Origin of the sequence: Collinsella sp. CLA-JM-H32B (assembly GCF_040098065.1) — a bacterium.
GTDB lineage: Bacteria > Actinomycetota > Coriobacteriia > Coriobacteriales > Coriobacteriaceae > Collinsella.
Genome location: NZ_JBBNNA010000011.1, coordinates 1 through 54,833 on the forward strand (window position 1 = coordinate 1; position 54,833 = coordinate 54,833).

The 54,833-nt window shown below is 61.1% G+C and carries 65 protein-coding genes (1 of these 65 running past the window's edge); 58 read left to right on the forward strand and 7 right to left on the reverse strand.

Going from position 1 to position 54,833, the window contains the following annotated elements:
* From AAA138_RS06855 to AAA138_RS07000, 30 genes are all read left to right on the forward strand, one after another.
* On the forward strand, positions 1–126 hold a 126-nt coding region (locus AAA138_RS06855), incomplete at its 5' end, for an arginine deiminase family protein (protein WP_229770747.1).
* A 105-nt stretch (positions 127–231) separates the two neighbouring features.
* Positions 232–1,227 carry an ornithine carbamoyltransferase gene (gene argF, locus AAA138_RS06860; protein ID WP_099431521.1) on the forward strand — a complete coding sequence of 332 codons (996 nt, stop codon included), beginning with the start codon at positions 232–234 and terminating at the stop codon, positions 1,225–1,227.
* Positions 1,228–1,374: 147 nt separating this feature from the next.
* The gene (locus AAA138_RS06865; protein ID WP_349090124.1) at positions 1,375–2,853 is read left to right on the forward strand and encodes a YfcC family protein; all 1,479 of its coding nucleotides are present in this window, start codon (positions 1,375–1,377) and stop codon (positions 2,851–2,853) included.
* A gap of 556 nt (positions 2,854–3,409) precedes the next feature.
* Complete coding sequence (locus AAA138_RS06870) at positions 3,410–4,891, forward strand: DUF1846 domain-containing protein (protein ID WP_006234276.1); 1,482 nt, start codon at positions 3,410–3,412, stop codon at positions 4,889–4,891.
* A gap of 250 nt (positions 4,892–5,141) precedes the next feature.
* Positions 5,142–5,480 (forward strand): hypothetical protein, encoded by a 339-nt coding sequence (locus AAA138_RS06875; RefSeq protein WP_118094077.1) that lies wholly within the window; start codon positions 5,142–5,144, stop codon positions 5,478–5,480.
* Between the two features lie 178 nt (positions 5,481–5,658).
* On the forward strand, positions 5,659–7,320 hold the full coding sequence (locus AAA138_RS06880) for a CTP synthase (protein WP_349090125.1): 1,662 nt from the start codon (positions 5,659–5,661) through the stop codon (positions 7,318–7,320).
* A gap of 2 nt (positions 7,321–7,322) precedes the next feature.
* Positions 7,323–8,264 (forward strand): site-specific tyrosine recombinase XerD, encoded by a 942-nt coding sequence (gene xerD / locus AAA138_RS06885; protein ID WP_349090126.1) that lies wholly within the window; start codon positions 7,323–7,325, stop codon positions 8,262–8,264.
* Positions 8,265–8,727: 463 nt separating this feature from the next.
* Positions 8,728–9,162, forward strand: a complete 435-nt coding sequence (locus AAA138_RS06890) for a division/cell wall cluster transcriptional repressor MraZ (protein ID WP_035137949.1) — start codon at positions 8,728–8,730, stop codon at positions 9,160–9,162.
* Between the two features lie 20 nt (positions 9,163–9,182).
* Positions 9,183–10,148 carry a 16S rRNA (cytosine(1402)-N(4))-methyltransferase RsmH gene (gene rsmH, locus AAA138_RS06895; RefSeq protein ID WP_117636014.1) on the forward strand — a complete coding sequence of 322 codons (966 nt, stop codon included), beginning with the start codon at positions 9,183–9,185 and terminating at the stop codon, positions 10,146–10,148.
* 90 nt (positions 10,149–10,238) lie between these two features.
* Positions 10,239–10,709, forward strand: a complete 471-nt coding sequence (locus tag AAA138_RS06900) for a hypothetical protein (RefSeq protein WP_195919276.1) — start codon at positions 10,239–10,241, stop codon at positions 10,707–10,709.
* 182 nt (positions 10,710–10,891) lie between these two features.
* Entirely contained in the window at positions 10,892–12,592 is a 1,701-nt protein-coding gene (locus AAA138_RS06905) for a penicillin-binding protein 2 (RefSeq protein ID WP_349070140.1), read from the forward strand.
* A gap of 125 nt (positions 12,593–12,717) precedes the next feature.
* Complete coding sequence (gene murF / locus AAA138_RS06910; protein ID WP_349090127.1) at positions 12,718–14,142, forward strand: UDP-N-acetylmuramoyl-tripeptide--D-alanyl-D-alanine ligase; 1,425 nt, start codon at positions 12,718–12,720, stop codon at positions 14,140–14,142.
* A gap of 3 nt (positions 14,143–14,145) precedes the next feature.
* Positions 14,146–15,165, forward strand: coding sequence for a phospho-N-acetylmuramoyl-pentapeptide-transferase (mraY, locus tag AAA138_RS06915; protein WP_117746963.1), 1,020 nt, complete (start codon positions 14,146–14,148; stop codon positions 15,163–15,165).
* A gap of 9 nt (positions 15,166–15,174) precedes the next feature.
* The gene (gene murD / locus AAA138_RS06920; protein ID WP_349090128.1) at positions 15,175–16,581 is read left to right on the forward strand and encodes a UDP-N-acetylmuramoyl-L-alanine--D-glutamate ligase; all 1,407 of its coding nucleotides are present in this window, start codon (positions 15,175–15,177) and stop codon (positions 16,579–16,581) included.
* A gap of 9 nt (positions 16,582–16,590) precedes the next feature.
* The gene (gene ftsW / locus AAA138_RS06925; RefSeq protein ID WP_349090129.1) at positions 16,591–18,111 is read left to right on the forward strand and encodes a putative lipid II flippase FtsW; all 1,521 of its coding nucleotides are present in this window, start codon (positions 16,591–16,593) and stop codon (positions 18,109–18,111) included.
* Positions 18,101–19,216, forward strand: a complete 1,116-nt coding sequence (murG, locus tag AAA138_RS06930) for an undecaprenyldiphospho-muramoylpentapeptide beta-N-acetylglucosaminyltransferase (RefSeq protein ID WP_349090130.1) — start codon at positions 18,101–18,103, stop codon at positions 19,214–19,216. Before ftsW ends, murG begins: the two co-directional genes overlap by 11 nt.
* A 97-nt stretch (positions 19,217–19,313) precedes the next feature.
* Positions 19,314–20,732: a UDP-N-acetylmuramate--L-alanine ligase gene (gene murC / locus AAA138_RS06935; RefSeq protein ID WP_320677657.1), complete on the forward strand. Its 1,419-nt coding sequence runs from the start codon at positions 19,314–19,316 to the stop codon at positions 20,730–20,732.
* Positions 20,733–20,737: 5 nt separating this feature from the next.
* Entirely contained in the window at positions 20,738–21,649 is a 912-nt protein-coding gene (gene murB, locus AAA138_RS06940) for a UDP-N-acetylmuramate dehydrogenase (RefSeq protein WP_349090131.1), read from the forward strand.
* Positions 21,606–22,871 carry an FtsQ-type POTRA domain-containing protein gene (locus AAA138_RS06945; RefSeq protein WP_349090133.1) on the forward strand — a complete coding sequence of 422 codons (1,266 nt, stop codon included), beginning with the start codon at positions 21,606–21,608 and terminating at the stop codon, positions 22,869–22,871. The genes murB and AAA138_RS06945 overlap by 44 nt, the downstream gene beginning before the upstream one ends.
* Positions 22,872–23,070: 199 nt before the next feature.
* Positions 23,071–24,225, forward strand: a complete 1,155-nt coding sequence (ftsZ, locus tag AAA138_RS06950; protein WP_349090134.1) for a cell division protein FtsZ — start codon at positions 23,071–23,073, stop codon at positions 24,223–24,225.
* A 210-nt stretch (positions 24,226–24,435) separates the two neighbouring features.
* The gene (locus AAA138_RS06955) at positions 24,436–25,236 is read left to right on the forward strand and encodes a polyphenol oxidase family protein (RefSeq protein ID WP_349090135.1); all 801 of its coding nucleotides are present in this window, start codon (positions 24,436–24,438) and stop codon (positions 25,234–25,236) included.
* Entirely contained in the window at positions 25,233–26,069 is an 837-nt protein-coding gene (locus AAA138_RS06960) for a phosphate ABC transporter substrate-binding protein (protein ID WP_349090137.1), read from the forward strand. Before AAA138_RS06955 ends, AAA138_RS06960 begins: the two co-directional genes overlap by 4 nt.
* Before the next feature lies 1 nt (position 26,070).
* Entirely contained in the window at positions 26,071–26,994 is a 924-nt protein-coding gene (gene pstC / locus AAA138_RS06965) for a phosphate ABC transporter permease subunit PstC (RefSeq protein ID WP_349090138.1), read from the forward strand.
* 3 nt (positions 26,995–26,997) lie between these two features.
* On the forward strand, positions 26,998–27,903 hold the full coding sequence (gene pstA, locus AAA138_RS06970; RefSeq protein WP_349090139.1) for a phosphate ABC transporter permease PstA: 906 nt from the start codon (positions 26,998–27,000) through the stop codon (positions 27,901–27,903).
* Positions 27,904–27,915: 12 nt separating this feature from the next.
* A complete protein-coding gene (gene pstB / locus AAA138_RS06975; protein WP_035137966.1) occupies positions 27,916–28,719 on the forward strand; it encodes a phosphate ABC transporter ATP-binding protein PstB in 804 nt (267 codons plus the stop codon).
* Positions 28,720–28,811: 92 nt separating this feature from the next.
* On the forward strand, positions 28,812–29,669 hold the full coding sequence (locus AAA138_RS06980) for a PhoU domain-containing protein (protein ID WP_349090140.1): 858 nt from the start codon (positions 28,812–28,814) through the stop codon (positions 29,667–29,669).
* A gap of 120 nt (positions 29,670–29,789) precedes the next feature.
* On the forward strand, positions 29,790–30,527 hold the full coding sequence (locus AAA138_RS06985; RefSeq protein WP_349090141.1) for a YggS family pyridoxal phosphate-dependent enzyme: 738 nt from the start codon (positions 29,790–29,792) through the stop codon (positions 30,525–30,527).
* 60 nt (positions 30,528–30,587) lie between these two features.
* Positions 30,588–31,313, forward strand: a complete 726-nt coding sequence (locus tag AAA138_RS06990) for a cell division protein SepF (RefSeq protein ID WP_195502923.1) — start codon at positions 30,588–30,590, stop codon at positions 31,311–31,313.
* A 57-nt stretch (positions 31,314–31,370) separates the two neighbouring features.
* Positions 31,371–31,616, forward strand: coding sequence for a YggT family protein (locus AAA138_RS06995; protein ID WP_222838021.1), 246 nt, complete (start codon positions 31,371–31,373; stop codon positions 31,614–31,616).
* Between the two features lie 62 nt (positions 31,617–31,678).
* Positions 31,679–32,356: a DivIVA domain-containing protein gene (locus AAA138_RS07000; protein ID WP_343006698.1), complete on the forward strand. Its 678-nt coding sequence runs from the start codon at positions 31,679–31,681 to the stop codon at positions 32,354–32,356.
* Positions 32,357–32,520: 164 nt separating this feature from the next.
* Here AAA138_RS07000 and AAA138_RS07005 read toward each other — a convergent pair whose 3' ends face one another.
* The 3 genes from AAA138_RS07005 to AAA138_RS07015 all read right to left on the reverse strand — a co-directional run bounded on the left by AAA138_RS07005 (position 32,521) and on the right by AAA138_RS07015 (position 35,079).
* Complete coding sequence (locus AAA138_RS07005) at positions 32,521–33,051, reverse strand: nitroreductase family protein (RefSeq protein WP_349090142.1); 531 nt, start codon at positions 33,049–33,051, stop codon at positions 32,521–32,523.
* Positions 33,052–33,338: 287 nt separating this feature from the next.
* Positions 33,339–33,962, reverse strand: a complete 624-nt coding sequence (locus AAA138_RS07010; RefSeq protein WP_349090143.1) for a DUF47 family protein — start codon at positions 33,960–33,962, stop codon at positions 33,339–33,341.
* A 67-nt stretch (positions 33,963–34,029) separates the two neighbouring features.
* Complete coding sequence (locus AAA138_RS07015) at positions 34,030–35,079, reverse strand: inorganic phosphate transporter (protein ID WP_349090145.1); 1,050 nt, start codon at positions 35,077–35,079, stop codon at positions 34,030–34,032.
* Between the two features lie 250 nt (positions 35,080–35,329).
* Here AAA138_RS07015 and AAA138_RS07020 point away from each other — a divergent pair, with 250 nt between their 5' ends.
* The 4 genes from AAA138_RS07020 to AAA138_RS07035 all read left to right on the forward strand — a co-directional run bounded on the left by AAA138_RS07020 (position 35,330) and on the right by AAA138_RS07035 (position 38,452).
* Positions 35,330–35,668: a hypothetical protein gene (locus AAA138_RS07020; RefSeq protein WP_117746758.1), complete on the forward strand. Its 339-nt coding sequence runs from the start codon at positions 35,330–35,332 to the stop codon at positions 35,666–35,668.
* Between the two features lie 78 nt (positions 35,669–35,746).
* On the forward strand, positions 35,747–36,442 hold the full coding sequence (locus tag AAA138_RS07025) for a Bax inhibitor-1 family protein (protein WP_316364752.1): 696 nt from the start codon (positions 35,747–35,749) through the stop codon (positions 36,440–36,442).
* A gap of 138 nt (positions 36,443–36,580) precedes the next feature.
* Complete coding sequence (locus AAA138_RS07030; protein ID WP_349090146.1) at positions 36,581–37,717, forward strand: TIGR02452 family protein; 1,137 nt, start codon at positions 36,581–36,583, stop codon at positions 37,715–37,717.
* A gap of 75 nt (positions 37,718–37,792) precedes the next feature.
* On the forward strand, positions 37,793–38,452 hold the full coding sequence (locus tag AAA138_RS07035; RefSeq protein ID WP_349090147.1) for a GDSL-type esterase/lipase family protein: 660 nt from the start codon (positions 37,793–37,795) through the stop codon (positions 38,450–38,452).
* A gap of 309 nt (positions 38,453–38,761) precedes the next feature.
* Here the strand turns inward: AAA138_RS07035 and AAA138_RS07040 are convergent, their stop codons facing one another.
* The 4 genes from AAA138_RS07040 to AAA138_RS07055 form a co-directional block, all read right to left on the reverse strand.
* Positions 38,762–39,889 (reverse strand): hypothetical protein, encoded by a 1,128-nt coding sequence (locus AAA138_RS07040; RefSeq protein WP_349090149.1) that lies wholly within the window; start codon positions 39,887–39,889, stop codon positions 38,762–38,764.
* A gap of 222 nt (positions 39,890–40,111) precedes the next feature.
* Complete coding sequence (locus AAA138_RS07045) at positions 40,112–40,744, reverse strand: hypothetical protein (protein WP_349090150.1); 633 nt, start codon at positions 40,742–40,744, stop codon at positions 40,112–40,114.
* A complete protein-coding gene (locus AAA138_RS07050; RefSeq protein WP_349090151.1) occupies positions 40,741–41,526 on the reverse strand; it encodes a DUF3800 domain-containing protein in 786 nt (261 codons plus the stop codon). Before AAA138_RS07050 ends, AAA138_RS07045 begins: the two co-directional genes overlap by 4 nt.
* A gap of 26 nt (positions 41,527–41,552) precedes the next feature.
* A complete protein-coding gene (locus tag AAA138_RS07055) occupies positions 41,553–42,173 on the reverse strand; it encodes a helix-turn-helix domain-containing protein (protein WP_349090152.1) in 621 nt (206 codons plus the stop codon).
* Positions 42,174–42,290: 117 nt separating this feature from the next.
* Here AAA138_RS07055 and AAA138_RS07060 point away from each other — a divergent pair, with 117 nt between their 5' ends.
* From AAA138_RS07060 to AAA138_RS07175, 24 genes are all read left to right on the forward strand, one after another.
* Positions 42,291–42,494, forward strand: a complete 204-nt coding sequence (locus AAA138_RS07060) for a helix-turn-helix domain-containing protein (protein WP_349090154.1) — start codon at positions 42,291–42,293, stop codon at positions 42,492–42,494.
* Between the two features lie 151 nt (positions 42,495–42,645).
* Complete coding sequence (locus AAA138_RS07065; RefSeq protein ID WP_349090155.1) at positions 42,646–43,617, forward strand: prohibitin family protein; 972 nt, start codon at positions 42,646–42,648, stop codon at positions 43,615–43,617.
* Between the two features lie 11 nt (positions 43,618–43,628).
* Positions 43,629–43,841: a hypothetical protein gene (locus tag AAA138_RS07070; RefSeq protein WP_055309833.1), complete on the forward strand. Its 213-nt coding sequence runs from the start codon at positions 43,629–43,631 to the stop codon at positions 43,839–43,841.
* A 282-nt stretch (positions 43,842–44,123) separates the two neighbouring features.
* Positions 44,124–44,372, forward strand: coding sequence for a hypothetical protein (locus AAA138_RS07075; protein WP_006234222.1), 249 nt, complete (start codon positions 44,124–44,126; stop codon positions 44,370–44,372).
* Positions 44,353–44,493 carry a hypothetical protein gene (locus AAA138_RS07080; protein WP_349090156.1) on the forward strand — a complete coding sequence of 47 codons (141 nt, stop codon included), beginning with the start codon at positions 44,353–44,355 and terminating at the stop codon, positions 44,491–44,493. Before AAA138_RS07075 ends, AAA138_RS07080 begins: the two co-directional genes overlap by 20 nt.
* Positions 44,490–44,948, forward strand: coding sequence for a RusA family crossover junction endodeoxyribonuclease (locus tag AAA138_RS07085; RefSeq protein WP_349090157.1), 459 nt, complete (start codon positions 44,490–44,492; stop codon positions 44,946–44,948). Before AAA138_RS07080 ends, AAA138_RS07085 begins: the two co-directional genes overlap by 4 nt.
* Before the next feature lie 16 nt (positions 44,949–44,964).
* Positions 44,965–45,312 (forward strand): hypothetical protein, encoded by a 348-nt coding sequence (locus AAA138_RS07090; protein WP_349090158.1) that lies wholly within the window; start codon positions 44,965–44,967, stop codon positions 45,310–45,312.
* Entirely contained in the window at positions 45,305–46,204 is a 900-nt protein-coding gene (gene bet / locus AAA138_RS07095; RefSeq protein WP_349090160.1) for a phage recombination protein Bet, read from the forward strand. Before AAA138_RS07090 ends, bet begins: the two co-directional genes overlap by 8 nt.
* Entirely contained in the window at positions 46,204–47,178 is a 975-nt protein-coding gene (locus AAA138_RS07100) for a DUF1351 domain-containing protein (protein ID WP_349090161.1), read from the forward strand. Before bet ends, AAA138_RS07100 begins: the two co-directional genes overlap by 1 nt.
* Positions 47,179–47,181: 3 nt before the next feature.
* Positions 47,182–47,520, forward strand: a complete 339-nt coding sequence (gene mihF / locus AAA138_RS07105) for an integration host factor, actinobacterial type (RefSeq protein WP_349090162.1) — start codon at positions 47,182–47,184, stop codon at positions 47,518–47,520.
* Positions 47,517–47,993, forward strand: a complete 477-nt coding sequence (ssb, locus tag AAA138_RS07110; RefSeq protein WP_349090163.1) for a single-stranded DNA-binding protein — start codon at positions 47,517–47,519, stop codon at positions 47,991–47,993. The genes mihF and ssb overlap by 4 nt, the downstream gene beginning before the upstream one ends.
* A 109-nt stretch (positions 47,994–48,102) precedes the next feature.
* Complete coding sequence (locus AAA138_RS07115; RefSeq protein WP_349090164.1) at positions 48,103–49,038, forward strand: hypothetical protein; 936 nt, start codon at positions 48,103–48,105, stop codon at positions 49,036–49,038.
* A complete protein-coding gene (locus AAA138_RS07120) occupies positions 49,035–49,277 on the forward strand; it encodes a hypothetical protein (protein WP_349090165.1) in 243 nt (80 codons plus the stop codon). The genes AAA138_RS07115 and AAA138_RS07120 overlap by 4 nt, the downstream gene beginning before the upstream one ends.
* A complete protein-coding gene (locus tag AAA138_RS07125) occupies positions 49,267–49,500 on the forward strand; it encodes a hypothetical protein (RefSeq protein ID WP_349090166.1) in 234 nt (77 codons plus the stop codon). The genes AAA138_RS07120 and AAA138_RS07125 overlap by 11 nt, the downstream gene beginning before the upstream one ends.
* The gene (locus AAA138_RS07130) at positions 49,500–49,802 is read left to right on the forward strand and encodes a hypothetical protein (RefSeq protein ID WP_349090168.1); all 303 of its coding nucleotides are present in this window, start codon (positions 49,500–49,502) and stop codon (positions 49,800–49,802) included. The genes AAA138_RS07125 and AAA138_RS07130 overlap by 1 nt, the downstream gene beginning before the upstream one ends.
* 8 nt (positions 49,803–49,810) lie before the next feature.
* Positions 49,811–50,110 carry a hypothetical protein gene (locus AAA138_RS07135; protein WP_349090169.1) on the forward strand — a complete coding sequence of 100 codons (300 nt, stop codon included), beginning with the start codon at positions 49,811–49,813 and terminating at the stop codon, positions 50,108–50,110.
* Between the two features lie 79 nt (positions 50,111–50,189).
* Positions 50,190–50,405: a hypothetical protein gene (locus AAA138_RS07140; protein WP_349090171.1), complete on the forward strand. Its 216-nt coding sequence runs from the start codon at positions 50,190–50,192 to the stop codon at positions 50,403–50,405.
* Positions 50,405–50,806 (forward strand): hypothetical protein, encoded by a 402-nt coding sequence (locus AAA138_RS07145; protein WP_349090173.1) that lies wholly within the window; start codon positions 50,405–50,407, stop codon positions 50,804–50,806. Before AAA138_RS07140 ends, AAA138_RS07145 begins: the two co-directional genes overlap by 1 nt.
* Entirely contained in the window at positions 50,806–51,255 is a 450-nt protein-coding gene (locus AAA138_RS07150) for a helix-turn-helix transcriptional regulator (protein ID WP_349090175.1), read from the forward strand. Before AAA138_RS07145 ends, AAA138_RS07150 begins: the two co-directional genes overlap by 1 nt.
* Positions 51,252–51,620, forward strand: coding sequence for a hypothetical protein (locus AAA138_RS07155; protein ID WP_349090176.1), 369 nt, complete (start codon positions 51,252–51,254; stop codon positions 51,618–51,620). The genes AAA138_RS07150 and AAA138_RS07155 overlap by 4 nt, the downstream gene beginning before the upstream one ends.
* 123 nt (positions 51,621–51,743) lie before the next feature.
* Positions 51,744–52,094, forward strand: coding sequence for a hypothetical protein (locus tag AAA138_RS07160; RefSeq protein WP_349090178.1), 351 nt, complete (start codon positions 51,744–51,746; stop codon positions 52,092–52,094).
* A 151-nt stretch (positions 52,095–52,245) separates the two neighbouring features.
* Positions 52,246–52,641, forward strand: coding sequence for a helix-turn-helix domain-containing protein (locus AAA138_RS07165; protein WP_349090179.1), 396 nt, complete (start codon positions 52,246–52,248; stop codon positions 52,639–52,641).
* 3 nt (positions 52,642–52,644) lie between these two features.
* Positions 52,645–53,841 (forward strand): phage terminase large subunit, encoded by a 1,197-nt coding sequence (locus AAA138_RS07170; RefSeq protein ID WP_349090180.1) that lies wholly within the window; start codon positions 52,645–52,647, stop codon positions 53,839–53,841.
* Positions 53,842–53,846: 5 nt separating this feature from the next.
* A protein-coding gene (locus tag AAA138_RS07175; RefSeq protein ID WP_349090181.1) for a phage portal protein crosses the window boundary here: on the forward strand, positions 53,847–54,833 show its 5' portion. It continues 447 nt past the right edge of the window; only the first 987 of its 1,434 coding nucleotides appear in the window; the start codon lies at positions 53,847–53,849; its stop codon lies beyond the right edge, outside the window.

Below are 54,833 nucleotides of genomic sequence, written 5' to 3' on the forward strand. Positions count from 1 at the left end.
ACCGTCACCAACGACGTGCTGTACAAGGAGGGCCTGGACCTTCTCGTCGTGCCCTCCGCCGAGCTCTCCCGCGGCCGCGGCGGCCCGCGCTGCATGAGCATGCCCTTCTGGCGCGAGGACCTCTAAGTCTTTCCGTTTCCGGTGCGGTCCCCCTACAACCGCACCGGTTTCGCCCGTCAAACGGGCAACACTAATACTTACGTAATTCATTTTTTCGAAAGGAAACGAACCATGGGTGTTAACCTCTCCGGCCGTAGCTTCCTCAAGCTCCTCGACCTCTCCACCGAGGAGATCGAGTACTTGCTCAAGCTTTCCAAGAACTTCAAGGACATGAAGCGCGCTGGCGTTCCGCACCGTTATCTCGAGGGCAAGAACATCGTTCTGCTCTTCCAGAAGACCTCCACTCGTACCCGCTGCGCCTTCGAGGTCGGCGGCATGGACCTGGGCATGGGCGTCACCTACCTCGATCCCGGTTCGTCGCAGATGGGCAAGAAGGAGTCCATCGAGGACACCGCCCGCGTTCTCGGCCGCATGTATGACGGCATCGAGTTCCGTGGCTTTGCCCAGGACGACGTCGAGGAGCTCGCTGCTAAGTCCGGCGTGCCCGTGTGGAACGGCCTGACCACCGAGTGGCACCCCACCCAGATGCTCGCCGACATCCTGACCGTCCAGGAGAACTTCAACTACGACATCAAGGGCAAGACCCTCGTCTTCATGGGCGACTGCAAGAACAATGTCGCTCGCTCCCTCATGGTTGTCTGCTCCAAGCTCGGTATGAACTTCGTGGCCTGCGGCCCCGAGGAGTGCATGCCCGCTGACGACGTCATCGAGGCCTGCAAGCCCATCGCCGAGGCCAACGGCTGCACCATCAAGCTGACCACCGACGTCAAGGACGGCGTCACCGGTGCCGACGTTATCTACACCGACGTGTGGGTCTCCATGGGCGAGCCCGACGAGGTCTGGGCCGAGCGCATCGCTCAGCTCACCCCGTATCGCGTTACCTCCGAGGTCATGGCTATGGCCAACCCGGGTGCCATCTTCCTGCACTGCCTGCCCAGCTTCCACGACACCAACACCACCATTGGCGCCGAGAAGTGCGAGCAGTTCGGCATCACCGAGCAGGAGGTCACCGACGAGGTCTTCGAGAGCCCCGCTTCCAAGGTCTTTGACGAGGCCGAGAACCGCATGCACACCATCAAGGCTGTCATGTACGCCACGCTCAAGTAAGAGCATCTAGCATCTCGCTCGGGGTGTATTGCTGCACACCCCGAGCGGCTTTGTCTGGTAAATATCTCGCGTCGGGCGGTGGGCACGGCACGGAAGATCCGCTTCGCGCGAGAAAGTTAAATGATTTATGAAGGGGGGATGAGAACCATGACTGAAACCGCTAAGAAAAAGCGCGGTATGCCTTCATCGTTCACCATTCTTCTTGCTCTGCTGGCAATTGTCGCAGTGATTACCGTTATCGTCTCCGGCACGTCCGGCGGCGCGGTTACTGCAGCCCGCCTGAGCGATTTCTGCACCGCCCCGATCCTGGGCTTCGCTGACGCTCTGCCCGTCTGCCTCTTCGTTATGATCCTGGGCGGCTTCCTCGGCATGATGACCGAGACCGGCGCCCTGGACAACGGCATCGCCGTTCTGGTGCAGAAGCTTAAGGGCAACGAGATCATGCTCGTTCCTGTCCTTATGCTCATCTTCTCCCTCGGTGGTACCACCTATGGTATGTGCGAGGAGACCGTTCCCTTCTACGCCCTGCTCGCCGCTACCATGATGGCCGCTGGCTTCGACCCCATGGTCGGCGCCGCTACCGTCCTGCTCGGCGCTGGCTGCGGCTGCCTCGGCTCCACGGTTAACCCGTTCGCCGTCGGCGCTGCCGTCGACGCTCTGACCGGCGTTGGCATTGAGGTCAACCAGTCCATCATCATCGGCCTCGGTGCCGTCCTGTGGATTGTCACCACCGGCATGTCCATCTTCTTCGTGATGAACTATGCCAAGAAGGTCAAGGCTGACAAGGGTTCCACCATCCTGTCGATGCAGGAGCTCAAGGACGCCGAAGAGGCTCACGGCAAGGCTGCTTCCGAGGTCCACAAGGAGGTCAAGCTCACTGGTCGTCAGAAGGGTGTTCTGATCGCCTTCGCCTTCACCTTCGTCGTCATGATCGTCGGCTTCATCCCGCTGGCCGACCTCAACGAGGGCGTCGCCAACTTCTTCGACGCTGGCGCTGTCTACGACGCCGACGGTAACGCCGTCGTCCAGGGCTGGTCTGCCCTGATCACCGGCCTGCCCATTGGCCAGTGGTACTTCGACGAGGCTTCCACCTGGTTCTTCCTCATGGCCGTCCTGATCGGTATCATCGGTGGCCTGTCCGAGAAGCAGATCGTTAACACCTTCATCACCGGCGCTGCCGACATGATGTCCGTTGTTCTCGTCATCGCCCTCGCCCGTGGTATCTCCGTCCTCATGGCTAACACCGGCCTCGACGTCTTCGTCCTCGACGCTGCCGCCAATGCCCTGGCTGGCCTGTCCGGCGTGATCTTCGCTCCCATGAGCTTCCTGGTCTACTTCGGCCTGTCCTTCCTGATCCCCTCGACCTCTGGTATGGCTACCGTCTCCATGCCCATCATGGGACCGCTGGCTGTTAAGCTCGGCTTCTCGCCCGAGGTCATGGTCATGATCTTCTCCGCTGCTATCGGTGTCGTGAACCTGTTCACCCCGACCTCCGGTGCCATCATGGGCGGTCTCGCGCTGGCCAAGATCGAGTGGACGACCTGGCTCAAGTTTGCCCTTAAGCTCATCGTCGCTCTCTCCGTCGTCTGCGCCGTCATCCTGACCGTCGCCTGCGTGCTGCTCTAAGTACCCAACGGGTACCCCACGGAAACCTTGACGATCCTGTAAAGGATCACCTGGTCATCGTCTGTCCGGTGGGGTAAACCCACCGGTAGACTCCTACCTTTAGCCCCCTCCCGTTCCGTGCGCGGGAGGGGGCGCTCTCAGGTTGCGCGGTTCTACGAACCGCGCAACCAGTCGACGCTGCGCGCCGCCCAGAACGACAATTTGTCATTCAAAAGGCAAGGCATGACCAGAAGGTCTATGCCTTGCCTTTTTCATGCCAACTTGTACGTCCTGGACGGCGCTCGCTGACTTATGCTCAACCTGCGGCGCTGCCATTGTTGCAGGCAGGGGGCAGCTTGCTCGCTCCGGTGCACGTTTGCTGGCTTTGGCTCTGCCTGTGACGTTTCCATTGTTGGTGCGGAGTGACTTGTTCCCTGCTCCAAATTAGCTACCCCGGGTCCCCGGTGGTTGCGGTGGGCGTGTTTGGTTGGTGCCTGTTGATGGTCTGGGTATCGGGGAGGGCGGGCTCCGTTATAATCGCCTAGAACATTAAATGGAAACGGGACGGGAGCCATACATGCGCCAGGGTTTCGACAACGCGAAATATATCGAGCTGCAGGCCGCTCATATTAAGGAGCGCATCTCGCAGTTTGGCGGCAAGCTGTATTTGGAGTTTGGCGGCAAGCTGTTTGACGACTATCACGCGAGCCGCGTGCTGCCGGGTTTTGAGCCGGACAGCAAGTTTCGCATGCTCAAGAGCATAGCCGACGACGTCGAGGTCATCATCGCCATTAACGCGAACCACATCGAGAAGAACAAGGCTCGCGGTGACCTGGGCATTACCTATGACGAGGACGTTTTGCGCCTGGTCGACCTGTTCCGCGGCAACGGTTTTGCTGTCGCGGCCGTGGTCATCACCCAGTACGCCGGCCAGCCCGCCGCCGATGTGTTCCGCAATCGCCTGAACGCGCTCGGCATTCCTGCCAAGCTGCACTATCCCATCGAGGGCTATCCGCACGACGTCGACCTGATCGTGTCCGACGACGGCTATGGCAAGAACGAGTTTGTCGAGACCACTCGTCCGCTCGTTGTGGTCACCGCTCCCGGCCCTGGCTCGGGCAAGCTCGCCACCTGCCTGTCTCAGCTCTATCACGAGCACAAGCACGGCACTGCCGCCGGCTACGCCAAGTTCGAGACTTTCCCGGTTTGGAATCTGCCCCTCACGCATCCGGTCAACATCGCCTATGAGGCCGCCACGGCTGACCTCGACGATGCGAATATCATCGACTCCTTCCACTTGGAGGCCTACAACAAGACCACGGTCAACTACAACCGTGACGTCGAGGCCTTCCCGGTGGTCCGTGCTCTGATGGAAAAGATCCTGGGCAAGAGCCCCTACCAGAGCCCCACCGACATGGGCGTCAATATGGTCGGTTTTGCCATTACCGATGACGATGCCTGCCGCGACGCTTCCAAGATGGAGATCGTCCGCCGTTACTTTACCGCGGTCGAAAATGTGCGCCGTACCGGCGTGGGCGATGAGCAAGTCGACCGTCTCAAGATCATTATGAAGAAGGCCGGTATCGACAAGAATTACTCGCCGGCACGCTCGGCCGCCCTTACCAGGGAGCAGCTGACAGGTGGCCCCGTAGGCGCCATGGTCATGCCTGATGGCTCCGTGGTGACCGGCAAGACTTCCACGCGCCTGGGCGCCGCGAGCTCGCTCATCATGAATGCACTTAAGCATGTCTCGGGCGTTGACCTTGAGCTCGAGGTCATTAGCGATGAGGCGATCGAGCCTATCAGCAAGCTCAAGACGCATTTCCTGGGTAGCAAGAACCCGCGCCTGCACACCGACGAGACGCTTATGGCGCTCTCGATCACCTCGGCAACGAGCGAGACGGCGGCCCGCGTCCTTTCGGGCTTGGAGCAGCTGCGCGGCTGCGATGCCTTCTTTAGCGTGATCATCTCGCCGACGGACGAGACGGTGTTGCGCAAGCTGGGCATCAACGTGTGCTGCGAGCCCAAGTTCGAGCGTCGTGGTTTCTTCCACCGCTAAGCCTGGAGAAATTGGTCTGAAAGGGGCACATCGGGTATACATTCGGTGTGCCCCTTTTATCAACAAAAGCTACCGTTTAACCTAAAATTAGCCCGTTTACCTGCCTATAAGCGATTTGGGCGGTATACAATAACCCTAATTGTTTCATCCTTTTGCGGGGATGCCGCATGATGGATGTTGCCGGCCATCATGGGGTGTGCCGGTCGCGCACGGTGCAAGTGATGCCCGTGCCCGGTTTGAGGAGGCTGCCATGGCTGGCAAGGGTCGTGCGAGTGTCAACGATATGAAGCGTGTCGAGGTGCAGGTGCTGATGGAGATCGCACAGCAGTCCGAAGACAACGGCGGATTTTATGGCTTTTCGCGAAAGACGCTTGCCGAGCGTGTGGGGGTGTCTCCGTATCGCGCCCGCGCGGCAATTGAGCGCTTGGAATCCGAAGACATCATTGAGGTCGTCTCGCGCTACAGCGACGACGGCGGCCAGCTCGCAAATGGTATTTGTCTTACGGAGCGTGGCGAATGGTATCTAGAGGGCATCCGTGCCGGTATGCTCGTGCAGGACTTGATCAAGGACGAAGTCGCCGATCGATAATGGCGCGCATTCATAGTGGAAACGACGCCGTCTGGGCAACCGGACGGCGTTTTGTTTCGAGATGGAGAAATGCGATTGCGCGTAAGAAAAATTGTGTGCGGCGCGCGTCGCGAGTATTACAATGAAGACCCGTAAGATGTGTATGGACAACTTCTACGGGAAGCGCAGGTAACTCAATATGACCAAGCATGTGTTCGTGACCGGCGGCGTGGTTTCGTCTCTGGGCAAGGGTATTACCGCGGCCTCGCTGGGCCGTCTGCTCAAGTCGCGCGGCTACAAGGTAACGATGCAAAAGGCCGACCCGTATCTGAACGTCGACCCCGGCACCATGAGCCCGTTCCAGCATGGCGAGGTCTTTGTGACCGAGGACGGCTACGAGTCCGATCTGGACCTGGGCCACTACGAGCGCTTTATTGATGAGAACCTGACCCGCGATTCCAACTTTACGACTGGTGCCATCTATAAGAGCCTGATCGCCCGTGAACGTCGCGGTGACTTTTTGGGCGGCACCGTGCAGGTGATTCCGCACGTCACGAACGCCATTAAGGATAAGTTCCGTCGTATTGAGGAGCAGACCGGCTCCGACGTGGTCATTACTGAGTTGGGCGGCACCATCGGTGACATCGAGTCGCAGCCGTTTGTCGAGGCCATCCGCCAGTATCGCAAGGAGGCCGGCCCCGAGAACGTCTGCTACATCCACGTGTCGCTCGTTCCCTATATCGCCGCCGCCCACGAGGTCAAGACCAAGCCGACGCAGCACTCCGTCAAGGAGCTCCGCAGCTTTGGTATCCAGCCCGATATTATCGTTCTGCGCTCCGATCACCATATCGACGATGCCATCCGCGGCAAGATCGCAAGCTTCTGCGACGTCGACACCGACTGCGTCTTTACCAACGAGGACTGCGCGAGCATCTACGATGTTCCGCAGCTGCTCGCCGAGCAGGACTTTGATCTGCGCATTTGCGAGCGTCTGGGTCTGGACCCGCGTGAGCGCGACATGAGTCAGTGGAACGAGTTCCTGCGCAAGCAGAACCATGCCAACCAGCACGCCGACAAGGTGAAGATCGCCGTCGTGGGCAAGTATACGCAGCTGCCCGATGCCTACCTGTCGGTTATCGAGGCCCTGCACCATGCGGGCGTGTTCTACGATCGCCACGTTGACGTGCAGCTGGTCGATGGCGAGAGCCTCGACGAGCAGAACGTCTCCGAGGTCCTGGGTGACGCCTCGGGCATCTTGGTCCCTGGCGGCTTTGGCAAGCGCGCCCTGGAGGGCAAGATCCTCGCGGCCGAGTTCGCCCGCGAGCACAAGATTCCGTATCTGGGCATTTGCCTGGGTATGCAGGTGGCCGTGTGCGAATTTGCCCGCAACGTGGTCGGCCTTGCCGGCGCCAGCTCTTCCGAGTTCGATCCTGATGGCCCGTATAGTGTCATCGACCTGATGAGCTCGCAGGAGGACGTGACCGAGAAGGGTGGCACCATGCGTCTGGGTGCCTATCCGTGCAAGCTTGCTGCCAATTCCCTCGCGCGCGAGGCCTATGGCGAGGAGCTCGTCTACGAGCGTCACCGTCACCGTTTTGAGTTCAACAACGCCTTCCGTGACCAGCTCGAGGACGCCGGTCTGGTTATCTCGGGCCTTTCGCCCGACGAGCGTCTAGTCGAGATGGTCGAGCTGCCGCGCGACGTACATCCGTGGTATGTGGCAACCCAGGCTCATCCCGAGTTCAAGAGCCGTCCGACCAACCCGCAGCCGCTGTTCCGCGAGTTCGTGCGCGCCTCGATTGGCCAGCATGAGGGTGTCGACCGTCTGCAGGTGACGCCCAAGAACCTCGCTACGGACTAAGGGTGCCGGAGAACCAGGAACATACCGAAGCTACTCCCTCGTCGCTTGCTGTGGTGGCGGGGGAGTATCTCGATTACCTTGCGGTCGAGCGGGGTTTGGCGCGCAATACGATTGCGGCCTACCGTCGTGACCTGACGACGTACTGCGCCTATCTGGAGCGGGCTGACATTGCGTCTTTTGAAGATGTGAGCCGTCAGGTCGTGGAGAGCTTTGTTGCCGATCGCCGCGACGGAGGCTATTCCGACGCCTCGGTGGAGCGCGCGCTTGCTGCCGTGAAGGGCCTGCATGCCTTTTTGGTGCGCGATGGGGCCGTGGCCCAAAACCCGACGGCGGCGTTGCGCCTGCCCAAAAAGGCAGATCGCCTGCCGGAATACCTTTCGGTGGAGGATGTCTCGGCACTGCTCGATCAAGACTTTCCCGAGGGCGAGATGGGGCTGCGCGATCATGCCATCTTGGAAGTGCTTTACGGTTGCGGCTTGCGCGTGAGTGAGCTGGTTGGGCTCGATGTGGGCGATATCCATATCGATGACGGGTTTGTCCTGGTGCGCGGTAAGGGCTCCAAGGAGCGTCTGGCCCCGTTGGTGGGAAGCGCGGCTCGCGCCCTGACACACTATATAGGTGACGGGCGCACTCTCCTGGCCGCCCATGCTCACGGGACGGAGACCTCGGCGGTCTTTTTAAATAAGAACGGACGTCGCCTGTCGCGCCAGGCCGTGCATGCGATATGCGAGCGGTACGGGCGCCAGGTGGGGCTGGTGGGGCTCCACCCCCACACCCTGCGCCACTCCTTTGCCACCCACATGCTCGCGGGCGGTGCCGACTTGCGTGTGCTGCAGGAGATTTTGGGCCATGCCGATATTTCGACCACGCAGGTCTACACGCATGTCGACCGCACGCAACTGACCGAGGTCTATCTGGCGGCGCATCCGCTGGCACATCGCTAGCACCTCGCTGACCTGCATATTTATAAATATTAAAGGGGATGGGCCCCAGATTGCCGAGACGCACTTTTGCGCGCATGGGCAATCTGGGGCCCGTCCCATTTTTCGCCAGACACCGACGCGGTGGTGGGCCGTGTGTACCGTGGGTGGGAGGAGTTTGGGGGCGATGTGAACGGCGTGTAAAGGGACGTAAAAATCGCCTCAAGGTCAACTTGAAGGTTGAGGTTCGCGGGCGTGGTTCTACAGGTGGCATCCCACCTTTGCTGCAAACACAACATATTGTGTTTTCGAACATATGCTCGGGGGTGTTTTACAACATATTGGGGGTGGAGTGGTGGGGCGGGGTGGGGGAAGGGGTGGGGAAAGGTGTTGAAAAATGGGGCGGTTCCCCATATTATTGATGACGTCGACAGGCGGGGTGGTTCCCCGCGTACGTGCCATCTGAGTAACCGAGGGGAGGGCGCACATGGGAATGACGGGTGCATACGAGCGCAATCTCGATGCAAAAGGCCGTCTATCCCTGCCTGCACCCCTTCGCGAGGAGCTTGGAGAGCACGTTCGCGTGTTCAAAGCCCTGGATGTCGATGCTCTGTACGTGTTCTCTGCCGAGGCCTTCGATAAGTGGGTCGAAGGACTCTTCGCGGGTCGTGAGGGCCACGAGGGTTTTAACCCGCGTGACATCAACGACCAGAAGCTCATGAGGGCGATTAACAAGCGCACCACGTCGATGGATGTGGACAGCGCGGGTCGTATCGGTCTTTCTGAGTCTCTCCGCAAGCAGGCGAACCTCGACCGCGAGGTCACGGTTGTGGGCAACTACGACCACCTTGAGGTTTGGGACCGCGCTACGGCCGATGAGGACGATGACGACGAGGCCCTGCTGGACCTCTTCTTCTCGTAAGGGCAAGGCACGAGTAACGGATGGAGCGTGGGATCTTGACACAAGAATATCGGCATGAACCTGTCATGCTCGGCGAAGTGCTTGAGTCGCTGCAGCTAAAGAGCGGCTCCGTCGTCTGCGACTGCACCCTTGGCGGTGCCGGCCATTCGGTAAAGATGGCCGCGCAGGTGGGGGAGACCGGCCTTTTGCTCGGCGTCGATCAGGACGACATGGCCCTCGAGGCCGCTGGCGCCCGTCTGGACCGCGAGGTTCCCGGCGTACCACACCAGCTGCTGAAGGGCAACTTCGGCGACTTGGACGAGCTGCTTTGCTCGGCCGAGGTGCCCGGGGTCGATGGTTTCCTGTTCGACTTGGGCGTTTCGTCGCCGCAACTCGATATCCCTGGCAGGGGCTTTTCGTACAACGAGGACGCCCCATTGGACATGCGGATGGATCCGGGTAACAACACCTTAAACGCAGCTGAGGTCATCAACACCTATAACGAACACGACCTCGCCCGGATTCTACGCGTCTACGGCGAAGAGAAGTTCGCCTCGCAGATCGCGCGCGAGATCGTGCGCCGCCGCGAGCATGAACCGATCGAAACCACCGGTCAGTTTGTCGAGATCATCAAGGCTGGTATCCCCGCTGCCGCTCGTCGGCATGGCGGACACCCAGCCAAGAAAAGTTTCCAGGCCATTCGCATCGAGGTCAATCACGAACTCGATGTGCTCGAGCGAGGGCTTGACGCCGCCACAAGGTGGCTCAACCCGGGCGGACGCATCTGCGTCATCTCGTATCACTCGCTCGAGGACCGTATCGTAAAGAACCACTTTAAGGAGATGAGCCAGGGGTGCACGTGTCCGCCGGAGATTCCGGTGTGCGTGTGCGGCAACGTGCCGATACTCAAGGTCATCACCCGCAAACCCCTGGTTGCCCAACCCGATGAGGTTGCGCGCAACCCTCGGGCGAGATCAGCCAAGATCCGCGTGGCGCAGCGTCTGTAGACGCGACCGCGCGATATTGGACCTCCCGCTCGTACCACAAACGAAGCTTAAACACACTACCAACGTACTCGGGATGGGAGGCGGCATATCATGGGCTACAACACCTCAAACGCAGCACTCGCCTATGATATGAACGCCATGCCCGCCTATCGTGAGGCACCGCAGGCTCCCGTTGCTCCCCGCGAGCAGCGCACGCCGCGCTTTGATGTCTACACGGGCGCGGGCCGTCAGGCAAACCAGGCGGTAAGCCCGGTTTTCATGAGCGTTCTTAAAACGTTTTGCATCATTGCGGCCATCTTCATGACGATCGGTGTCGCCCGCGTGGCGCTCGCCGGCGTTACGGCCCAGGTGCTCAACAGCAACGCCGCGCTTACCAACACGCTCGAGAAGGCGACCGACGAGAGCTCCGACCTGGAGGTCATGCATTCGGTCTATGGTGCCGACACGCGCATTCGCGACCTTGCGGGTGCTTATGGCATGGTGGAGCCCAGCGAGAGCGTTACACTTGATTTTTCGCAGGATGCAGCCGCGGGCGCTAGCTCGACCGCGACCGCTCAGTAACAAGACGGTAGCTGAGTATGACAAATGACTATCGCCGCGGCTCCGACGGGGGTCGCGGTTCTGGACGTCCCTCATCGCGGGGACGTTCTGGTTATCAAGGAACGGGTCGGCCATCTTACAACGCGAGGCCGTCCTATGGCAACGACCCCGCATCGCGTCTCCGTGGCTCGAGTGGCCCTCAAATGCATAACACCAGACCGCGCAAGAGCTCGTCGACCGAATGGCTCACGGGCACGCCGCTGCCCCGTCGCAAAGCCGTCATGGGCTTTATCGGGCTTGGCTTGGGTTTGGGCGTCCTTCGCCTTGCCGACTATCAAATCGTGGAAGCCGATAAGTTGCGCGACCGCGCCGATGCACGTCGCTTGCTTGCGCAGACGCTGTATGCCAAGCGCGGTACCATCTACGACCGTAACGGCAACGTGCTGACGTCGTCGGTCGAATGCCGCAACATCGCCGTGAATCCTCAGCTTATCGAGGACGTTGACAAGACGGTGTCGGCGCTGGTCAAAGCCACGGGCATCGATAAAAAGACCTGTCGCGAGCTCGTTGAGTCGGATGGCACCTGGGTGTATATCAAACGTCAGGTGGACGAGGATGATGTCGCGGCGCTGGAGAAGAAGAACCTGCCAGGCGTGCTCTTTGAGCAGGCCATGAAGCGCGTATACCCCTACGGCAATCTGGCATCGCAGGTGCTTGGCGTGGTAAACGTGGACAACGACGGTCTGACGGGCCTCGAAAAACAGTACAACAAGCTTTTGACCGGAACCAACGGTTCGCTGGTGCGCGAGCGGGCGAGGGACGGTAGCTATATCGCGGGCGGCGCCTATAAAAAGGTGGCGGCGGTTGACGGCGTGGACATCGTGACGACGCTCGATGTCAATATCCAGCGTGCCGCCGAGGACGCCCTGGCCGAGGCGGTCGAAAAGACCAAGGCCAAGAATGGCTCGGCCCTGGTCACCGATCCCACGACGGGCGAGATTCTGGCGGCATGCTCGTATCCGACATATGACCAGACCGATCTGGAAAACGCCAAGACCGAGGACATGAACTTGCGTCTGGTTACCGATGCCTACGAGCCCGGCTCGGTCTTTAAGACGCTCGTGGCCGGTGCCGGCTTCGACTTGGGCGCCGTGCGTTCGAGCACGTCGTTTGAGGTACCGGCGAGCATTAAGGTCGGCGACGACACCGTTACCGACGCCGATAAGCGCGACTACACCATGACCATGGACGTGCGCGAGATGATGCGCCGTTCGTCCAATGTGGGCTTTGTCCTGGTGGGACGCAAGATCGGTGCCGATGATTTTGCCACCTATGTGGACAAGTGGGGTATCGGTCATAGCTCCGGTGTCGATTTTCCGGGTGAGAGCCTGGGCATCGTCAAGGAGCGCGACCAGTACGACGGCGCCACGCTGGGCTCGATGAGCTTTGGCCAGGCGCTGTCCGTCTCGCCGATTGAGGTCGCACGTGCCGTGGGCGGCATAGCGAACGGCGGCGTGATGATGACTCCGCACTTCTATAAGTCCAGCAAGGGTGATGAGAAGGACTGGGGCGAAGGCGAGCGTGCGATTTCGGAGGACGCTGCCGCCCAGGTGACATCGTGCATGCAGACGGTCGTGTCCGAAGGCACGGGCGTTGGCGGTGCGGTCGATGGCTATGACGTGGCGGGCAAGACCGGTACGGCCGAGCGTGCTGACGAGAACGGCGGTTACCTCAAGGAGAACTACATGTCGTCCTTTATGGGCTTTGCGCCGGCACAATCGCCCAAGGTGCTGTGCTATATCACACTCGATGGAACGCCGAGCGGCTCGGATGCCGCCGCGGTGCCATTCCAGTCCATTATGGCCAACGCGCTCGACGTGCTGGGTATCCCGCGCACGAAGTAGGGGGTTACAATCTTGAGCGTGGCCTGCCGTTTGATCTGAAGGGTGTTCACATGCCCTGCACCACGCGCGCATGGCACTGGGATACAATACGCCGATAGCATTATTAGGTTTACAGGGGAGCTGCAATGATAGAGATCGCCGTCAACAACCTCGCGGCCTCAACGGGGGCCCGAACCGTGACGGAAGAAGTCGATCGGGTATGCCGCGGGTGCGTTATCGACTCGCGTCAGGTCGAGGAGGGGACGATCTTTGTCGCCTTCCCTGGCGAAAAGGTCGACGGCAATGATTTTGCCTCCCGTGCCATCGAGTCGGGTGCCGGTGCCGTCGTGATGACGCGCGAGCCCGATGCCGAGCTGGTTTCGCTGGCGCAGGACAAGGGATGCGCCATCTTGCTGACCGACGACCCCGTGGAGTTCTTGCTGCGCCTGGCGCACGTATATCGCTTGGAGCTTGGCTGCCTGGTCGTCGGCATTACCGGTTCGATTGGCAAGACGACGACCAAGGACGTGCTCGCCGCCGTGCTCGCCAAGCGTTATCGCGTCTGGGCCACGAAGGGCAATTTCAACAACTTGATCGGCATGCCGCTCACGGTGCTTTCCGCTCCGGCCGATACCGAGGTTCTGGTGCTCGAGATGGGCATGAACCATTTTCATGAGATTGAGCGCCTGTCCCAGTCTGCCAACCCCAATCTTGCCATCGTGAGCAAGATCGGAACCTCCCACATCGGCATCCTGGGCAGCCGCGAGAACATCGCCCGCGCCAAGTCCGAGATTGTCCAGGGCATGTGCGCCGCCGGCGACTTCTCGCCGTTGCTGGTTTTGGGCGGCGAGGACGACTTTACGCCGTTCATTCGCGATACGTTCGCCCAGCCTGCGGGTATTGACGTGATGCTGGCCGGTGTCTCGGACGACGACGAGGTCCGCGCGCGCGACATTCGCGTCGACGACGAGGGCCATCCGGTCTTTACGCTCGACTTTGGTCAGGGCGACACGGTCGATACCATGTTGGCTATTCCCGGTGTGCAGTCCGTGCCCAATGCCGTCAAGGCCGCCGCGGTCGCCTATCGTCTTGGCGTGACGCCCGAGCAGATCGATGCTGCCTTTAGGGGCCTTACGATCACCGGTCACCGTCAGGAGATCAAGCGCGCCAAGAGCGGAGCACGCATCATCGACGACTCCTATAACGCCAGTGCCGAGTCTATGGCTGCCGGCCTCGATTTGCTGTGCTCACTCATCTGTGACGGTTCGCGCATGGCGATCCTGGGCGAGATGGGCGAGATGGGCGACGAGGCCCCCCGCATGCATGAGCTCGTGGGCGCCTATGCCGCCGCCAAGAAGCTCGACATGCTCGCGTGCGTCGGCGGCGAGCTGGCTCAGCTCATGGCCGATGCCGCACGCATGATGGGTATGGATGAGGACCGCATCCAGGTGTTCTCCGATTATCAGCAGGTGCTCGACCGCATGGGCGGCGCGCTTGAAAATCATGATGTTGTACTGGTCAAGGGTTCCCGTTTTGTTGAGCTCGACCGCTTTGTGGAAGGTGTGTGCTAGCCCATGTTCGGCAATCCCTCGTATCCTACGTATCAGGCCTTTTTGGGACTTGGCATCGCTGCCGCCATTGCGTTGCTGCTTATGCCGTGGTGGATCAAGCTGCTGAAGGTCGAGGGTATCGGCCAGCAGGTTCGAGCCGACGGCCCCAAGCGTCATTTGATTAAACAGGGTACGCCTACCATGGGCGGCGTCATCATCCTTGTCGCGATCTCGCTGACCTGCCTGCTGATGGGCAAGCTCACCACCGAGCTTGTGCTCGTGCTGCTTGCAACGCTGGCCACCGGCGTTCTGGGTCTCATCGACGATCTGACCTCCGTCACGCATGGTCGCTCGCTCGGCCTGACGCCTCACGCCAAGATGATCGGTCTGACCATCATCTGCGTCACCTTTACCGTGCTCGCCGTCAATTGGTGCGGCGTCGCCCCCGAGATTCGTTTTCCCGGCGGCCTGACGATTGACCTCGGTGTTCTTTCGACCACCATCTGCGGCCTTTCGTTTCCGTGGCTCTACATTGTATTTTGCTGGCTGATGATCGCTGGTCTTTCCAATGCCGTGAACCTGACCGATGGTCTGGACGGCCTTGCCGGCGGCACTTCCATGATCGCCATGCTCGCCATGGCCGCCATGGCGTTTTTGCACGGTGACGTGAACCTGTCCATCTTCTGCACGGCGTGCGCCGGTGCCTGCCTGGGCTTTTTGTGGTTCAACTGCTACCCGGCGAGCATCTTTATGGGTGATACCGGTTCGCTTGCCCTGGGTGCCGCTTTTGCCTGCACCTCCATCATGACCAACACCGAAGTCGTTTCCCTCATCATCGGCGGTCTGTTTATCGTCGAGACCCTGTCGGTCATGATCCAGGTTGTCTATTTCCACTTTACGCACAAGCGCGTCTTCCTTATGGCGCCCATTCATCATCATTTCGAAAAGAAGGGCTGGGCCGAGACCAAGGTCGTTATCCGTTTTTGGATTATCGCCGCGGCCTTTGGCGCCGTTGGCCTCGCCCTGTTCTTCCAGTTGGGATAGTGGTCTTTCATGCCTCTTGCTGATGTCTTTAGCCTGCTTGTTTTGGGGCAGGGTAAATCCGGTCTCGATGTCGCCCGTTGGGCGTTGGCTCACCCCGAGCGCGTGAGCGCCACGACCGTGTATGGCGGCGGTACCTCCGAGCCCAATGACGCCACGCGTGCGCTCGAGGCGCAGGGCGCGTCGTTTGTCTACGGCACCGAGCAGGTCGAGGGTGCCTATGACGTGTGCGTGACATGCCCGGGTATCTCGGAGTTTTCGGCCTTCTTTAAGGCCGGGCGTGAGCATGCCGCTCAGATTATGGGCGAGCCCGAGTTTGCCTATCGCCTGTCTCCCCAAAATTGGATCGCCATCACGGGCACCAACGGCAAGACAACTACCACGTCGCTGACCGATTATCTGCTCAAGGCCGCCGGTGAAGCCAGCGTGGCCGTCGGCAATATCGGTGAGCCGCCGGTGAACGAGATCGACGGCCGCGCACACAATGAGTGGTTTGTGGCCGAGCTGTCGAGTTATCAGATTGCTACGACAGCCGAGCTTCATCCTCGCGTGGCGGTGCTGCTCAACATCACGCCCGACCACCTGGGCTGGCACAAGAGCCACAAGAACTATGCGCTTGCCAAGATCAAGTTGTTCGAGAATATGGTCGACGACGACCTCGTGGTTATCGACGTTGAGGATGCCGGCATCCATGAGTTCGATGAGTACATCTACACACCGGGTCGCCGCATCTGCAAGGTCGCTTTTGACGAGCCCGAGGGTGCAGACGCCGCCTTTGTGCGCGATGGCAAGATGGTCGTGCGCCTGAAGGGCGTCGAGACTCAGCTTGTCGCCACGTCCGAGCTCAAGATCTCGGGCCATCACAATGTCATTAATGCCCTATGTGCCGCCACGGCTGCTCTGGCCGTCGGTGCCGATCCCGAGGGCGTTTGCCGCGGTTTGGCATCGTTCCAGCCACTCGAACACCGCGTGGAACCCTGCGGCGAGATCGATGGCGTGCGCTACGTCAACGATTCCAAGGCAACGAACACCGATGCGGTCGAAAAGGCCCTGACGGCGTTTCCCGACGACGATGTGATCTTGCTGCTCGGCGGCCACGATAAGGGTACCCCGCTTGCGGACTTTGCCCGCGTCGTTATGGACAACGTGCGCTCGGTCGTTTGCTTTGGCGATGCGCGCGAGCGCTTTACCGCCGCTATGGACGAGGCCGATGTCGATGGTGACGTGGATATCGCCCAGGCCGATGATCTGCGCGATGCCGTTGACGTTGCCCGCTCGCTCTCGAGCCGCGGCGACGTGATCCTGCTTTCGCCCGCCTGCTCTTCGTTCGACGAGTTCTCGGGCTACGAGGAGCGCGGTCGCGTGTTTAAGGACTACGTGGCCCAGCTTGCCGCGGCAGCGAAATCGCAAACGGAATAGGGGTTGCCGGTGAGAGAGGAGAGCCCCCAAAGTGATATGAGGAGGCCCGACTCGGACCGTGCTTCCTCGCTGCGTAGCACGCCGCGTTCCGGACGCGGCGGGCAGACGTTCGGTGAGCGCTATATTGCCGGCGTCCCCGCCCGCATCATGCGCCCCCGTTTGATATTTATGGCTTGCCTGTTTAGCTTGGTTTGCTTCGGCTTGCTGATGGTGTACTCGGCATCTTCGGTCGAGGCGCTGCACGAGAATGGTACGGCGACGTTTTTCCTGTTTCGACAGGCCGCGTTTGCTGGAGTTGGCGTGCTGGCCATGGTTGCCATCGTGCGCGTCTTGCCGGACAGTTGGTTTGGGGAAGACGTGCTCAGGATCTTCCTCATGGGCATGATAGGGCTACTGGTTCTGGTGTTCTTTATGGGTAGCGGCAGTCGTGGCGCCACGCGTTGGCTCAACATCGCCGGTATTCAGTTCCAGCCGTCTGAGTTTTTAAAGCCGTTCGCCATCGCGTATTCGGCCATCATGCTCGACCGCATCTTTTCGCCCGGCGGCAACATCAACGAGTTTCTTCGCAAGATGGGTGTCTACCTGGGCATTTCGCTCTTTCTGATTTTTGTTCAGCCCGATTTTGGCACCGTTCTGATCATCTTGCTGACCCTCATGTGCATGGCGTTGTTTGCGGGATTGGACCCCAAATATATCGTTTGGACGGTCGTTGCCGGCATCGCCGTCATTGCGATCGCCCTTATCGCCGAGCCGTATCGTATGACGCGTGTCGAGGTTGCTTGGAATCCTTGGGCAGACGAATATGGTGATGGCTATCAGGCCACACTTGCCATTATGGCGTTTGCCTCGGGCGGCCTGTTCGGTCGCGGTATCGGTAACTCCACCATGAAGTACTCGTATTTGCCCGAGGCGCATAACGACTACATCTTGGCTATTATCGGCGAGGAAGTTGGCTTTATCGGAACCGTGCTGTTCTTCTTGGTGTTCGCGATGCTGATCTACTCGGCGTTTCGTATTGCCGAGCAGGCGACCGACCGTCGCGGAGCACTTATGGCATCGGGTTCCGCGGTCATCCTTGCGGTGCAGTTTTTGATCAACGCGCTGGGCATTCTCAATGTGTTTCCCATGACGGGCAAGCCTCTGCCGTTTATTAGCTACGGCGGCTCGTCGATTATTGTGTCGCTTATGCTCGCCGGTCTGATCCTGCGCGTTTCGTATGAGAGCGCCCGTCGCGATGAGTACGACCGTCGTCGCGAGAGCTTTGCCGTTATGGATGAGAGTACCGCCGGCGTGCCCCATGTGCGCGGTGAGCGATCTTCGCGTAACGGCTTTACCGTCCTGGATGGCTCTGCGACCGAGCCGGCAGCCCGTTCACGTCAGCGAACGGCGCCGCAAGGTCGTCCACAGCGTCCTACTCATCGCAATGCGGGCGGCGGATATAATCGAATCGATTTGAATTCGGACCCGTCGGCGCGTTTGCGCACCGATGACCAGGGGCCGCGTGTACGAAGGGATTACCATGACCGATAAGATGACCGTTGCTATTGCAGCTGGCGGCACGGCAGGACATATCAACCCCGCGCTCGCCTTGGCCGAGGAGCTGCGTGACCGCGGTCATCACGTTGTGTTCGTGGGCCAGTCGCGCAAACTCGAGGGTCGTCTGGTTCCCGAGGCCGGATTCGATTTTGTGCCCATCACGGTCACGGGCTTCGATCGCTCCCGTCCCTGGACGGCGCTGACCTCGCTGTGGCGCGTCAACAAGGCGAAGCGCGCGCTTGCCCGTCACTTCTCGAAGGTCGGTAAGCCCGATGCCGCTATCGGCTTTGGTGCTTACGTTGAGGTCCCGCTGCTGGGTTGGTGCAAGGGCGCCGGCGTTCCGTATCTGCTGCACGAGCAGAACTCTGTTCCGGGTCTGGCCAATAAGATGATGAACTCACATGCCGCCCGCGTGTGCATTTCGGTACCTGCGGCCCGTGCGGTCTTTGAGCGCGAGGGCGACCCCGACCATGTGCTCATGACGGGCAATCCCGTGCGTCGTTCGGTGATCGAGGGCGATCGCGCCCGCGGTCGCAAGACGCTCGGTGTGCCCGAGGACGCGACACTTCTGCTCGTCTTTGGTGGTTCACTCGGTGCCCAGCATCTCAACGAGCGCGTTGCCTCGCTCAAGAGTGAGCTGCTGACCCGCGAGAATCTCTATATTTTGCATTCGACGGGTGCCGACGGCTTTGAGGAGACCGAGCGCGTTTTGGCGCTGACGCCCGAGGAGGCGAAGCGCTATCGTGTCCAGCCCTACATCGACAACATGGGCGATATGCTGGCTGCGGCCGATTTGGTGCTCTCGCGTTCCGGTGCCTCTAGCGTGGCCGAGATCGCCGCGCTTGCCGTGCCCTCGGTGCTCGTGCCGTATCCGCACGCGACGGCCGACCACCAGACCACGAATGCGCGCTACCTGGTCGATGCCGGTGCCGGCGTGCTATGCGCCGATGCCGATATCGATGCCCCTGCCTTTGCCGACGAGCTGCTGCACCTGATCGATGACGCTGCGGCGCGTGATGCCATGCGTCAGGCGGCGCGTGGCTTGGCCCAGGACCGTGCCGCCGCGCTTTTGGCCGACGCGGTAGAGGGATTGCGTTAGTTAGACGGGATATCACCGGTCGCCCTCGCGCGGATGCGGTAGGTGCGGTACAGTTAACGGGTTACAGGCAGTGTTTACGCAAGGAGTACACGAGCACATGGCTGATTCCCAGACTGCAACCTCCGCGCCCGAGTTCAAGAGCGCCCACTTTATCGGTATCGGCGGCGCCGGCATGAGCGGCATCGCCCTCGTCCTGCACGAGCGCGGTTATACCGTTACCGGCTCCGACCTTAAGACATCGCGCTATATTCGCCAGCTTACCCGCGCCGGTGTGAAGGTCCACGTGGGCCACGAGGCTGCGACGATTGACGAGGTCAAGCCCGACGTGGTTGTGGTCTCCACTGCTATTCCCGAGTCCAACCCCGAGCTCGTGCGTGCCCGCGAGCTCGGTATTCCCGTGTGGCCCCGTGCCAAGATGCTCTCGGCCCTGGGTCACGGCTACACCACCGTCGCCGTCGCCGGTACTCACGGCAAGACCACGACCTCTTCGATGTGCGCTACCATGCTCGACCGCATGGGTCTGGACCCCAGCTTCCTGATCGGTGGCATTGTCGAGGGCTACGACACCAACGGCAAGAACGGCTCGGGCGACTATTTTGTCGCCGAGGCCGACGAGTCCGACAGCTCGTTCCTGTTCCTGAACCCCAACGTGGTCATCGTGACCAACGTCGAGGCCGACCATCTCGATCATTACTCGGGCATCGAGGAGATCGAGGCCACCTTTGCCAAGTTTATGGGCCTGGTTGGAGAGAGCGGTACCGTCATCGTTTGTGGCGAGGACCCGCATCTGGTCGAGCTCGCCAAGTCGACGGGCCGTCATGTGCTTTCCTATGGCTTTGCCGAGAACAACGACATCGTCTGCGTGCATCCGGATGTCAAGGGCATCCAGAGCGACTTTATCGTTCGCTTTGAGGACGGCACCGAGCACGCTGTCGAGATTAAGAGCAACCCCGGTCGTCACAACATGCTCAACGCCACGGCCGTCTTGACCGTCGCCCATGTCCTGGGTCTCGATATCGACGCCGCCGCTAAGGCACTTTCGAGTTTTGAGGGTGTCCGCCGTCGCTTTACCCACGTGGGCGATATCGACGGCATCACGGTGGTTGACGATTACGGCCATCATCCCACCGAGATCAAGGCGACGCTCGCTGCTGCCTCTTCGCTGGGCTACAAGCATGTCGACGTCGTGTTCCAGCCGCACCGCTATTCGCGCCTGCAGGCTCTGTGCGATGACTTTGCCGATGCTTTTGCCAACGCCGATAAGCTGCTGCTGATCGATGTGTTCTCCGCCGGCGAGATGCCGATTCCGGGCGTTACCTCCAAGATGCTCGCAGATACCGTTCGCGCTAAGCACCCCGGCAAGGAGGTCGTGTACTGCTCCAGCCGTCTTGAGCTCAACCAGGAGCTTGAGAAGCTCGTGGGCGAGGGTGATCTGCTGCTCACCATGGGTGCCGGTGACGTTACGACCGTCGGCCCCGAGTTCATCGAGTATCTGACTGCCAAGAAAGACGCTTAAACCCCATGGGTCTGTTTAACGCCGTCATGGCGCTTTCGGGCATGATCGACACGGACGTGGTCGAGGACGAACGTCTTGCACGCCATACAAGCTATCGTATCGGTGGCAAGGCCGACCTCTTTGTGACGTGCCATAGCTACCATGCCCTGCGTCGCGCCGTGGCGGTGCTCGACCGCGAGCAGGTGCCGTGGGTGATTATCGGCAAGGGGTCCAATCTGCTTGTTGCCGATGCCGGTTATCGCGGCGCCGTTATTTCGCTGGGACGTGAGTTTCAGCGCACGGTTGTTGCCGAGGACGGCTGCACGCTGACCGTTGGTGCGGGCGTGATGTTCGCGCGTTTGGTCAACGACGCCTTGTCGCGCGGGCTTTCGGGCCTTGAGTTCGCGGTCGGTATTCCCGGTTCGGTCGGCGGCGCCGTGTCCATGAACGCAGGTACGCGGACCGAGTGGATCGGCTCCCTTATCGAGGACGTGGTCACGTTTGATCCGGCGTCCGGTATAAAGCACTATGCAGGGTCCGAGATCGCTTGGGGGTATCGCGAGTGCAGCTTGCCGCGTAACGAGATCATTCTCGAGTGCGTGCTCAAGCTCAAACCCGCGTCCAAGGCCGACATTCGCGAGCGTATGGAGCGGTACCTGACGCGCCGCAAGCGCACGCAGCCCATGGGCCGTGCATCCTGCGGATCGGTCTTTCGCAACCCGCCCGATGCAAGCGTGGGCAAGTTGATTGAGGATTGTGGATTAAAGGGTTTTTCGGTTGGCGGTGCGGAAGTTTCGCCCGTACACGCTAATTTTATCGTTAATAACGGAACCGCCTCGGCCGATGACGTGGCCGCGGTTATCAGGCATGTGCACGGAAAGGTGAGGGAGGCGTATGGCATCGAGCTCAGACCGGAAGTTAAATTCCTCGGCTTCTAGAGCATCGAAACCAACCTTCCGCCGCGCCGGAGGGCGTTCCGGCGCACCTGCCCAGCCTCAACATAAGCCCGCCATGCCCTCCAAGTCTGTTGGGCCCGTTCGTCCTGCCAAGCGCCCGGTCGTCGGCTCGCAGCTGGGAGGACGCCCCACTTCTAAAAAGACGAGCCGTCCGGCTCCGCGTCCTTCGGTGACGCCCAAACCGGCGATGGGCACCAAGACCTCCCGACCCATGGCGACGCCCAAGCCTTCGCTGGGAACTCGTGCGCCGCATGCCGGCCGTACGTTGGCTGGCGCTAAGCCGCGTTCACTGACATCGGTACCCGCCGCCAAGGCGTCTTCGGCAAAAAAAGGCATCAATCCTCTGTCATCACTGGGTGCCATGGCAAACAAGACGACCGACGCCGCTTCTGCCATGAAGGGTAAGGGCAAGATCGCGGGCGGCATCCTGGCAGCCGTGGCCGTACTTGCCATTGTTGCCATCGTCGTCATCAACTCTGGCCTGTTCGCCGCCACCGATATTCAGATTCATGGCAGCGAGCATGTGACCAAGCACGACGCCATGCAGCTCATCAGTCTTCCCGAGAACACGTCGCTCTTTAACGTGGATCCCGATCGGATCACCGAGGGCCTCAAGCAAAACCCGTGGGTCTCGGGCGTGGATGTCCAGCGCCAGTTTCCCCATACGCTTATCATCACGCCGACGGAGCGCAAAGTTATCGCCATTGCGTATATCAGCTCCGACGACCTTGCCTGGGCTATCGGAGACGATGACACCTGGATCGCTCCGCTGTCGACGTCTGTCGAGGTGGACGACCAGGGGAACGTCATTACATCGGGGGAGGGCGCCAACACCCTGACCGGCATCGATGCGGCCCTGGCGCTTGCCAAGCACTACGGCGCCGTGCTGTTGACTGACGTCTCGGCCGATGTCGCACCGGTTTCGGGTCGGGCGGTGAGCTCCAAGGCCGTCAAGGCCGGCCTGGATTACGCACGAGGTTTTTCGAGCGAGTTCTTGGACCAGGTGAAGGATATTTCCACGCCTTCTGTTGAGGCTATCTCGGCAAATCTCGACAACGGCGTCGAGGTGTCGCTGGGCGATTCGGATGATATCGCCAAGAAAGAACGCATCGTGACCAAGCTGCTTTCGCAGGTAGAGGGCGTAACCTATATCAATGTGCGCTCTCCGGGCAACTACACGTTTAGGAACGCACCGACCGCCTAGCATACTAAATGGCTTTGTTGAGGGGCCATGCCACGCCGTTTATCTGGTTTGTTTGGTTTTCACGGTCATTTATTTGACTGAAACGTTCATAATGTGCAAACATAATACGGTTTACCTTTGCATTTACTTTCAACCTGAAGGTTAATGTGCGCAGGGGTCAACCCATGCTATGGCTATAACCTTTGTTCGGAGGACCGACATGCACGAGACAGAGATCAACAACTACCTTGCCGTCATTAAGGTGGTCGGCGTCGGCGGCGGCGGTACCAACGCGGTCAATCGAATGATCGAAGAGGGCATCCGCGGCGTCGAGTTTGTTGCCATCAACACCGATGCTCAGGCGCTCGCGATCTCTGATGCCGATATCAAGGTGCACATCGGCACCGACCTTACCCGCGGCCTGGGCGCCGGCGCCAACCCCGAGGTTGGCCGCAAGGCTGCCGATGAGTCCCGCGACGATATCGCCGAGGCGCTCGCTGGCGCCGACATGGTGTTCATCACCTGCGGCGAGGGCGGTGGTACCGGTACCGGCGCCGCTCCCATCGTTGCCGATATCGCGATGAACGAGGTCGGCGCGCTGACCGTCGCCGTCGTGACCAAGCCCTTTACCTTCGAGGGTCGCAAGCGCAAGAAGAGCGCCGAGGAGGGCATCAAGACCCTCTCCGATTGCGTTGACACCATGATCGTTATCCCTAACGACAAGCTGCTCGACATCGCCGAGAAGAAGACCACGATGCTCGAGGCCTTCGCAATTGCCGATGGCGTCCTTTCCCAGGGCACCCAGGGCATCACCGACCTCATCACCGTCCCGGGTATCATCAACCTGGACTTCGCCGATGTTAAGACCATCATGAAGCAGGCCGGTACCGCCATGATGGGTATCGGTACCGCTTCTGGGGACACCCGTGCCGTCGACGCTGCTCAGCAGGCTATCTCCAGTCCGCTGCTCGAGAGCTCCATCGATGGCGCCACGCGCGTCCTGCTTTCCATCGCCGGCTCCAAGGACCTGGGCATCCAGGAGATCAGCGACGCCGCCGACGTTGTCGCCAATGCTGTCGACCCCGAGGCCAACATCATCTTCGGTACCGTTGTTGACGAGTCCCTGGGCGACCAGGTGCGCATCACCGTTATCGCTACGGGCTTCTCCGACTCCAACGTCAACCGTCAGGACGAGCTCTTCGCTGCCCAGCAGTCCCAGAGCAAGGCTGCTGCTTCTGCTGAGCCGCAGCGCACTGCTCCGGCTGCCAGCCCCGCTCAGGCTGCCCCGACTCGCAGCGTCGGTGGTACCGAGCTGCCCAACTTTGGCAACGATCAGTTTGAGCTTCCCGACTTCCTCAAGCGCGGCAGCTTCTAAGTCGTTCTTCGCATTGTTTTGCACAGGGGCGCGTCCGTATGGATGCGCCCTTTTTGTTTCTCGTTTGTAAACGAAAGCCTCCAATCTCCTTACGTTCCCTTTACGTTTGGTCCCTACCGCTGCGGGTATCCTTTTAAAGAAGTATGGCAGCCGTATGACACGGACTGCTGCGGCTTCGCCGCGATACTTGTGTTATTAGGAGGCTTTAGTATGGCAGCACGTGCGGACAACGTTTCGCGTGTCGACCATGATGGAGTTACGTTGGTAGAGGGCGCGACGCACGATGTCCGCTTTGCCTTTACCGAGCGCACCGGTGGCGTTTCCGAAGATGCGTACTCCTCGCTCAATCTGGGCTCGCATGTTGGCGATGACCCCTTTACCGTTCAAGAAAATCGTCGCCGCGTACTCGAGGCCATGGGTGCCGCCGAGTGCGAGCACAACTTGCTTGTCCCCAATCAAGTACACGGTGACCATGTCGTGACGGTGACCTCGAACGGCGCCGAAGATCTCGAGAACATTCGTGAGCAGATTGCCGAGGGCTGTGATGCCCTCGTCTGCACGGCGCATAAGGTGCCCGTGATGCTCTGCTTTGCCGATTGTGTTCCCGTGGTGCTGGTGGCTCCCGGCGGCTTTGCCGTGGTGCATTCTGGCTGGAAGGGCACGATTGCACGCATTTCCGCCAAGGCCTGCCAAGCACTCTGCGAGGCGGCTGGCTGCACGCCGGAGGACATCTCTGCTTATATTGGGCCCCATATCCTGGGCGACGAGTATGAGGTGTCCCAAGAACTTATGGATCGCTTTGCCGCCGAGTTCGCGTGCATCGATGCTACCGCTTCCCGTATGCTCGATCTTTCCGCCGCCATTCGCGAGGCGCTGGTGGATGCCGGTGTCGATGTGAATGGCATTGTGGACCCCAAACTTTCCACCGTGCGTCAAAACGACCGCTTTTATTCCTATCGCAACGAGGGCGGGACCTGTGGGCGCCATGCTGCGATCGGCGTGATGCTATGAGAAAGATCGCATCGGTCCTGAGTGCAGCAGTGCTCGCGCTCACGCTGTGCGCCTGCTCCTCGGGATCTTCTACGTCTTCTATTACCGTGGCCGGCTCGACCACCTGCCTTCCCATTGCCGAGATTGCGGCCGAGGGCTTTAAGGAAGAGACCGGCATCGACGTGCTCGTCTCCGGCCTTGGCTCATCTGCTGGCATCGAAGCTGTTAGCGCCGGCACCGCCGACATCGCCAGCTCGTCTCGTGGCCTCAATGCCGACGAGCAGGATTTGGGCCTGACGCCTATCGTTATCGCACACGACGGCATTGCAGTCATCGTGAACGACGACAACCCGGTCGACAATCTCTCGACCGAGCAGCTCCGCGATATTTACGCCGGCAAGATCACCAACTGGAAAGAAGTCGGCGGAGAGGACCTGAAGATTCAGGTTATCAACCGCGACGAGGCGTCCGGTACGCGCGAGGCCTTCCGCACTATCGTGATGGACGGCGCGCCGTTCGATCGCCGCTCGGCTGTTCTTTCGGGTACGGGCCAGGTACGCGATGTCGTATCCCGCTCACGTGGCGCTATTGGCTACATCTCGCTGGGTTTTGTCGAGAGCCTCAACGCCAAGACCTCGGTTAAGGCCGTTTCAGTCAACCATGTCGAGGCATCCGAGAAGACGGTCGCAAGTGGCGGCTATCCCATCTCGCGTGACCTTTACTTCTTTGTGAAGGGTACGCCTTCGCAGCAGGCGCAGGACTACATTGACTATGTGACATCCGAGAAGATGGACAAGCAGATTCGCGAGGCGGGCTTTATTCCCGTCACCAACGACGGAAAGGGGAGTGAGTAGCGTGGAAGCACAGGAAACCCCCCAGATTGAGCATGAGGCGCAGGTGCCCAAAAAGCGTGAGTTGGCGTTGGTGTCACGCAGCACCTATCTTAAGGAGAAGGCGCTGCAGTGGATCTTCTTTGCCTGCGCGTTCTTGGCGGTCGTCACCGTCATCCTGATCTTTGTCTTTACCACGTACTCGGCGCTGCCGGTCTTTACCGACATCGGTCTGGTGGACTTCTTTAGCTTTACGTGGGCGCCCTCTGAGGGTCACTACGGCATCATGTCGCTGCTGGCGGGCTCTGGCCTGGTGACGGTCGGTGCCCTTGCCATGGGCGTGCCGTTGGGTGTAGGCACAGCCGTGTATCTGGTCGAGATCGCCAGCAAGCGCGTGCGCAGGCTCATTAGCCCCGCTGTCGACCTGCTGGCGGGCATCCCCTCCATCATCTACGGCTTCTTCGGCATGATCATCATCCGCCCGTTTATCGCCCAGCTGACCGGCGGCCTTGGATTTGGCGCACTGACGGCGTGGTTCGTGCTCGCCATCATGATCGTCCCTACCATCACCACGCTCACCATAGATGCCCTCAATTCCATTCCCATGGGCATTCGCGAGGCGTCCTATGCCATGGGTGCCACCAAGTGGCAGACCATCTACAAGGTCGTGCTTCCTGCAGCCAAGCTGGGCATTGTCGATGCGATTGTCTTGGGTATGGGGCGTGCCATCGGTGAGACCATGGCCGTGCTGATGGTCGTGGGCAACGCCCCGGTCATTCCGGATAGCATCTCGAGCCCCATCTCGACGCTCACGAGTCAGATTGCGCTCGACATGAGTTATTCCTCGGGCCTGCACCGCTCGGCTCTGTTCGGCATGGGCGTTGTCCTGTTTATCATCTCCGCTGCACTGGTGGGTATCGTCCGCCTGATTTCCAAGAAGAGGGGGTAGGCTATGTCCGATTCCGTTGACACGACGGTCGATACGACCTCGTCGCGTGAGCGCATCAAGCGTGCCCTTTCCCATGGCAAGAAGGGCCGCATCAACAAGGACCTCTCCAACAAGATCATGCTCGGCGTGTTTCGCGCCGCAGCCTATATCACCACGCTGGTGCTGATCGCCATCATCGCCTACGTGGTCATCAACGGCCTGCCGCATATCTCGCTCGACTTTATCTTCGGCTGGCCGCAGGGCGTCAACGCCGAAGGCGGCATTTGGCCCACGATCGTCTCGACCATCTACGTGACGGCGCTCGCCATGCTCATCTGCACGCCGGTTGCCGTCTTGGCTGCGGTCTATCTGGCCGAATACGCCAAGCAGGGCAAAGTCGTCGGCATCATTCGCTATGCTGCCGATGCCCTGGCCTCGGTGCCCTCCATTGTTATGGGCCTCTTTGGCTACGCCTTGTTTGTCGAGGCTATGGGCCTGGGTCTTTCGATGGTTTCGGCCGCCCTGGCGCTGGCGCTTCTGATGCTGCCTATTGTCATGCGTACCACCGAGGAGGCAATCCGCGCCGTTCCGCGCTATATCCGTTGGGGTGCATATGGCCTGGGCGCCACCAAGTGGCAGGTCGTCTCCAAGATCGTGCTTCCTTCGGCTTTTGGCCGCATCGCCACCGGCATCGTGCTTGCCATCGGCCGCGCCATCGGCGAGACCGCCGTGGTGCTCTACACCATGGGTCAGGCCATCAACCTGCCTATTTCGCCGCTCGATTCCGGTCGTCCCATGACCGTTCACCTTTATCTGCTTGCCAATGACGGCATCAACATGAACGCAGCCTACGGCACTGCGCTTTTGCTGATGGCGATTATTCTGGCCTTCAACCTGTTTGCGCGTTATCTGTCGCGCAAACGCCGCTAGTTAAGGAGTCCCATGTCCGTCTATCAGTCCGCTCCCACGCCGGAGCAAGCGGCCATCACGGCCAAGGATTTCAACTTTTGGTACGGTGACTTTCATGCGCTGACGGGGCTCGACCTCAACATCGCCAAAAACGCCATCACCTCGTTTATCGGTCCTTCGGGCTGCGGCAAATCGACGTTTTTGCGCTGCATCAACCGTATGAACGACCTGATCGAGGGCACCCGCGTCGAGGGCACCATGACGCTCGACGGCAACGATATCTATGCCGAGGGCGTCGACCCGGTCGACCTTCGCCGTCGCGTGGGCATGATTTTTCAGCAGCCCAACCCGTTCCCCAAATCCATCTACGAGAATGTCGCTTTTGGCCCTCGTCTGCAGGGCGTGACTAGCAAAAGCGACCTCGATGACATCGTGGAAGAATCGCTCAAGCGCGCCAACCTCTGGAAAGAGGTATCCAATCAGCTCAACAAGGACGGTTTGGCGCTCTCGGGCGGTCAGCAGCAGCGTCTGTGCATTGCGCGTGTGCTTGCGGTGCAGCCCGATGTCCTTCTGATGGACGAGCCCTGCTCCGCCATCGACCCCACGTCCGTCTCCAAGGTCGAGGATCTGATGGCCGAGCTGGCGCCCGAGATGACGATCATCATCGTCACGCATTCTATGCAGCAGGCCGCTCGTATTAGCGACTACACCGCATTTTTCTTGCAGGAAGTTGCCGGCGAGCCCGCCACGCTCATCGAGTATGGTCAAACCGACGCGATCTTCACCAGCCCGGTGGATTCACGGACGGAAGACTATATCACCGGCCGCTTTGGCTGATCGGTGCGACTAGTCCCAAGCCGATCGGACCTGGTCCGGTGCGTATTCACTGTGCGGGCGGCATGACCGCACCCAACTGATTGGAGTGAACCATGCGCAAACTGTTTTCCCGTCAGCTCATCGAAGCCCGTCACGAGATGCTGAGCATCTACGAGGCTGTAGACCTGGCGCTTCACGACGCCGTGAAGGCCTATGTGACCGACGATCGCAAGCTCGCCACCAAGACCAAGAAGCGCACGCTCTCGATCGATGCGCGCTGCGCCAACTTGGAGGCCGTGTGCTACAACCTGATCGCTACGCAGTCGCCGGTCGCCTCCGACTTCCGCTTGCTGCAGACGATCATCTACGTCGACTTTAACCTGCAGCGCATGACCGATAAGGTTCGCCAGATCTGCCGCGCCACGCGTCACATGGTCAAGGCCGACATCTCGCTGCCCCAGGAACTCGTCGCTACGGTCGAGGCCGAGGCCGAGGCTGTTTACCAGGTGCTGGGTTCGTCACTTTCTGCGCTCGTCACCAACGACATGTCCATCATCTGCAACCTGGCCGGCGAGGACGAGCCGGTGCATGCGGCGTACGAGAAGTTCTTCCGCACCTTTAACCGCATGGACACGGGCGATTTTATGGACGACGACAGCAACTATGACGACCTGCGCCGCGCCATCATGGTCTCGCGCTACCTCGATCGTATCGCCTCGATTTCGATCGATGCCGCCTGCCGTCTGACCTTCCTTTTGACCGGACAGCGTATGACTGCCGGCGATATCGCCCGTACGGACGAGGATGAGCTTGAGAGCATGCGCGTGCCTTCGGGCGAGGGTGTCATCATGAGGCCTGCCGTCGATGCACACTATGTTGCCAAAGTGCCCGCTAACGAGGTGAGCGAGGGTCTCCGCTACCTGCTCGAGCACCTCGAGGACGAGGACGACGCCGAGGACGACGAGGAGTAGGGCGGCCCCGTTCGTCGAAAGATTGTAAATACCTAAGTGAGCGCGGCCTTGCACATGCGAGGCCGCGCTCTTGCGTTAGCATGGGACTACTTGTTTGGCTGTCTGCGGAGGCGATTGGCAATGGATAACTATTTGGACTTGATACGCGCTCGCCGCGAGCAGATTCTCGAACGTTTTTATGCAGCACTCGATCGCGCGGGCCGTCCCCACGATGCCGCGCGCCTGATTGCCGTCTCCAAGACTGTTGGCGTTGATGAGACCGTTGCCGCTATTCAGGCGGGGTATCGCCATTTTGCCGAGAACCGCCCGCAGGAGCTCGTTCGCAAGCTTGTGGGCCTCGTAGAGCATCCGGAGCTACCCGAGGTGCGCTTCGATATGATCGGCAACCTGCAGACCAACAAGATCAATGCGGTTCTGGGCTCGGCCGAGCTGATTCATTCGGTAAGCTCGCTGCATTTGGCTCAGGCCATCTCGAGCCGTGCGGTCCGCAAGATTGAGGCGGGCGAGCTCTCCGGCCCCCAGCGCGTGCTGCTCGAGGTTAATGTGAGCGGCGAGGAGTCCAAGGGCGGCTTTTCGCCCGACGAGGTTCGCGCTGCCGCAAGTGAGCTTGCAGAGCTTGAGGGAATTTGTGTGCAGGGCCTTATGACTATGGCACCCCGGGGGAATAAGGATGTGGCGCGCCGCACTTTTGCCGGACTTCGCGAGCTAAGGGATGAGCTTGAGGCGACGCACTCCGACCTGAGCCTGCCCGAACTTTCCTGCGGCATGAGCGAGGACTTTGAGCCTGCCCTTGAGGAAGGCTCTACGCTCGTTCGCCTGGGCAGGGTAGTATTTAGCCCGGAGTTTGCAGTAAAATAAGGCTCTGAAGTGCGCACTGATTATCGGAGCGCCTGCACTAAACCGCGAGAGGACACAACCATGGGCTTCCTTGACGAGATTAAAAATAAGATGCACCTGGGCGGCCAGCAGGGTTACGACCAGGGTTATGGTCAGGACGACGACTACGGCTACGATGACGGCTATGACGACGGCTACCAGAACAACGGTTACAGCGGTGCCTCGGGCGAGGGCTTCTACACCCAGGATGAGCCGAGCAACGGCCTGTTGGGTCAGACGCGCCGCGGCGAGGCCGAGTCGGTGGCCGTGTACACGCGCTCCGGTCAGCTGGTCGGCGACGATTCTCGCCACGCTACGACCTACAACCCGCCGTCGCGCTCGCAGGAGACGGTTGCGGGCGGTTATCGTCCCGGTGCCTACGACACGCCGTCGAGCTACGCCGAGAGCACGCGTGCCCGCGCTGCTGCCCCCGCACCTGCTCCCTCACCGAGCGATGCCTCGGCGTATGCGAGCAACATCATCAACGCTACGCCGCAGCTGCCGGCCTATGTCCTGCGCCCCGAGAGCTATGACGACGTAGAGACCGTCGTGCGTCGCGTGCGCACCAAGCAGCCTGTCGCGCTGATTTTTGTGGGCGTTCGTACCGAGGTCGCCAAGCGCGTCCTGGACTTCTCTTACGGCTTTGCCTGCGGCCTGGGCGCCACAGTCAAAGAGGTGGGCGATCGCGTGTTTATGGTGCTGCCCGCCGGTTGCGAGGTCAAGGATTCGGACCTCAAGAAGCTCCGTGCCGACGGCTACCTTAAGTAAAGACAAGACGAGGAGATTCTCATCAACATCTACACCATTGTCCAGCTGGTCAATACGCTGTTCAACTTTTACTCCACGCTCATCGTGGTCTACTGCCTTATGACGTGGATCCCCATGAAGCAGGGCGGATTGCTACAGGATATCGCCGCTGTTCTCGATAGCGTGTGCGGCCCGTGGCTCAATTTGTTCCGCCGGTTTATCCCGCCCATGGGCGGCGTCGATTTTTCACCGGTCGTTGCGATTATTGCGTTGCAGTTGGTGCAGAAGCTGGTTCTGCAACTTCTTATAGGTATACTCATATAAAACTGGCTTAGTAACTCACGTCGGGCGCACGGCGCCAAGGCGAAGATAAAGGAGAACTTGTTATGGCTATTACCCCTGCTGACATTCAGGCTCAGACCTTCTCTGAGGCCAAGCGCGGCTACGATCCCGCCGAGGTCGACGTCTTCCTGGAGACCCTGTCCTCTGAGGTCGACGCCATGCTCGCCAAGATCGTCGATCTTAAGGGTCGTCTGACTGCTACCGAGCAGCAGCTTGCCGATACGCAGGCCCAGCTTGCTCAGGCTCAGGATGCTGCCGCACAGGCCGTTCCCGCCGCCCCCGTGGCCGCTCCTGCACCCGACTTCTCCGCTCAGGAGCGTCAGATTTCCGCTGCCCTGATTGCTGCCCAGCAGACCGCCGAGGGCATTGTCAACGACGCCAACGAGAACGCTGACCGTATCCGCAACGAGGCCGACGCCAAGGCCCGCGAGGTCATCCGTCAGGCCCTGACCGAGAAGCAGGCCGAGCTTGAGGAGATCGACCGTCTTAAGGCTTCCCGTGAGGAGTTTAAGGCCGAGTACCTCAAGCTCATCCAGCACTTCATGGACGATGCTCAGAACTCCTTCCCGTCCGATCTCATGGCTTCCACGCCGGTCGGTTCCGCCGCTTCTCCGGCTGTGACCGTTCCTGCTGCCGAGCCGCTGCCCGTCGCCGAGCCGGTTATCCCCGTTGCCGATCCCTTCGCACCGATCGACAACTTCGCCGCCGACGACCTGGACTAATATCCAGCTATCATTTAGCGCCTAGAAAGGACCCACAGCTTGTGGGTCCTTTTTTGTGGCTGTATGCAGTCTGTAAAATAAAACGCCGAGTCCTGCGTTTGAGGGCACAGAACTCGGCGAAGGGCGCGTGGTCAAAGGTGGATTTTAAGGCCTGTCCCAAAAATCTACTTGAGGAGGAAGTCGGGGAGGGGAATGGTGCGGGCCTCGCGCTGCTCGGGGTCGGCGATATGGTCGGCAGGATAGCCGCAGACGAGCATGTGATAGGGATAGATGCCCTCGGGCAGGCTGAACTGCTCACAGGCCACCTCGGGCTTAAAATGGCACACCCAGCACGTACCCAGGCCCTGCTCCTCGGCCTCCATCATCATCTGATCGCAGACGATCGAGGTGTCGATGGCACTGGAGTTCATCTGGTCATAAGGGCGCACCCAGGCGTCATCGGTAACGCTGCAGATAAGGAAGATAAGCGGAGCCCCAAAGATAGACCCATCACGAGCAAAGCGCGGCTGACAAGCAGCGGCCTTTTCCAGAAGCTCAGGCGTATCCAACACCATCACACGGGTTGGATGATTATTACAAGCAGAAGGAGCAATGCGCCCCGCCTCAACAATGGCATCCACCACCGACTGCTCAACAGGACGGTCTTCAAACAAACGACAAGAATACCGAGACCGAGCCAGATCCAAATACGACATACAAGCCCTCCAACAATTAAAAATCAAACAAACCAAAAGTAACCCAAAGAGTACCCAAAGCAGCAATCAGCCAAACGCTCATCAAGGGCCAAAGTGTCCGAACGGGTACCAAAGGTCCCTTCAGCCAAACCCCCATTGCGCTAAAACTATCAGCCAAAGTTCCCAATGGTGGTACATAAGGGAGCGGGCCCGACCACTGATAACCTTTTGAACGACTCTGCTTGCAGCCGGAGTGAAAAAAGGTTATCAGTGGTCGGGCCCGCGACCGATGGGACATGTACCCCCAATTAACTGTTCTTCATGACAATCGAATCCACGACATCAGCCACATTTTCACAGCAGTCGGCGCAGTACTCCAGGAAGGCGTAGACGTCACGCCAGGCGATGACCTCGAGCGGATCCTTGCCGTTGACATGCAGGTTGCGCATAGCGTTGATGTAGAGCTCGTCGGCCTCGGACTCGATCGTGTTGATCTGGATGACGAGTTCGCGCAGGGTCTTGGACTTGCGGTAATTGGGCAGCTCGACCATCAGGTCCTTCATGGCGCGGCAGGCGTCGGTCACCTTGTGGGCGATCACGATGGCATCAGGATGGATGCTCTGGATGTTGGTGAAGTAGACGCGCTGCACGACGCCCTCGATACGGTCGAGCACGGTGTCGAGCGAGCAGCTCATCAGGTCCAGGTCCTCGCGCTCAAGCGGGGTGATAAAGGCCGTGAGCAGGGCGTCCTCAAGCTCATGGTGCTTCTTGTCGGCCGCATGCTCGATTGCGTGCATCTTGTCGAGCATATCGTGAATCTTTGCAGGATCGAAGTTCTCGAAAATCTGGGTGAGCAGCTCGGCAGCCTGGACGGCAAGGTCGGCGCAGGCGACGTAGTTGTCAAAGTAGAACGAATCGGGTTTCTTTGCCATGAGTGGGTCCTTTCGAGGCGAAGACGGGTGGGCGAAGTATTACGGTCCGGATGGACGCTCGGTTTGACTAGATGAACATCATGAACAGCTTGGCCATGACAAAGCTGATGAGTCCGCAGGCGGGGAAGGTGAAGAACCAGGTGAACATCATGTCCTTGACCACGCCGAAGTTGATGGCCGAAAGGCGCTTGACGGCGCCGACGCCCATGATGGCGCAGGTCTTGATGTGGGTGGAGGACACGGGGATACCGGTAAGGGTGGCAAGCAGCAGATTCGCGGCGCCTGCGAGGTCGGCGGAGAAGCCCTGATACTTCTCGAGCTTGACCATGCTCTGGCCGACGGACTTGATGATGCGCTCGCCGCCCACGCTGGTGCCGATACCCATGGTGGCCGAGCACAGCAGCATAATCCAGATGGGAATGCCGGCATCGCCGATGCTCGTCTGGCCGTTGGCGAAGGCGACACCTAAAAAGAGCACGCCGATGAACTTCTGTCCATCCTGCGCGCCGTGCATAAAGCTCATGGCCGCGGCACTCGCGATCTGAGCGTATTTAAAGAAGACATTGGCACGTCGCCTATTGGCGGCGGCAAACAGAATCGAGACGAGTTTGCACAGGATCCAGCCCATGACAAAGCCCAGGCCGATGGAGAGCGCCAGGCCGTAGATGACCTTCATCCACTCGTGGACGTTGACGCTGTTCGCGCCGCCGAGGGCGATAGCGGCACCGGTCAGGCCGGCGATAAGGCTGTGGCTTTGCGAGGTGGGGATACCAAAACGCGATGCCGTGGCACCGTAGACGACGATGGAGAACAGCGCCGCGCACAGACAGGCAAGCGCCATGGTGCTGTTTCCGCCAAAGTCGACGATATGTGAGATGGTGTTGGCGACGCTCGCGTTAAAGTGCGTCATGATGAGCACGCCCAAGAAGTTGAATGCGGCGCTCATGAGAATGGCGGCGCGGGCGGGCATGCAACGCGTAGTGACACAGGTCGCGATGGCGTTGGGCGCGTCGGTCCATCCGTTGACGAAGATGGCGCCGAGCGCGAGAATCACGGTGACGGCAAGGACTGGGTTCGACACAATTTGGCCGAGGAAGGTTGAGAACGTTACGTCCATATATGGGCTTTCTCGAAGTTTGCAGACACGTTACAAAAACATGATAAATCGTATCACCTCCTGTGGGTTTCTTTACCGAGTTCTGATGGGAGAAGTGAATTTTTTGGCACTAAAATTGAATATTAGCCCTGTTGACCGCGGGTATTCTTTTTGCTAACACGCCATGAGGACACGCGTGCGCGCCCCAACACCCCAAAACCACAGTCTGTTCGCTTTACAACATGCAAACATGCGTTCGATAATAGAGGGCATGGAATATCGACAGACAGACGGCAAAACTCGGCGCGTGCACAAGCAGTATGTGGACGTCGTGGCTCGCATCCTCGCGGGCGGACAGGTCGTGCCGGTCACCGTCTGCTGGGTCGACGGCCGTTGTTTTACGATCGACGAAATTATCTCGACCACTGGGTTTGGCCTGATGGTCCACGGCATCCGTACGGCAACATATAAGGTGCGTTTTGGCGGGCACGCGACCGAGTTGTATCTGGAGGACCAGACGCGCGAGCGGGCGGACGGCTCGCAGGCGCACGTGATGCGTTGGTGGGTCTGGGCCTTTGATCGTACGCTTGAGGGCGAGCGCCGTAGGTAAGGACGTGCGGCATTCGGGTACAATGGCAGGAATCTTGTCACCTACGGCGCTGTCGTGCGCTTTTTGAAAGGACGAAGTATGAACGATATCCAGGGCTATCAGAACGGCCCCATCGAGACCGGCGCAAGTCGCGCCAAGGAGATGTCGCCGCGCGCGTACAATCTCGCCATGTCTGCTCTCATCTTCTTGGGCTTTTGCGCCATGGGCGCCGGTGCTTACTTTACGAGCACCATGGCGTTTGCCCGCATGATGATGAGCGGCGCCGCTTTGCCGCTGGTCTTTGGCTCGTTTATCCTGACTATTGTCGGTATCGTCATGATGTCGGCTGCTGCGGGCAAGCAGTCCGTGGGCCTGTCGCTCGTGGGTTACGTGATCTTTGCGAGCACCTTTGGCCTGACCGCGTCGTTTGGCCTTGCCAACTATGACCTGCCCACTATCAACACTGCCTTTATCGCCACGGCCGCCATCACCTTTGTCTTTGGTGCCTTGGGCGTGACGTTCCCCAAGTTTTTCCAGCGCGTATATGGCATCGGCTTTGGCATTCTGCTCGCCACGATTCTGGTCGAGATCGTGCTGATGTTCATGGGCGTCTCGCAGTCCATCACCGATCTGATCGTGATCGTGGTGTTCGCCGGGTTTATTGGCTACGACACCTATGTTGCCACGACGGTGCCGCCCACGCTGCCCAATGCGGTGCTCATGGCGTCCAACCTGTTCGTGGACATTATCAACGTGTTCCTGCGCATCCTGAACATTCTCGGTCGTCGCGACTAGTGGCGAATTGCGGCGGTGCTTGCCGTGCGTGCAAATCGATGCGAAAGGCGGTCCTTCGGGGCCGTCTTTTTTGTACGCGGCGGGGTATCATGGATGGGAAAAAGCCGATAGCGGCAGCGACAGGAAAGGTGGCCACGTATGGCAGATGTCGACAACAGGAACCGTAACCGTAGGTCTAACCGAGCGGGTCAGCCCAATCCCAAGCGCGAGGCGCGTGCCAAGGCCGCCGAGCGCCATGTGGCGGCTGTGTCCGAGGCCTGCGCCAAGGACATCGAGCGTTCGCTTGCCGGCGTGTGCGAGTTCGATGGTATGCCTGCCGGTTTTGTCGCGGCGATGAAGGCCAAGGCCCAAGCGGCTGCGGCTGCTGAGGAGCAGGCTGCCGAGGACGTCGAGGCTGCTGAGGCTGTCGAGGTTGAGGCCGCTGAGGTGGAGACTGCGGTCGAGCCTGAGGTGGCGCTCGGTTCCACCGAGTTGGCCGACGAGGCTGAGTCCGCGCCCGCGGAGGAGGCTGCTCCGGTCCTGCCCGAGGTCACCGTGCTTGATGCCTCCGCCACGCAGGCAATCCTCGATAACGGCCGCGGCTATGCGCAGTTCTGCGATATGGCCGTGCTTGCCTTTGCCTCGTTTACCAATCCGGGCGGCGGCTATATCCAGGGCTACCTGGGCCAGGAGGCGACGCTCTGCGCCGATTCGTACCTGTACAACGTGCTCGACAAGCAGCGCAAGTGGTACGGCGAGAACCGTCGCCGCAACATCAACTGCGAGCTGTACCGCAATCGTGCGCTGGTGGTGCCCGCCGTGCGCTTCGACCGCAACCACGTGCACGCCTATGCCGACGTAATCGTCGCCGCTGCACCCAACGCCAAGCGCGCCCGCCAGGAGTACCGCGTGAGCGACGACGCCCTGTTGGATGCCCTGCGCGACCGTATCCGCTTTGTGCTTGCCATCTGCGACGAGCTGGGTCGCGAGAAGCTCGTACTGGGCGCTTGGGGCTGCGACAACAACGGCTTTGACGCCGAGGCCGTGGCCGAGCTCTTCCGCAAGGAGCTCGCATCGGGCGACTTCAAGGTCAAGCAGGTCTTCTTTGCCGTGCCCTCTACGCGCTGGGACGAGGACTTTGCCAAGTTCAAGCACGTGCTGGCAAACTTCCCCGAACGCAACGAGGAGTCCTATGCCCAGGCTGCCGCCCGTGCTGCAGCCGCTCGTGCCGTCGAGCAGGCCCAGGCTGCTGCCGAGGATGATGAGGACGAGGACGATTGGCGCAAATACTTGTAAACGGCGCGCGTGATGCGACATGCCGAGCCGACGGGGGCTGCTCCCGTCGGCTTTTTACTAAAGGAAGGGCTTACGATGAAAAACGTTCTGTGCTTTGGTGATAGCAATACCTATGGCTATGATCCGGCTGGTATGCGCGATGGCACCGCGGTGCGCTATGCGCAGGATGTGCGCTGGTGCGGCGTGGCGCAGCGTGACCTAGGCGATGGCTGGCATGTGATTGAGGAGGGGCTCAACGGCCGCACGACGGTGCGCGACGATATGTGCCATCTGGACACTAACCTCAACGGCATTCGCGCGCTTCCGATGCTGCTCGAGGCCCATAAGCCGCTGGAAGCCATTGTGATCATGCTGGGCACCAACGACTGTAAGACGGTCTTCAACGTGACAGCTTCCGATATCGCCCGTGGCGCCATGGCACTGATTCGCGCCGTCTGCGCGTTTCCGTGGACCGACGCTGCGCCTTGTCCGCGCATTCTGCTGATGGCTCCTATCAAGATCAAGCCGCAGATCGCCGATGTGTATATGACCGACTTTGACGAGCATTCCGTTGAGGCATCTGAGCATTTTGGCGAGTACTATGCGCACGTGGCAGAGCAGTTTGGCTGCGACTTTTTGAATGCCGCCGATTTTGCCGAGCCGGGCGATATCGACTATCTGCATATGATGCCCGAAAGTCACGAGAGCCTGGGCCACGCCGTGGCAGCCAAGCTCAAAGAGATGCTCGGTGAGTAGCGCGACCCCAAGCCACCACAAAGGTACCTTTGCGGTGGCTTGATTCGTCTGTTTGTCTTGATCTGTAACAGCTGTAAGGCCGAAAACGGGCTAGATGTTACAGATTGAGATTATTTAGGTCGATATCGGTCGTTTGTCTCGATCTGTAACATCTAGGGTCGATTTTGCCGAGTTACTGTTACAGATCGAGATGTTTGTGGGGACCACCGCAAAGGTGCCTGTCCCCTTTGCGGCGGCTTTGGGCTGCGAATCTTAATACTGCCACAACTAACGGTGCGCCATCTACCTGCGGCTTTGCGGGGGAATATCCTAACTTATCCCAAGCGCGTCGAAGGCGGCGCGGACGACCTGCTCGGCGGTGGGGCGGATATAGTGCCGTCCCGACACGCCGGGGAGGGCGTGGCCCATCAGCATCTCGATGAGGTCCCACGGCAGGCGGAGCTCGACCTCCGCTATCGTACGCCAGGAATTGCGGAGGTTCGACCACGGGATGTGCTCGATGCCGCGGGCGGCGCAGAGTTTCCGCCAGCGGTCGTTGCAGATGCTCCGGTTCATGGGCAGCCCGTCGCCCCGGTCACACATCCACTCGCGGCCCTCGGCGGCGCGGGCGGCCGCTATCTCGACGAGGCGCTCGGCGGCCTGCGGTAGGATCACGACGGTACGGGCGGACTTGGCGGTCTTGAGGGCGCCCACCGGCTCGGTGCCGGACTGCTGCATCTGGCGGCAGATGTCGGCGGAGGCGAGTACGGTGCCGCTGCGCTCCCAGCGCAGCACCTCCTCGGTGCGCACGCCAAGCGACTCGCCCGAGCGGCAGGAGCCGAAGCACGCGAGGATGAACGAGGGCTCCAGGGGGTTGCCGCGCAGTGCGTCGAGGACGCCCAGGGCCTCGTCGAGGGTGTAGACGCGCTTTGAGCGCTCGCGGGTCTTGCGGGTGGGCATGGTGTACCTGACGCTGGCGGCGAACGGGTCGAGCGGCAGGCGGATGAAGGTCGAGACGCAGGCGTAGACCTTGCGCAGGGTGAGCAGGGCGGTATCGGCGGTGGCGGCGGGAAGTGTCAGCAGCCAGTCCTGCAGCTCGACGGCGCGGAGCTGGTCGACGGGCGCCTGCCCCCAGCGGGGTCCGACGTAGTTCTTCCAAGAGCGCAGCACGAGGTCGCGGGTGTTGGGGGCGAGCGTCCCCGCCTCGACCTGTGCGGCCATCTTGGGGACGAGCCACGTCTCGTAGGCCTTGGCTATGGTGGGCACGGGGGCGTCGTCGGCGTGCTCGACGTGGATGCGGTCGAGCTCCGCGCACGCCTCGCGGTAGGTGCCGTACACGGTCTTGGTCTTGCGCCTGCGGCCCTGCGGCGTGTTCTGCATCCAGCGCAGGACGTACTTCTTGCCGCGCCTCATCTCGGTCACGGAGCCCCAGACGCGGCGACGCTGCTTCTTTGTCATATAATCAGATCCGTTCAGATCGCGGGCTTATTCTCCGTTTCGCCCGGTTCTGACTTCGGCCCCGTCTCACGTTCCAAAGTGCAGGGGCCGTATCCTTAGTCTCGGGGCCGCGGCATCAGCCTACGGTTCCGAGATTTTTTGCTTTCATGGGCATCACCTCCCTAGATGTAGACGCATGGAATCTCGCCCTTGCCGGCCCCCAATCTCCACAACGTGTTCGGTTTACATTTCGCCGCGATGGGGCGATAATCGGGATAGCTCATCCACCGTGTGTGTGAAGGAGTCCTCTGGAGGCGCCCAAACAGCGCCTCCTGCTTTTTCTGCGTGGTTTCTCGCCATCTCGCGTTCAATCATCTTCCTGCTGTGGTCGTTGTCGACGTAATACGCGGTTATCAGCAGGCAGTAGTGCTCTCTCGGCTCGAATACGACAATGTAGCTCTCTTCCTCAAGGTAAAACTTAATCCGTTCCCTTATCTGGGTGCCATTGCGGCTCTTCCTTGCGCGATGCTCCGCCTTCCAGGCTATAACGCCTCCGCAGCCGGGACTTTTGGGGCACCTCTCAGCATTCTCGATGAACGCCTTCGGCCATCTGATACGCCTGCACCTTTCGAGATCTGGCACACGGTCCTCTGGCAGACCCGACTTATGGTCGTAGTCCCTGCAGGTAAGGTGCCAAAAGGCTTCGGCCCGTCCCTCCAGCATGGGTTGGTACCGTATCTTTACCGGTTTCCCGTGGTAGACGGGCCTGCCCTCGATGAAATCACGCCTGAAGACGCTATAGACAAGAGCGTCGTATTCGCTCCAGGGACGCGAGCTGTCCCTTTCGAGCAGGGGCGGTATCCAGCAACAGTTCATGATGTGATTCCCCCGGCCTGCCAGACCAGTAGGTTCATCTTCTTTTCGCTGAGGAGCGAGGTCTTGACGAGGGAGAGGCCTGACCTCTGGATAATTCTATTGATGAGCCTGATCTTCGTGACGCTATCCGATGGCGTGATGGCGTCGTGGTTGTGGCGATACGCGATGGCGCCGGTAAGGATGTCAACGAGTTGCATCAACTGAACCTCGTCGGAGCGTATGGGCTGCACCCTCCTCACGATCTCATGGTTGAAATCGTACGCATCGTTCGCGAGCACGTTCTCAAGCTTCTGGGCGTTTCGCCCGGAATGGGTGTCCTTTATGTCGATATAGACGTAATACCGCGCGTCGCGGGAGAAGATCGTCTTCAGCATCGTGAAGTACATCTTGTAGTACCAGAGGTCATGGTCCTGGTTGAAGCGGGCGTGGTCCAGCTTTGATTTATCGGGAACTACAAGGCCCCTGAAGTGCAGGTCGTCGTCATCGAAGAAATAGTCGATGATGTTGACATAGAGGTCGTAGTTGCATGGCGACACCTTCGTCCACTTGACCTCGGCGCCCATCTCGATGCCATGCCTCGCCTTTATCTCCACGAGGCGCTTGTTTATCTCCCTGACTTTCGATTTGGGGCACCATACCGCCCCGAGCGACATCGCCTTGAAGCGATCGTGCTCGAGATGACAGCTCTCGTCGCAGTAGACATTAAACTCCTCGCCGCCGAAGGTGGCACCGTTTCCCGATTCGTAATATGCCCGCACGCCATCCAAAGCTAATGGCCTCATGCTTTCCCACCTCTTTTCCGTTCCTACTACCTCTCGTCCCGCTCGCCCATGTACCAGACGACTCGGCCCTTGCAGACCACGGGCGCATCGTCCGGGCCGGCGAGGATGTCGTCGTACTCGCCGGAGTGGCTGTCCGCCGTGAGCATCACGGTCGAGCGGCCCCGGGTGTAGTTGCGCACCACGGCGCCGTAGTCGGACGTCTCGGCGAGCACCGGCTGGCCGTTCACCGGCTCCATGTCGGGGTCGACGAGCAGCAGGGCGTCGTGGGGGAACCGGTTGTCCATGCAGCCGCCCTGGGCGTGGACCATGAAGCCGCGCGGGTGCGCGTCGGCGATGGAGGTGGGGACCTCGACCTCGTCGGCGAGGTTCCCCTCGTCCTCGAAGTCGCCCATGTGCGCGAAGCCCAGCAGGGGGACCATGCGCGAGGTGCCGCTGATGGCGGCCTCGGCGGCGTCCTCTCCCATGAGGTCGGCTGCGCTCGTCCCGAGCAGTTCGGCAAGTTGCCCTAACTTGGTTAGGCGAGGTTTCGCCCGGCCGTTTTCCCATGCTCCGATGGCCGCTGCCGACACGTCGAGCTTTTCGGCAATGTCTAGCTGGGTCAATCCTGCTTTTGTGCGTAGCGACCGGAGCTTATCACCAAATTCCATAGTGCCTCCTAACTGGGTTACTTTCATCCTAAGCAAAAATAATTTTGGTTTAAAGCAAAAAGTAATTGTGGTTTGACCCAAATTAGATTATGATTAGGTCAACGAAAGGAGGAACGGATGCAGAACCTTAAGGAGTTTCGAGAAGCTGGGGCCAAGCGATTCCAGAAAAAGGAAATCGCCGCAGCTCTGGGAATTACCGAGCCGACGCTCACAGCCATTGAGGACGCGCAGGCAGACAAGCTAACGCCCACAATGGCGGACAAGCTAGGCAAGCACTTCGGCATTGACGGCAATATTTTTTTGGGTATCGACCCTAAATAAATTAGGGTGCAAACGAAACGGAGAGAACCATGAACGAGAACTACATCGACATCGAGCTGGGCGGCTGGAACATCCCCGAGGCCATCACGGTCGAGGCCGAGCCCGTCGAGGCCCGCGACCTTTCCGACTTCGAGCTGTAGGGGAGGGCGACATGATTCAACTGATTATCGGAGCTGGTTTGGGACTCGGCGGCGTGGCCGCCGCCGTCGCCATCAAGCGATATAACGAGGCCGAGCGCGAGAGGGCCGCCGGGCCCGCGGACCATTGGGGCAACAAGTACGAGGCCCGCATCGTCTCGCCCGCGTGCGCCCTGCCCCTCATCCTGGTTGGTGCCGTCATCGCCGCCACCGCCTGCCTCTACACGCAGGACACCGGCGAGGTCTGCGTCATCCGCAACCTCGGCGGCTCGCTCGCCGGCTCGACCTCCGAGGCCGGTTTCCACGCCAAGGCCCCCTGGCAGGACGTCGTGACCTACGACGTCCGCAACAACCTCATCAACTTCTACGGGGACACCGACTACAAGGTGGACGGCGGCTCCTACGAGGGCAAGCAGGTCTCCATCAACGACAAGTCGGGCGCCAGCGCCAACATCGACATCCAGGTCAACTACTCCCTTAACCCCGACGCCGCGCTCAGCCTCTACAGCGAGTACGGCACGCAGGAGAGCTTCGTCGAGAAGTACATCTCCAACGACGTCCGCGCCGTCACCCGCGAGGTCTCGGGCGGCTTCGACACGGTGACGATGCTCACCGACCGCTCTCAGTTCACCAAGGCCGTCCAGAAGGCCCTCACCGAGAAGTGGAAGGGCATAGGCCTCACGGTCGAGCAGGTGAGCGTGCAGGACGTCCGCTACCCGAAGAACATCACCAAGAGCTACAGCGAGGCGCAGGCGGCCGAGGTCGCCAAGCAGAAGGCCCAGAACGAGCAGGAGACGGCCAAGGTACAGGCCGAGACCAAGAAGATCGAGGCCCAGGGCGAGGCGGACGCGAACGCGGTCCTCGCGAACTCGCTCAACGACCAGGTCATCCAGCAGCACTACATCGACGCGCTCAAGAGCATCGGCAAGGACGGCAACCTCGTCGTCGTGCCCGAGGGCTCCCAGCCGATCGTGGGCACGAAGTAGGGGCGGTGGAGATGTTGAACCTTATCCATGCGGCCGTCCGGGTCTTCCTCGACGTTCTCGCGGTCGCGTTCGTGCTAGAGCACACCCGCGAGCTTCATGAGAAACATCGCGAGATCAACGACGCGCCCAAGCAGGTCGCAGGCGTCGTTGATGAACCCGGCGAGGACGATCGCGGCGCTGATGCGAGGGTGCCGCTCGACCCAGTCGACGAGCCGCACGAGTAGGGGGCCCGCTGGTCGGACGTGCTTCGGACGATATGTCTGCTGTCTACGAATCATGGCCCGAAGCCTACCGCGCGCATAACGCGGACACGCGGGTATTGCCGCTCAGGCAACCCGCGGGCCCCATCCCCGGGGCGGCACCGTTGCCCCGCGGCTCTCCAATAACCATCCGCGGGGACGTTCCCTACCGGTGCCGTGCCGGGGGCGAGGCCCCGAAAGCAAGCAAAAAAAGAGCCGCCCGGTGTGGAAAGCGGGGACGGCTCCAGACCTGAAAGGAGGTCACTCATGGATTCTAGCAGAGCCAAAACGTTCCAGCAGATGGCCGACGAGCTAGGCATCCGCCACAAGCTGATGTACACGCTGCGCGAGGCGTCGAGGGTGACGGGGGTGCCCTACGACACGCTGCGCATCGAGTGCAAGGCGGGTCGCCTGCGCTCGCAGCTGCCCGAGGGGCGCAAGGTGGGGCGCATGGTGCGCCCGGAATGGGTGGAGCAGTGGATCGAGGAGGGAACGCATGGCATCGAGGCTGCTTAGGTGCGCGGGGTTCGTCGTGCTCCTGTTCGTGGTGAACGCCCTCATGCCGTACGTCCTGCGGGCGATGCTGCTCGCGGCGGACGGCATCCGCGTCGTGCTCGGGATGGGGTCGGTATTGTGATCGGCAGGCGATTCGCGTTCACCGTCCCGTTCGTGGCGGGCAAGCAGCGCCACAGGCTCGACCGCAGGCACGCCCGGATGTACACGCCAAACGAGACCATCCGCAACGAGGCCGCCATCCGCGATGCGGCGCTCGGGGCCATGCGGGAGGCGTACCCGAAGCTCGAGGGGCTGCTGTTCCCGTTCAGGGTGCCCGTCGCGGTGCGCATCGACGTGTACGAGCCGCTGCCCGTGTCGAGGCCGAAGCGCGTCACGTCGGAACCGAACACGTTCAAGCCGGACGCGGACAACATCGCCAAGCTGGTGATGGACGGGATGAACGGGGCGGTCTGGGGCGATGACAGCCAGGTTGCCGAGGTCCACGTGGTCAAGTGGCCCCGTCGGCGCGGCATCGAGCCGCACATGGACATACAGGTATATCGCGGCTGGGCAGACCCAGCTGAAGAGAAAAAGTAGAAACGGAGATTAAGCAATGGAGTACATGCACATAAAAGTCCAAGTCGATGGCGATGCGTTCGAGGTGCTTGACGAGTTTGCCACGAACTTAATCCTCGTCGCGGACGAGAAGGGCGCTGAGATAGGGAAAAGGGGCCTTAAGCCCGCGTGCCTGCGCGGCATCGCCTACGGGCTTCTGTTCAGTCTGAAGCTATTGGGAGCCGATGCGCAGGACCTCGAAATCTACGACCGCATTGTCGACAGCGCTGGCCGCATGGAGCGCATCTACAAGCTGGACGGGCCGCGTGGCGTGTTCGCCGAGCTGGCAGGCGTGAACATCGAGAAGGTCGAGATCAAGGACGGAGAGGTGGCCATCAATGAGTAACGAGGTCATCGAGTTCAAGGACGACGCGGGCATGCCCGTCAGGTTCACCTCGCAGGACATCCGCGAGCGCCTGTGCCCCAACGCCACCGACAGCGAGCTGGCGCTGTGCGTGGAGCTTTGCAACCGACAGCACCTGAACCCATTCACCAAGGAGGTGTACCTGGTCAAGTACGGCAGCGCCCCGGCGAGCATCATCACTTCCTACCAGGTGTTCAACCGCCGCGCGAACAGGCAGCCCAACTACGGCGGCATCGAGAGCGGCGTCGTGGTGCTCCGCGACGGCGAGGTCGTCAAGAAGAAGGGCTCCGCCGTCTACAAGATGATCGGGGAGCAGCTCATCGGCGGCTGGGCAGAGGTCGCTTTCACCGACGGCAAGAAGCCCGCATACGTCGAGCTGGCGCTCACCGACTACAGCACCGGCAAGAGCAACTGGGCGAAGATGCCGGGCGTCATGATCGAGAAGTGCGCCAAGGCCGGCGCGTGGCGCCTGGCCTACCCCGACGAGTTCGGCGGGATGTACACGGGCGAGGAGATGGACCAGAAGGTCGCGCAGGACATGCGCGCCGGCACTCAGGCTGTCGAGGCCGAGAGCGTCGAGCCCGTGGCCGACCTGCAGCCCGTGCGCGATCTGTTCAAGCCGTTCATGGCGGCGACCGGGCTCAACAGCGCCGGGGCCATGGCGGCTATCTGCGCCGCCGTGGGCTGCACGTCGGGTTCCATGCACGACATGACGCTCATGCAGGCGCGCCGCGCGGCCTCGTGGATGGAGGAGGAGATCGCGGCACGCAAGGCACAGCCCGAGCCCGCCATCCCCGAGCCGGAGCCCGTGCCCGTCTATGAGCCCGCGCCCGCCGAGTATGCGACCGACGACGACCTGCTGGGAGGCTTCTAATGGCAGACGAGGTTTTGGCGGTCGAGGCCGTGCCGCTCGAGGAGGACTTCGACACGCTGGTGGCGTCGCTCGCCATCGACGACACGCTCGAGGACAAGCTGGCGAAGCTCAAGAAGAGCGTGGACGAGAAGCTGGCGGACTACGTCGACGTCAAGCACATCGAGAAGGACGAGGACTTCAAGGCGGCGAAGAAGTACCGCGCGGCTGTCAACGCCGTGAAGAAGCCCATCGAGGAACAGCGCAAGGCCGCGAAGAAGAAGTACAGAGACCTGCTCAAGACGTTCGACAAGACCATCGGCGAGATCACGGCGCCCATCGACAAACTCTCCGATGAGTACAAGGCCGAGATCGACCGATACGACGGCGAGTGCAGGAAACGCCGCCTCGCCGCGCTCAAGGGCCACTACTACGACCTCGCGGGCGAGATGGGGCCGCTGGTGCCCTACGAGCGCATCGCCGACGACAAGTGGCTCAACGCGAGGTTCGGCGAGGTCAAGGCCAAGAACATCATCGAGCGCCGTGTGGGCGAGCTGCTGCACCAGTTCAAGTTTGTCAACGGGCTCGACTACGCCGACGAGTCCGAGAAGGCGTGGGCCGTGGCGTGGTGGACGAGGACGCTGCCGATGGACTCGGGCGAGGTGGCGGCTGCGGTCGCCGCGCACCGCGAGGAGGTGGCCAAGGCCGCCTCGCTCGTATCGACCTACGAGCAGGCGACGGCATCGAAGCCCGAGCCGGTGCCGCTCGACCCCGAGCCGGTGCCTGCCGAGCATCCCGAGCCTGAGGACCCCTTTGGCGGGCCGAGATGCGTGCGGGTGGTCCCGTCGCGCCCCGAGCCGGAAGTGGCCGAGGACGCAGCCACGGCACCGCAGAGGGGCTACCGCGTGGTCATCGAGTGCGCCACGGCGGACGAGCTGCGCCGCGTGAGGGCAGTAATGGTCGAGAACGGCATCCACGGACACGTAGAGAGGATGTAGGACATGGAGAAGAACCTGCCGCCGACCCGAACGCCGGAGCAGCGCAAGGAGGCGATGGCGAAGGCCGTCCACACGCGCCGCGAGCGCGCCGCGTTCAAGGCCGCCTGCAAGGCGGGCAACATCCCGCCCGAGGCGGCCATCGAGGCGCCCATCGCGCAGAGGCTCAAGGTCGAGGAGTTCGCCCGCTCGTTCCCGGGCATCGGCACGGTCAAGGCGAAGGTGATCGTCAAGGCGCTTGACATCCCCGACGGCCGCCGCGTGAGCGGCCTTGGTTACATGCAGGGGCCGCGCCTTGTCGCGTTTATCAAGAACAACATGACCGCGAAGGAGGACGGGCAGTGAGCATCAACCGAGTAAACATCAGCGGCAACCTGACCCGCGACCCGGAGCTGCGCGCTACGGCGGGCGGGACGCAGGTCCTGTCCTTCGGAGTCGCCGTGAACGACCGCCGACGCAACGCGCAGACGGGCGAGTGGGAGGACTACCCCAACTTCGTCGACTGCACGATGTTCGGCAACCGCGCCGAGGCCGTGGGCCGTTTCCTCGCCATGGGCATGAAGGTCGCCATCGAGGGCAAGCTGCGCTACAGCTCATGGGAGCGCGACGGGCAGAAGCGCTCGAAGCTCGAGGTTATCGTCGACGAGATCGAGGTCATGGTGCGCCGTGAGGGGCAGACGCAGGCCCAGCCGCAGCAGAGCCTCGCGGACACGGTACCCGTGCAGTCCCGGGCGCAGGCAGCGCCGCAGTGGAGCGCCCAGCAGGCCTACGCCGCGGTCCCGCAGTCCGAGTTCTACGACGAGGACGTGCCGTTCTGATGAGGCACGTACCCGACATCATCCGCGACCACTGGGAGGCGGCCCTGTTCGCCGCCTCCTTCTCCGCGGGTTTCCTGTTCTTCTCTTCAATCCTTTGGGGGTGGTTCTGATGGCCAACAAGTTCACGTGGTTCCCGAAGTTTACCAAGGCCCTGGAGCGAATGCCGGAGGGGCCACGCGCCCAGATGCTCTGGGCCATCGTCCAGTACGGGGCGAACGGCGTCGAGCCCGAGTTCAACAGCGACAACTGCTCGGTCGAGGTCGGCATTGATGCCGACGGAGAACCAATCACCGTCGATTACTCCTGGAACATGGAAACCATCTTCGAGACCATCCGAGAGGACATCGACAACTCGGTCGAGGCGCGGGCTAGAAACAAGGGCGGCAGGCCGCGCAAGGCCAAGCCCGAGCCGGAACCTGAACCGCGAAACGGAAACGGTGGTTTCGAGGTTTCGGAAACCGATAAAACGGGGGTTTCGGAAAGTGAAAACGGGGGTTTCGAGGTTTCGGAAACCCAAGAAACCCCTCCTTATATACCAAACCATACCAAGCCAGACCAAACCATAGACAGTCCAATCCAGGGCAGGGTAGATGCAATGCCCGCCGCGCCCGAGGGCTTCGAGCCGCCGACCCTGGACGAGGCCCGCGGGTACTTCGGCGCCAACTGCCTGAGCGGCGACCCGGACGCCTTCTGGGCCTACTTCGAGTCGCAGGGCTGGGTCAAGGGCAACGGCCAGCCGGTGAGCAACTGGGGCGCCCTCGCGCTCGACTGGTCCAGGCGCCAGAAGCGCATCGACGCCGACGACCGGGCGAGGGGCAAGCCCACCGCCTCGGAGGTCGAGGCCGCCACGTTCAAGCCGACGAGGACGCCCGAGCAGACGAGGGCGGAGCTCGAGCGCAGGTGGCGAGAGGAACATCCGGGCATCGACCCGGCGAAGGTGAAGGCCCCGAGGGGGACGACCGCCGACCCGGTGGCGCTCAAGGCGTACCAGGACGCGCGGCGCCTGCTGGACGCGAGGGCCGCGTGCGAGAGGAGGGCGTCATGAGCTTGGACGACGAGAGGAGCGAGAACATGGGCAGACCGAAGGGGTCCGCGAGCATCTACGACGACGGGCCGCGCAGCGCCCGCTGCGAGACGTGCGGGTTCTGCGCCGTGAGCGAGGCGGTCATGACGGCATCCGGCGAGGGCCGCAAGCGGTACACGTGCATGCGCTGCCCCGACTTCGTGCACGCCACGCAGGGGCTCGCGAGGTGCAACTACTGGGAGGCGCGACATGAGGGCTGAGTCGCTGGACAGGCGCAGGGGCTACGTGCTCGTGTGCGGGCAGTGCGGCAGGCGGTTCCGCTCGGCATACAGGGATCAGAGGTACTGCTGCGGATGGTGCGAGAACGTGGCGCACAGGAACGCGAGCAAGCGGCCCGTGGACGTGTACCTCGGCGCGAGGAGCGAGAGGGGCCGCGAGATCAACGCCATGCGCTCGGCGCTGGCGGAGGGGAGGCGCATCTGATGCGGGACGGTTACCTGCTCAACCTGCGGACGTTCCACGAGGTGAGGGACGACAAGGCGCAGGCGCTCAAGCCGCTCGAGGAGGCGGCCGAGGTGCTCGGCGCCTGGCAGGACTGCGACGACATGCGCCTCAGCCCGATCATGACGGCGCGCAGGGAGTACCGCCAGAGCCTTATCGACGAGTGCATGGACGTGGTCCAGGCGGTCGTCAGCCTGCTCGACGCCGAGGGGTTCACGCAGGAGGACGTGGACGCGGCAATCGAGCGCTGCAACGAGAGGAACCGAGAGAGGGGACATTTGTGATGGAGACTTTGGATCAGATCAAGGCCGACGCGGTCGAGGTGTTCCATTTCGACCGCGAGTGCAGGCCGCAGGACAGGGCGCACGCCTACCTGGGGAAGTACCGCGTCAGGCGCGGCTACAACGACACGGCGATGCAGGTCGCGGTGACCGACATGATCGAGCGCGCCTACGAGGCGGGAAGGGCTGAGGTCGCCGGCGCGAACCTCGTGCAGAACCTGCGCCGCCAGCTGACGAGCATCGAGGCGACCGTCGGGGACGCCATCGACCTGCTCGACGAGAGCACGGGGGCGGTGGAGTGCGATGAGTGACTCGAGGGTCGGCGGATACCCGATGGGGGTGACGGACGCCGCCATCGAGCGCTGCCTCGGCGGGGCCGGGGAGCCGCGGATGTGCGGGAACTGCAGGCACTTCTGCGGATGCGACATCCACGTCGACTACGGCTACTGCCACCTCGCGTTCGAGCGCGCCTACGACACGGAGGCGCCCGACCGCAAGGAAGGGTTCTGGCGCCTGGCGAAGTGCGCCGTGGCGTGGCTCATGGAGAACCTGCTGTACTGCGAGGACGAGTGCGGCGAGTGCCGCGACTACGAGGAGGTTGAGTGATGGGCGTCGAATTGCCGAGAGATGCCGAGGGCCGCGAGATACCGCTTGATACCGTGGCGCTGTTCAACCGTGACGGGAACGTATATAGCATCGTGCGATGGACATTCACCACGGACTTTGATTTGAGTGACGGATGGTCGAACAAATGGCGTGCGATTACCGACCGTGGATTTGCACTCGACCCAACACTCGTGTACCTCACCACGCCCGAGCCCGACACATGGGAGAAATTGGAGGATGACTTGGACAGGTGCATCGAGGCGGACGGCCTTTGTTCGTACCACAACCCGTCCGGAGTGTGTTTCAAATGCATCTTGGACGGCGACGGCCCATGTCATGGTGATTCGTATGCGCTAAAGGACATCAAGGAGCGCATCCGCAAGCTGAGGGGTGAGGACTGATGAAGCGTCAAAAGACCGTAAAGCCATACTGCGACCGAGTGAGCGAACGAGAGCGGCGAGATATCGTGACTGCGCTACGGAACATCGTGTTTCTCGAAGATGACGAGACGGGTGAGGAGTACTGCGAGGTCAACGACATTCTTGATGCTCTCGACGTGCACACTGACGTCGATTGGACTCTTGGCCGCGATGAAGTAGAGCGCCTTATCGACATAGTGAACGTTCCACAGAACGGACCGAGGAAGTACAAGCTCAATGTCAAGGCGCTGAGCGAATGGATGAAAAGGACGCATACGACGCAGGCCGAGCTGGCGAAGTTGGCTGGCGTCGCGGCCTGTATGCCGAACCAATGGCTCAACGGCATGAAGGAGCCACGAATGAGCTCGATGCTCAATCTCGCGGACGCGACCGGGATGAGCGTTTATGACCTTATAGAGGTGGATGAATGATAACCGATGAAGAGAGCCGCGAGACGGCGAAGAGGTTACGCGAGATCTCATACAAGCCCGGGTGGTCACTTGGCGATTGGTGGTTGCGTGTTCATGGGGCCGTGGTCGGTTCCGAACACTGCATGTGTCCCCAAGAGGACGTGGCTGTAATCGCCGACCTAATCGACCGCCCGATGTGCCACGACCTTGTCAAGCACAAGCAGGATCCGTTCATCCCGGGCAAGCGGATGGCCGACGGCTACTTCCACTGCTCAAACTGCGATTGGAACGGACAGCTTTTGGAGTACATCAGCTCCGGAGGCATGTTGGCTTACGAGCCGGTCCATTGCCCGAAATGCGGGGAGGAGATCAAGCGTCGTCGGTGAGTTGGTCCCCGGCGCCTGATAAGGTTCTGCCGTGGCGGGCGAGCTTTAGGGGGTATGCGAATGGCGTACAGGCCACCTGTGGGAGATGGGCCAAAAGGCCCATCCACAAAGTCAGCACATCCGTTGAGGGACGAGTGGGCGCTCCGTAAGGGGCGCTCCTCTTACGTCCTGTGGACGGATGAGATGATAGGGCGGATGCAGGCTCACCCGGAGCGGACGGCGGCGGAGATCGCGGCGGAGCTCAGGGTGACGCCGAGCGCCGTGAGGCACGCGCGGCAGCGGTACGGGCGCTTTTCGACCGGAACGGACGGTCTGTGCATCGTGTGCGACGCGCGGCCCGTGTTCGACACGTCGGCGCAGGCGAAGAGATGGAGGCTGTGCAAGGGGTGCTATCTGGCGGAGCGGAAGAGGCGGCTCGAGGAGGAGGCTGAGAGCAACCGCATACGACAGGCCGCGCACAGGAAGAAGGCCTAGTAGCCGAAAGGCCCCGGGAAACCGGGGCCTTTTCTTTAAACGTTACCCCCTTTTTACGCTCGTGGGCAAACGCACGCGCTTGTCCACGTGCGTAAAAAGGTGGGAACGTTCGCGTTTCCATATGGCTATCTACCAGCGGAAACGTGATTTTGTGGCGGGAAAAGGGCGTGAAAAACTGACCAAGGAGGGCATCGAGGATGCCCTCCGCCTGTGCCGCGTCGGCATGACCGACAAGGACATCGCCGCATATCTCGGGGTGGCCCCCGAGACATACAGCCGCTGGATCAACCACCCCAGAACCGACAATCAACGTCAACTGTGTCAAGCCATGAAAAAGGGCGAGGTCGAGCGCAAGGCGACGCTCGTGGGCCGCATCATGGATGCGAGCGACGACAGCTGGCAGGCGGCGGCGTGGCTGCTCGAGCGCAAATACCCGCAGGAGTACGCCAAGGCGCAGCGCATCATGGACACCACCGACACGGCGGTGCTCAAGGCCGCCAAGGAGCTCGTGCTGTCCGTGCCGTCCTCAATCGGCGGGGACGAGTAGCCGATGCCGCTCACGAGGATGCAGCGCGAGTACCTCGCCAACTGCACGCACCGCTACAACGTGAAGTGCGGGGCGACGGGCTCGGGCAAGAGCTACGTCGACATAGCCGTGACCATACCGCAGAGGCTTCTCGCCATGAGGGGCGAGGGGCTGGCGGTGATGATCGGGAACACCCGCTCGACGCTCGAGCGCAACATCCTCGAGCCGATGCGCTCGCTCTACAGCGAAGACGTCGTCAGCCAGATCGGGCGGGACAACACGGCCCAGATATTCGGCCGCAAGGTCTACTGCCTCGGGGCGGATAAGAAGACAAGCGTATCCAAGATTCAGGGCGCCACGTTCGAGTGGGTCTACGGCGACGAGGTCGCCACGTGGAGCGAAGACGTGTTCCAGATGCTCAAGAGCCGCCTGCGCTGCGAGCACAGCCGCTTCGACGGCACCTGCAACCCCGACAGCCCGAACCACTGGTTCAAGCGGTTCCTCGACGGCGACAGCGACATCTACAGGCAGGACTACACGATCTGGGACGGTGCGCTGGCACCGGATGTCATCGAGGCCCTCATCAAGGACTACGGCAGCGGCGTGTACTACGACCGCTACATCTTGGGCAAGTGGACGCTGGCCGAGGGCCTGGTCTACCCCGGGTGGGAGGGCGCACTCGAGAGCCGGTATACGGGCGGCGCCGTCAAGTACGCGGTGTCTTGCGACTACGGCACGCAGAACGCCTTCGCGGCGCTGCTGTGGGCGTTTGACGGCAAGGTGTGGCACGTGGTGGACGAGTACCGCTACTCGGGCCGCGACACGGGGCACCAGAAGACGGACGCCGACTACGTGGCCGACATGGCCGATTTCGTGCGCGGGCTGAGCAATCCGCCCAAGTTCATCATCGACCCGAGCGCCACGAGCTTCATCGCCGCGATGCGGCAGGCCGGGTTCAAGACCAAGAACGGGCGCAACGACGTGGCGGACGGCATACGCGAGACGGACGTGTGCCTGGGCAACGGCACGGTGCGCATCTCCGACACCTGCACGGGGCTGATAGGCGAGCTCGGCGGCTACTGCTGGGACGCCAAGGCCGACGGCGACAGGCCCGTCAAGGTCGAGGACCACAGCTGCGACGCACTCCGTTACGGGGTGGCGACCATGCGCATGTACAAGCCTGCGAAACGGCAGGTAAACCCATTCTTTGAACGGAGGTAGCGGCTTTGTCTAAGGGTCCTTTGGTGACAGATGGCGACCTCAAGGCGGCGGCGTCGGCGACGGCGTTTGCGGCCGATGCCATCGAGCGGCACATGTCGAGTGAGATGTACCGCAACGCCGTCACCGCGAACGAGTACTACCGACAGCACAACGTCACGATCAACCGTTTCGTGCAGAAGATCTACTCGTGCTCCGGTGCCGAGGCCGAGGACTTCACGGCCTCGAAGCTGAGGCTGGCGAGTAACCTGTTCAAGCGCCTGAACGTCCAGCGCTGCACGTACTCGCTCGGTAAGGGCGTGAGCTTCGTGGACGTCTCGGCGGGCGGCAAGGACACGACCAAGGAGGGGCTTGGCGACCGCTTCGACGACGACGTCATGGAGATGGGGCTCAAGGCGCTCATCCACGGCGTGTCGTTCCCGTTTTGGAACCTCGACCACATCGACGTGTTCACCGCCGACGAGTTCTGTCCGGTGTGGGACGAGTACTCGGGGGCGCTATACGCCGGCGTGAGGTTCTGGCGGCTCGACTCCGACCACCCGTGGCACGCGACTCTCTACGAGCAGGACGGCTACACGGAGATGGTGTCGGGCGGCAGCGGCTTCGACTTCGAGGTGGCCGAGGCCAAGCGTGCCTACAAGGTCACGTATCGGGAGATACCGGCGGACGGGATGAAGCTTGCCGTCGATGCGGAGAACTACTCCCGCCTGCCCATCGTGGCGGTCTGGGGCAGCGATGCGCACCAGAGCACGCTCGTCGGCATGCGCGAGAGCATCGACGCCTACGACCTGATCAAGAGCGGCCTGGTGAACGACACGCGCGACTGCGCGCAGATCTACTGGCTCATCAACGGAGCCGGCGGCATGGACGACAGGGACCTCGACCTGTGGCGGGCGAAGCTCAAGCTGACGCACGTGGCCGAGGTCGACGCCGAGCAGGGGCAGTCCGTGACGCCGTACACGCAGGAGGTGCCCGTCGAGGGCCGCAAGGAGACG

Excerpts from the sequence above, each read along its gene's own strand:
- AAA138_RS07025 (WP_316364752.1), top strand. The coding sequence starts at position 35,747 with ATGAACGATATCCAGGGCTATCAGAACGGCCCCATCGAGACCGGCGCA.
- AAA138_RS07000 (WP_343006698.1), top strand. The coding sequence starts at position 31,679 with ATGGCTATTACCCCTGCTGACATTCAGGCTCAGACCTTCTCTGAGGCC.
- AAA138_RS06865 (WP_349090124.1), top strand. The coding sequence starts at position 1,375 with ATGACTGAAACCGCTAAGAAAAAGCGCGGTATGCCTTCATCGTTCACC.
- murF (WP_349090127.1), top strand. The coding sequence starts at position 12,718 with ATGATAGAGATCGCCGTCAACAACCTCGCGGCCTCAACGGGGGCCCGA.
- AAA138_RS07120 (WP_349090165.1), top strand. The coding sequence starts at position 49,035 with ATGAGCTTGGACGACGAGAGGAGCGAGAACATGGGCAGACCGAAGGGG.
- AAA138_RS06905 (WP_349070140.1), top strand. The coding sequence starts at position 10,892 with ATGCATAACACCAGACCGCGCAAGAGCTCGTCGACCGAATGGCTCACG.
- murG (WP_349090130.1), top strand. The coding sequence starts at position 18,101 with ATGACCGATAAGATGACCGTTGCTATTGCAGCTGGCGGCACGGCAGGA.
- AAA138_RS06985 (WP_349090141.1), top strand. The coding sequence starts at position 29,790 with ATGGATAACTATTTGGACTTGATACGCGCTCGCCGCGAGCAGATTCTC.
- AAA138_RS06960 (WP_349090137.1), top strand. The coding sequence starts at position 25,233 with ATGAGAAAGATCGCATCGGTCCTGAGTGCAGCAGTGCTCGCGCTCACG.
- AAA138_RS07155 (WP_349090176.1), top strand. The coding sequence starts at position 51,252 with ATGATAACCGATGAAGAGAGCCGCGAGACGGCGAAGAGGTTACGCGAG.
- AAA138_RS07115 (WP_349090164.1), top strand. The coding sequence starts at position 48,103 with ATGGCCAACAAGTTCACGTGGTTCCCGAAGTTTACCAAGGCCCTGGAG.
- murC (WP_320677657.1), top strand. The coding sequence starts at position 19,314 with ATGGCTGATTCCCAGACTGCAACCTCCGCGCCCGAGTTCAAGAGCGCC.
- AAA138_RS07130 (WP_349090168.1), top strand. The coding sequence starts at position 49,500 with ATGCGGGACGGTTACCTGCTCAACCTGCGGACGTTCCACGAGGTGAGG.
- AAA138_RS07040 (WP_349090149.1), bottom strand. The coding sequence starts at position 39,889 with ATGACAAAGAAGCAGCGTCGCCGCGTCTGGGGCTCCGTGACCGAGATG.
- AAA138_RS07035 (WP_349090147.1), top strand. The coding sequence starts at position 37,793 with ATGAAAAACGTTCTGTGCTTTGGTGATAGCAATACCTATGGCTATGAT.
- AAA138_RS07150 (WP_349090175.1), top strand. The coding sequence starts at position 50,806 with ATGAAGCGTCAAAAGACCGTAAAGCCATACTGCGACCGAGTGAGCGAA.
- AAA138_RS06875 (WP_118094077.1), top strand. The coding sequence starts at position 5,142 with ATGGCTGGCAAGGGTCGTGCGAGTGTCAACGATATGAAGCGTGTCGAG.
- mihF (WP_349090162.1), top strand. The coding sequence starts at position 47,182 with ATGGAGAAGAACCTGCCGCCGACCCGAACGCCGGAGCAGCGCAAGGAG.
- murD (WP_349090128.1), top strand. The coding sequence starts at position 15,175 with ATGCCTCTTGCTGATGTCTTTAGCCTGCTTGTTTTGGGGCAGGGTAAA.
- argF (WP_099431521.1), top strand. The coding sequence starts at position 232 with ATGGGTGTTAACCTCTCCGGCCGTAGCTTCCTCAAGCTCCTCGACCTC.
- AAA138_RS06945 (WP_349090133.1), top strand. The coding sequence starts at position 21,606 with ATGGCATCGAGCTCAGACCGGAAGTTAAATTCCTCGGCTTCTAGAGCA.
- AAA138_RS06880 (WP_349090125.1), top strand. The coding sequence starts at position 5,659 with ATGACCAAGCATGTGTTCGTGACCGGCGGCGTGGTTTCGTCTCTGGGC.
- pstA (WP_349090139.1), top strand. The coding sequence starts at position 26,998 with ATGTCCGATTCCGTTGACACGACGGTCGATACGACCTCGTCGCGTGAG.
- AAA138_RS07170 (WP_349090180.1), top strand. The coding sequence starts at position 52,645 with ATGCCGCTCACGAGGATGCAGCGCGAGTACCTCGCCAACTGCACGCAC.
- AAA138_RS07075 (WP_006234222.1), top strand. The coding sequence starts at position 44,124 with ATGGATTCTAGCAGAGCCAAAACGTTCCAGCAGATGGCCGACGAGCTA.
- AAA138_RS07050 (WP_349090151.1), bottom strand. The coding sequence starts at position 41,526 with ATGAGGCCATTAGCTTTGGATGGCGTGCGGGCATATTACGAATCGGGA.
- rsmH (WP_117636014.1), top strand. The coding sequence starts at position 9,183 with ATGGAGCGTGGGATCTTGACACAAGAATATCGGCATGAACCTGTCATG.
- AAA138_RS07140 (WP_349090171.1), top strand. The coding sequence starts at position 50,190 with ATGTGCGGGAACTGCAGGCACTTCTGCGGATGCGACATCCACGTCGAC.
- AAA138_RS07060 (WP_349090154.1), top strand. The coding sequence starts at position 42,291 with ATGCAGAACCTTAAGGAGTTTCGAGAAGCTGGGGCCAAGCGATTCCAG.
- mraY (WP_117746963.1), top strand. The coding sequence starts at position 14,146 with ATGTTCGGCAATCCCTCGTATCCTACGTATCAGGCCTTTTTGGGACTT.
- AAA138_RS07055 (WP_349090152.1), bottom strand. The coding sequence starts at position 42,173 with ATGGAATTTGGTGATAAGCTCCGGTCGCTACGCACAAAAGCAGGATTG.
- AAA138_RS07080 (WP_349090156.1), top strand. The coding sequence starts at position 44,353 with ATGGCATCGAGGCTGCTTAGGTGCGCGGGGTTCGTCGTGCTCCTGTTC.
- AAA138_RS07100 (WP_349090161.1), top strand. The coding sequence starts at position 46,204 with ATGGCAGACGAGGTTTTGGCGGTCGAGGCCGTGCCGCTCGAGGAGGAC.
- AAA138_RS07020 (WP_117746758.1), top strand. The coding sequence starts at position 35,330 with ATGGAATATCGACAGACAGACGGCAAAACTCGGCGCGTGCACAAGCAG.
- AAA138_RS06980 (WP_349090140.1), top strand. The coding sequence starts at position 28,812 with ATGCGCAAACTGTTTTCCCGTCAGCTCATCGAAGCCCGTCACGAGATG.
- AAA138_RS06890 (WP_035137949.1), top strand. The coding sequence starts at position 8,728 with ATGGGAATGACGGGTGCATACGAGCGCAATCTCGATGCAAAAGGCCGT.
- AAA138_RS07090 (WP_349090158.1), top strand. The coding sequence starts at position 44,965 with ATGGAGTACATGCACATAAAAGTCCAAGTCGATGGCGATGCGTTCGAG.
- AAA138_RS07065 (WP_349090155.1), top strand. The coding sequence starts at position 42,646 with ATGATTCAACTGATTATCGGAGCTGGTTTGGGACTCGGCGGCGTGGCC.
- AAA138_RS07145 (WP_349090173.1), top strand. The coding sequence starts at position 50,405 with ATGGGCGTCGAATTGCCGAGAGATGCCGAGGGCCGCGAGATACCGCTT.
- AAA138_RS07010 (WP_349090143.1), bottom strand. The coding sequence starts at position 33,962 with ATGGCAAAGAAACCCGATTCGTTCTACTTTGACAACTACGTCGCCTGC.
- AAA138_RS06870 (WP_006234276.1), top strand. The coding sequence starts at position 3,410 with ATGCGCCAGGGTTTCGACAACGCGAAATATATCGAGCTGCAGGCCGCT.
- AAA138_RS07005 (WP_349090142.1), bottom strand. The coding sequence starts at position 33,051 with ATGTCGTATTTGGATCTGGCTCGGTCTCGGTATTCTTGTCGTTTGTTT.
- AAA138_RS07015 (WP_349090145.1), bottom strand. The coding sequence starts at position 35,079 with ATGGACGTAACGTTCTCAACCTTCCTCGGCCAAATTGTGTCGAACCCA.
- AAA138_RS07030 (WP_349090146.1), top strand. The coding sequence starts at position 36,581 with ATGGCAGATGTCGACAACAGGAACCGTAACCGTAGGTCTAACCGAGCG.
- AAA138_RS06990 (WP_195502923.1), top strand. The coding sequence starts at position 30,588 with ATGGGCTTCCTTGACGAGATTAAAAATAAGATGCACCTGGGCGGCCAG.
- AAA138_RS06955 (WP_349090135.1), top strand. The coding sequence starts at position 24,436 with ATGGCAGCACGTGCGGACAACGTTTCGCGTGTCGACCATGATGGAGTT.
- AAA138_RS07125 (WP_349090166.1), top strand. The coding sequence starts at position 49,267 with ATGAGGGCTGAGTCGCTGGACAGGCGCAGGGGCTACGTGCTCGTGTGC.
- ftsZ (WP_349090134.1), top strand. The coding sequence starts at position 23,071 with ATGCACGAGACAGAGATCAACAACTACCTTGCCGTCATTAAGGTGGTC.
- AAA138_RS06900 (WP_195919276.1), top strand. The coding sequence starts at position 10,239 with ATGGGCTACAACACCTCAAACGCAGCACTCGCCTATGATATGAACGCC.
- AAA138_RS07070 (WP_055309833.1), top strand. The coding sequence starts at position 43,629 with ATGTTGAACCTTATCCATGCGGCCGTCCGGGTCTTCCTCGACGTTCTC.
- murB (WP_349090131.1), top strand. The coding sequence starts at position 20,738 with ATGGGTCTGTTTAACGCCGTCATGGCGCTTTCGGGCATGATCGACACG.
- bet (WP_349090160.1), top strand. The coding sequence starts at position 45,305 with ATGAGTAACGAGGTCATCGAGTTCAAGGACGACGCGGGCATGCCCGTC.
- AAA138_RS07045 (WP_349090150.1), bottom strand. The coding sequence starts at position 40,744 with ATGAACTGTTGCTGGATACCGCCCCTGCTCGAAAGGGACAGCTCGCGT.
- pstB (WP_035137966.1), top strand. The coding sequence starts at position 27,916 with ATGTCCGTCTATCAGTCCGCTCCCACGCCGGAGCAAGCGGCCATCACG.